The organism is Pseudonocardia alni (assembly GCF_002813375.1).
Lineage (GTDB): Bacteria > Actinomycetota > Actinomycetes > Mycobacteriales > Pseudonocardiaceae > Pseudonocardia > Pseudonocardia alni.
In genome coordinates this window covers 2,234,522-2,292,192 of record NZ_PHUJ01000003.1, presented here as the reverse complement: position 1 = coordinate 2,292,192, position 57,671 = coordinate 2,234,522, and the positions used below count along the sequence as shown (strand labels likewise).

Below are 57,671 nucleotides of genomic sequence, written 5' to 3'. Positions count from 1 at the left end.
GTCGGCGGCGCCTTCGGGACGCTGCTGGGCACCGGCGACTTCCGGCACCGCACCGTCACGCTGGCCTACCTGACCGGGTCCCGCGGCCAGGTGCTGGCGGCCAAGGCGCTGATCGCCGCCGTCGTCGCCGGGCTGTACGCGCTGTTCCTCGTCGTGGTCGGTCCGCTGCTCGGCGGTGCGGCGCTCGGCGGCCAGCAGCTGCCCGACCTCGGGCAGCTCGCCGGGCTGGGCGCGATCGGCATCCTGGTGTGCGCGCTGTGGGGGGTGCTCGGCGTCGCCGTCGGGACCCTGGTGACCAACCAGGCCGGGGCGATCGCCCTCACCGTCGGCTACCTGCTCATCGGGGAGAACCTGATCGCCGGGGCGCTGCGCGCGGGCGACGGGTCCTCGCTCGGCGACCCGTCGGTGTTCGCCCGGCTGACGCCGTTCCTGCCCGGCAACGCCGGTGACCTCGCGATCTGGGAGCCGGTCGTGAGCTCGGCCGGGCTGGGGGCGCAGTCGCAGTTCGTCCTGGAGTTCCTGGCCGGGGTCAGTGCCCCGCCGCCCGGCTGGGTCGGGCTGCTGGTCCTGGCCGTGTGGACGGCCGCGGGGATCGCACTGGCCGCCGTCGTCGGGGCGCGGCGGGACATCACCTGAGACGAGCAGCGCCGGACCCCGGGTCCGGCGCTGCTCGGTCCGACGTCGCCCGCTCCGGTGCCGCCGCGCGTACGGGACGCCGGTCCTGCGCCCGCCTCCCGCGGGGAGCGCCGCTGCGGGCATCGTCGATCAGTACCTGAGCGTCGTCCACCCACATCCTGGCAGCGCTCATGTACTGATCGACGGGCGGTGCGGCGGTGCCGAGGCGGTGGCCGGCAGCCCGGCCCACCTCGCACGGGTTCGCTCCACGTCGCAGCCTCTGCACGGTCTGCGACGTCGCCGGAACCCGTGCGAGGTGGGCGGTGCGGGGGGCGGCCGCCGTCGACGGCGGGTGCCCGCCGGCTCCGTGCCGGGCGGCGTCGCCGGGCCGGTTGTCGGGGGGCGGGCATAGCCTGGCGACGTGCCCTCTCCCCACCCCTCCGCACGCCCCGGCTGGATCCGCAGACTGGCCACGGCCTGCATGCGGCACCGCCGCGTCACCGTCGGTGCGCTCGTCGCGTCGATGCTCGGCGTCGGGCTGGAGGCGATCGGTCCGCTGCTGATCCGCGAGGGCGTGAACGGCGCGATCGGCGGGGACACCGGCGTGCTCGCGCCGGTCGTCGGCGGGCTCCTGGTGCTGGGCGTGCTGAAGTTCGTCGGTGCGTTCGTGCGCCGCTACCTCGGCGGCAAGATGGCGCTGAACGTGCAGCACGACCTGCGGCGCGCGGTGTTCGGCGCGGTACAGCGTATGGACGGCGTCCGCCAGGACCGGCTGCGCACCGGCCAGGTCGCCTCGCGGGCCATCTCCGACCTGCAGCTGGTGCAGGGCTTCCTGTCGATGGTGCCGCTGTCGGCGGGCACCGTCGTGCTGGTGGTCGTCGCGATCATCGCGATGCTGTACCTGTCGCCGCTGCTCACCGTGGTCGCGCTGGTCATGCTGCCGCTGGCGTTCCTGGCCACCAACAGCATCCGGCGCAGGCTGTTCCCGGCCACCTGGTCCGCGCAGCAACGGGCCGCCGAGATCGCCCAGCAGGTCGAGGAGACCGTCACCGGCGTGCGCGTGGTGAAGGGATTCGGGCAGGAGGCCCGCGAGACCGCCACGCTGGAGGGACGGGCCCGCCGGCTCTACGGCGAGCGGCTGCGGGCCGCCGGGCTGACCGCGCGGCTCAACCCGATGCTGCTCGCGCTGCCCGGGCTGGGACAGGTCGCGGTGATCGGCGTCGGTGGCTGGATGGCCGCCCGCGGCACGATCGACCTCGGCACGTTCCTGGCGTTCACCACCTACGTCGGGATGCTCGTCGGGCCCGCCCGGCTGATCGGCGCGCTCGTGGTCACCGCGCAGCTGACCCGGGCCGGGGCGGAGCGTGTCTTCGAGATCGTCGACGCCGCACCGGGGATCGTCGACCCGGAGCGTCCGGCCGCGCTGCCCGAGGGCCCGCTGACCGTCGAGCTGGACGACGTCCGGTTCGGCTACGAGCCCGCGGGCTCCGGTCCGGACGGCGACGCCGCCCCCGACCCGGTCCTGGACGGGCTCTCCCTGCGCGTCGAACCCGGCGAGACCCTCGCCCTGGTCGGTCCGCCCGGCTCGGGCAAGTCGACGGTGGCGCTGCTGCTGCCCCGCTTCTACGACCCGCAGGCCGGGCGTCTCGCGATCGGCGGGGTGGACCTGCGCGACCTGCGGCTGCACGACCTGCGCGCCGAGCTGGGGGTGGTGTTCGAGGAGGCGTTCCTGTTCTCCGACAGCATCCGCAACAACATCGCCTACGGCCGGCCCGACGCCGGCGAGGACGAGATCCGCGCCGCCGCCGAGGCCGCACAGGTGGCGTCGTTCGTCGAGGACCTGCCGGACGGCTACGACACCGAGGTCGGCGAGCGCGGCCTGACCCTGTCCGGCGGTCAGCGGCAGCGGATCGCGCTGGCCCGGGCGATGCTGACCCGGCCGCGGGTGCTCGTGCTCGACGACGCGACCTCCGCGGTCGACACCGCGACCGAGGCCGCGATCCACGAGACCCTGCACGAGCTGACCGCCGAGCGGACCACGCTGCTGGTCGCGCACCGGCGGTCCACCCTGGCGCTGGCCGACCGGATCGCGGTGCTGGACAAGGGCCGGGTCGTCGACACCGGTACCGAGGACGAGCTGCGCGGCCGGTGCGCGCTGTTCCGGGAGCTGCTCGCCACCGGCCCCGCCGACGAGCTCGGCGGCGGTACCCGGGAGCCCACCGCCCACGAGGCGGCAGCCGGCACCGGCACCGGCAACGGCACCGGCAACGGCAACGGCACCGGCACCGGCACCGGCACCGGCAACGGCAACGGCACCCGCGTCCTCGACGATGTACCGGCGGGCCCGGCCGTCACCCCGGAGCTGTGGCCGCGGGTCAGCATCGAGGAGGACCCGGACCGGGCCCTGACCCGCGACGGCGGCGGCGGCGCGGCCGGCTGGGCCGGGGGGATCAGTGCGACCCCCGAGCTGCTCGAGTCCGTCGCGAAGCTGCCCCCGGCGGACGAGTCCCCCCGGCTGCGCGGCGACGAGGACCCGACCGCCCCCGATCCCGCGTTCCGGCTGTCCTCGCTGCTGCGCCCCGTGCGCTGGCTGCTGGTGCTCGGCGTCGCGCTGATGACCGCGGATGCGCTGGCGACCCTGGCCCTGCCGAGCATCGCCCGGATCGCCGTCGACGACGGCATCGCCGACGGCGCCACCCGGGTCCTGCTGCTGGCGGCGCTGGCCGGGCTGCTGATCGTCGTGCTGGACGCGGTGGTCGTCGGGTTCCAGACGCTGGTCACCGCCCGGGCCGGGGAGAGCCTGCTCTACCTGCTGCGGCTGCGCAGCTACGCGCACCTGCAGCGGCTCGGCCTGGACTTCTACGAGCGCGAGCTGTCCGGCCGGATCATGACCCGGATGACCACCGACGTGGACGCACTGTCCACGTTCCTGCAGACCGGGCTGGCGCAGGCCGTCGTCAGCCTCCTGACGATCGGCGGGGTCGCGACCGCGCTGGTGCTCACCGACCCGCAGCTCGCGCTGTACGCGCTGGGCTGGTTGCTGCCGCTGCTCGCGGTCGGCACCGTGGTGTTCCGCCGGTTCTCCTCCCGCGCCTACGCCGAGGCCCGCGAGCGGGTCAGCGTGGTCAACGCCGACCTGCAGGAGAACGTGTCCGGGGTGCGCATCGCGCAGGCCTACGTCCGCGAGGAGCTGAGCTACGACCGCTTCGGCGAGCGCTCGGACGCCTACCGCCGGTCGCGGCTGCGCGCGCAGCGCTACATCGCCACCTACTTCCCGTTCGTGGCGTTCCTGTCCGACATCGCCACGGCGGTCGTGCTGTTCGTCGGCGGGACCCGCATCGTCGGCGGGGACATCACCCCGGGGGTGCTCACCGCGTTCCTGCTGTACCTGACCCTGTTCTTCGGCCCGGTGCAGCAGCTGTCGCAGGTGTTCGACGGCTACCAGCAGGCCCGGGTCGGCCTGAACCGGATCTCGGAGCTGCTGCGGACGCCCACCTCCGTCCCGGACGAGCCCGAGCGGCCGGCGCCCGTGCCGTCGCGGCTGCGCGGCGAGGTCGTGCTGGACCACGTGACGTTCCGCTACCCGGGGGTGGACGCCCCCGCCCTCGACGACGTGTCGCTGCGCGTCGGGGCGGGCGAGACCGTCGCGCTGGTGGGCGCCACCGGTGCCGGCAAGTCGACGCTGATCAAGCTGATCGCCCGGTTCTACGACACCGGCGACGGCCAGGTCCGCGTCGACGGCGTCGACGTGCGCCGCTTCCCGCTGGCCGGGTACCGCGCGCGGCTCGGGGTGGTCCCGCAGGAGGCGCACCTGTTCACCGGTGACGTCGCCTCGAACATCGCCTACGGCCGCCCGGACGCCCCGCCGGAGCGGATCGAGACCGCCGCCCGCGCGGTCGGGGCGCTGGGCCTGGTGCGGTCGCTGCCACAGGGGTTCCGCACCCCGGTAGGTGAGCGGGGACAGGGCCTGTCCGCGGGGCAGCGGCAGCTCGTCGCGCTGGCGCGGGCCGAGCTGGTCGACCCGGACGTACTGATCTTCGACGAGGCGACCGCGGCACTGGACCCGGCCACCGAGGCCACCGTGCTGGCGGCGGGGGAACGGGTGGCGTCGCGGCGGACCGCGTTCGTCGTCGCCCACCGGCTGCAGACCGCGCGGCGGGCGGACCGGATCGTGGTGCTGTCCGGCGGTCGGATCGCCGAGGAGGGCACGCACGACGAGCTGGTCCGCGCGGGCGGTCGCTACGCGGCACTCTGGCGCGCGGGAGAGCTGGAGCCCGAGCCGGACAGCCCGCTGGCCGCACAGACCTGAGCCCCGCCCGGCGGGGCGGGTCAGTCCCGCAGGTGCTCGGCCCGTGCGGCGACGGCGGCGCGGCGCGGGTCGTCCCGGTCCAGCAGGTCCAGCAGCAGCTCGTGCGCCTCCAGGTCGTCGGTCCCCAGCGGGTGCACGACGAAGCGGTGCAGGAGCGCGACGTCGTCCGAGGCGAGCACGGCGTGCCGCAGCCCGACCACGAGCTCGTCGCGCAGCTCGCGCACGGCGGGCGCGTCGGAGCGGGGCAGCAGCTCGCCGTGGCAGGAGTCGAGCGCGTCGGACACCCGGCCGTCGCGCAGCGCCGCGCGGACCCGCAGGAAGTCGGCCTGGGGCCCGGCCGCCAGCCGGTAGGGGCGGGTGAGCAGCAGCTCCGCGCCCAGCGACGACCGCAGCCGGTGGATCTCGCCGCGGACGGTGGTCGGGTTGCCGTCCTCGCCGTAGAGCATCAGGGTCAGCTGCTCGCCGGAGAGCCCGTCGGGGTGCAGCGCCAGCGCGGTGAGGATCTCCGCCGGGCGCAGGGTGGCGGCGAACTCCTCGCCGTCGAGGGTGACGCGCGGACCGCCCCCGCCGGTGAAGCGCAGCTCCAGCGGGCGGGGCGCACCGGTCGGCGCCGCCGGGACGACGCGCCCGCGCCGCCGCGACGGCGGCACCAGCAGGTAGCCCTCGGCCAGCCTCTCGACGGCCATCTCCCGGCCGTCGCCGAGCTGCACCCGGTCGACGCCGTCGTCGAGCCGGATCCGCTCGGGGAACAGACCGTAGGGCTCGCTGGCGATGACCCGGCCGCTCGCGGACAGCAGGGCGCCCTCGGAGCCGCGCAACGCCGCGAGGTGCGGCATGTTCTTGACCCGCAGCCGCTCGTCGGCGATCGCCAGCCGCACCCGCAGCTGGTTCTCCGCGAGGTGCGCGGTCGCCGTCACCAGCTGCACCAGCGCGGGGTGCACGGTGTGCAGCGGCCCGGAGATGTCGATCGCGCCGATGGTGTCGCCGGTGTCGGGGTCGTGCACGGGGGCCGCGACGCAGGTCCAGTCGTGGTAGGTGCGGACGAGATGCTCGGCGGAGTGGATCCGGACCGGCTCGTCGACGGCCAGCGCCGTCCCCATCGCGTTGGTGCCGATCGTCTCCTCGGCCCAGCGGGTGCCCTCGACGAGCCCGACGTCGTCGGCGGAGTGCAGCAGGCCGTGTGCGCCGTCGCGCCACAGGACGGTGCCGTCGGCGTCGGTCACGAGCATCACGTGCATCGCCTCGTCGGCGATGCTCACGAGGGTGGAACGGAGCAGCGGCATCACCGCGTGCAGCGGGTGGCCGGTCCGGACCTCCTTCAGCTCGTCGGCGAGATAGATGAGCGGGGGGAGTCGGCCCTCCGGGTCGACGTGCGCGGCCAGGCTGCGCTGCCACGAGTCCGAGACGACCGGGCGGGGGATGCCCGCCGAACCGCCGGCGCCGAGCCCGTCGTCGTAGATGCGCCGCAGGCGATGTGCGTCGGCGACCATCTCCTCGGCGGACGTCCCGCCCTCGGCTCCGCTCACGTCGCCTCCCGTCACGGCTGGGGGCACGTCGTGCCCTGCTCCCACGTGATGTCCCGCGCCGGCGCGGGTCCGTCCCGGAATCGGTGGTCGGTCCGGGGTCGTGAGCATACCCGCTGCTCGGGGGGCTCGACCCCTCGTGACCGGGCCGGGATGCGACGTCGCTCGATCGCGCGCAACGTGGGGGCAACGTGGCGCTCCTTACGGTTTGCCGCATCGGGACGCCGGGTGGCGTTCCTGCGATGACGCAACAGATCCACCGGAGGACAGCGATGACGCTCGAAGCCGTTCGTGAGGCCACCGATCTGCGTGCCGGCCGCGGGGCCGACGGCGCGGATGTGATCCGCCGCGCGGCCCGGGTACTCGTCGTCGACTCCGAGCCGGTCGTCCGGCACGGGCTGCGCGCCCTGCTGACCGCCGAGCCCGACCTGGCCCCGGCCGGTGAGGCCGCCTCCCCCCGCGACGCCCTGATGGCCGCCGAGCGCGCCCGCCCCGACGCGATCGTCGTCGACATCGAGTTCGCCCGTGACGAGCGGCCCGGCCTCGACCTGGTGCGCGCGCTGCTGGAGCGCTGCCGCGGGGTGAAGATCCTCGTGCTGACCGGCTGCCGTGACCGCGACTCGATGATGCGCACCGTCCGCCTGGGTGTCCACGGCTACCTGCGCAAGGGTGCCGACACCGCCGAGATCGTGCGGGCGCTGCGCACGGTCCTGCGCGGCGAGGGCGTCTTCGACCCGGGCACCGCGAGCGCCGGCCCGCTGCAGGTGCTGCGCGACACCGACCCGGCGCCGTCGCCCACGCCGGACCTCTGCAAGACCTCGCTGCTGACCGACCGCGAGAACCAGGTCCTGCGGCTGCTCGCCGTCGGCCTGTCCAACCGCGAGATCGGGACCCGGCTGCGGATCTCCGAGGCCACCGTGAAGTTCCACGTGCGGAACCTGCGCGACAAGCTCGAGGTCCGTCGTCGCACCGAGATCGTCTACACCGCCGCCCGCCAGGGCATCGTCTGATCCCGCCGGGCCGGGGCGAGGCAACCGCCCGCCCCGGTCCGTGCCCTCGTCCAGCACACGCGCGACCGGCGCGGTCACCCGTGGGGTGGCCGCGCCGGTCGCGTTGCGTGGTCGACACCACCCCTTCCGGGGACGCGTTCACCCGGCGGCCATTTTCTCCTCACCCCACGGGAGAACGGGGGTGTTGGGATGCGGAGGAAACGGACGGTTCCGAACGGACCGGACCGGACCGCGTCATCCCACCACGACCCCAGGAGGACGACCGTGGCCCACAGCTGCCCCGGCGACGCCCCCCAGGCCGGCCCCCGCCGTGCCCTCCCGCTCCTCGACCGCGTTCGGCACGGACGTCAGGGCCTCACCTGCCGCTACCGGTGCGGCGACGCCTGCTCCCGGCCCGAGCCCAACCCGTCGTCGAACGCCTACTTCGGTGACGTCATGCAGGCCGTGCTCGACCGGCGCGGGATGCTCCGCGCCGGTGCGGTGATCGGCCTGGGCGCCGGGGCCGGTGTGGCCCTGGCCGGCACCGCCTCGGCGGCCGAACCCACCCCGGCCGCGCCGGCCCACCCACTCGGTGCCGACGTGGCCGCGCCGGCGCAGGCCGGGCCCCCGCGCGGGCTGCAGTACGAGACGGTCGCACCGAACCTCGACGACGCGATCCGCGTGCCGGTCGACTACGCGAGCAACGTCGTGATCCGTTGGGGCGACCCGATGTTCCCGGACGCGCCGGAGTTCGACTTCGAGAACCAGACCGCCGCCGCGCAGGCCCGCCAGTTCGGCTACAACAACGACTTCTGCGGGATCCTGCCGATCGACGGCCCCGGCCGCCGCTACGTCATGTTCTCCAATCACGAGTACACGCTCGAGCCGCTGATGTTCCGCGGGTACGACGAGGACGCCCCCACCCCCGAGCAGATCCGGATCGGCATGGCGGCGCACGGCGGCGGCGTCGTCGAGGTGACCCGCGACCTGCGCTCCGGCGAGCTGCGCTACGACCGCGACGGGAAGCTCAACCGGCGCATCACCGCCGACACCGAGATGGTGCTCGACGGCCCGGCCGCCGGAGCCGAGGTGCTGCGCACGAAGGCCGACCCGACCGGGCGCAGCGTGAAGGGCATGATCGGCAACTGCGCCGGTGGCACCACCCCGTGGGGCACCTTCCTGTCCGGCGAGGAGAACTTCGACGGCTACTTCGCCTCCGGTCCGGTCACCGACGAGCGCGCGAAGCGCTACGGCTTCTCCGAGGGCGCCTCGGAGCGCCGGTGGGAGCGCGTCGACCCGCGCTGGGACCTCGCGCAGGAGCCGAACGAGGCCAACCGGTTCGGCTACATCGTCGAGATCGACCCGCACGACCCGCGCTCGAAGCCGGTCAAGCACACCGCGCTCGGCCGCTTCAAGCACGAGGGCGCCACCGTCGCGCTCACCCGTGACGGGCGCCCCGTCGTCTACATGGGCGACGACGAGCGCTTCGACTACGTCTACAAGTTCGTGTCGGACAAGCGGATGCGCCGTGGTCACAGCCGGGCCGCCCGCGAGCACAACGCCACCCTGCTGTCGTCGGGCACGCTCTACGTCGCGACGTTCACCGGGGACAGCCCGGCCGCGGAGATCACCGGCACCGGGGCGCTGCCGCGCGACGGCCGCTTCGACGGCTCCGGGCAGTGGAAGCCGCTGGCGTCGACCACGAAGTCCTACGTGGACGGCATGAGCGTCGCCGACGTCTTCGTGTTCACCCGGCTCGCCGCGGACAAGGTCGGCGCGACGAAGATGGACCGCCCGGAGGACGTGGAGCCCAACCCGCGCACCGGGAAGGTCTACATCGCCTGCACCAACAACTCCGACCGCGGCAAGGCGGGCGCCAAGGCCGGTCCGGACGAGGCGAACCCGCGCAACGCCAACCAGCACGGCCACGTCATCGAGCTCACCGAGACGCGCGACGACCCGGCGGCGACGACGTTCGCCTGGAACATCCTGCTGGTCTGCGGGAACCCCGACGACCCGTCGACCTACTTCGGCGGGTTCGACAAGTCCCAGGTCAGCCCGATCACCTCGCCGGACAACGTGGCGTTCGACCCCTACGGCAACCTGTGGGTCTCGACCGACTCCAGCCAGGCGCTGGAGATCAACGACGGCCTCTACGGCGTCGTGCTGGAGGGGCCGCAGCGCGGCTCGACCCGGCTGTTCGCCAGCGTCCCGGTCGGCTCGGAGTGCTGCGGGCCGGTCGTCACCGAGAACTTCGTGCTGGTCTCGGTGCAGCACCCGGGCGACGTCGACGACGCGTCACCGGAGCAGCCCGCGTCGCACTGGCCCGACGGCGGCGCCGCGCAGCCGCGTCCGGCCGTCGCCGCGATCCGGCACCTGAAGGACGGACGCCCGGCGAAGATCGGCGTCTGAGGCCACCGCCGCCCGGTCCGTGCTCCGCCGCGGACCGGGCGGCGGGTCAGGCGCAGCGGCCGAGGTCCGGCTCGCCGGACCCGGCGCGCTTGTCGAACGAGATGTGCACGTGGTCGTAGTGGTTCGCGGTGTCGCCGCCGCGGTCCTCCATCGTCGACCACCCGGAGCCGTCGTTCATCCGCTGCTCCCAGATCACGTACTTCACGCCCAGCTCGTCGGCGTTGGCCAGGGCGCAGTCGGCGATCCGGTCGCCCTTCTGCCCGCGCACCATGATGTCCAGTGCGTGCCCGGTGGGGTGGTCGGAGGCGTTCTCGCGCTGCGCGACGCCGATCAGGTCGGTCTCGCCGTAGGCGCAGCCGAGGAACTCCGCGGCGTCGGACACCCAGGTCTTGACCCGGCCCAGGTCGTCGAGGTCGAGCCCGCACGACGGATCGCCCAGCCCGCGGGCGGCGAGCTCGGCGGCGGCCCTGGCCTGCTCGGCGGCCTCCTGCGCCAGGTCCTGGGCCTTGCGGGCCGCGGCGAGGCTCGCGTCCGCGGCCGGGTCGAGCAGGCCCGCGTCGCGGACGATCTCGGCGCCGAGGACGGGTGTGTCCCGCAGTCCCTCGGCGGCGGCCGCGGCCTCGGCGAACGGCGCGCCGGGGGTGTCACCGTCCCGGCCGTCGGACACGTCCTGTGCGGCCAGGCGCAGGTCGGCCTCGGCCGGTCCGACGCCGAGCCCGGTCACGGGCGTGACGACGGCGAGCGTGCCGCTCGCGACGGCGGCCGCGGTGGCGACGTGACGCAGCCCGGGCCGCAGCCCGGCCTGCGCCCGATGTCGGTGTCGGGGCACGACGGTCTCTCCTCCGGCACGCGGACCGGCCGGGCTGCGGGGGAGCGTCGGGATCGGGGGATCCCGGCCCGTCGGGGGGTACCGGACCGCGTGTTCAGTGATCGGACGGTAGCGAATGTCCCGTGATGTCCGATCTTCGCGGGCCGTTCGTGGCGGCGACCGCACCCGGCCGTGCGACGAGTGGCACGGATCGGGCACCCCGCACGTCTTTACCCGACCGGACGTTCGGTGCAAAAGTGGCGCGGTCCGGGACACCGCCGCCCCGGGTCAGGGGAGGACGCATGACCGAGCAGCAGGCCGGGCCCGGCGCGGGCCCGACGAGCGCCGCCGACACGACCGGCTCCGCGCCCGCGCAGGTGCGCCGGGTCGCCGCGACGAGCGCGATCGGCACGACGATCGAGTGGTACGACTTCTTCATCTACGCCACGGCCGCGGCCCTGGTGTTCAATAGCCAGTTCTTCACCACGATGTCCGCGGCCTCGGGCACCCTGGCCGCGTTCGCGACCCTCGGGGTCGGGCTGGTGGCGCGTCCGCTCGGCGGCATTGTGTGGGGGCACTTCGGCGACCGCCTCGGCCGCAAGAAGATGCTGGTCCTCTCGCTGCTGCTGATGGGCGTGGCCACCGTCGGCGTCGGCCTGCTGCCCACCTACGGCCAGATCGGCGTCGCGGCCCCGGTGCTGCTCGTCGTGCTGCGCCTGCTGCAGGGTCTCTCGGCCGGCGGTGAGTGGGGCGGCGCAGCGCTGATGGCGGTCGAGCACGCCCCGCCCGGCAGGCGCGGACGCTACGGCTCGTTCCCGCAGATCGGGGTGCCCGCCGGGCTGATCCTGGCCCAGCTGGTGTTCCTCGTCGTGTCCAACCTGACCACCCCCGAGCAGTTCGCCGCGTGGGGCTGGCGGATCCCGTTCCTGCTGTCGATCCTGCTCGTCGTCGTCGGGCTCGTGATCCGGCTGCGGGTCGAGGAGAGCCCGGTGTTCGCGATGCTGCGGCAGAACCGCGGCCGCAGCCGCGCCCCGATCCTGGAGGTGTTCCGGCACCGTCCGCGCGAGCTGGTGCTGGCCTCGGTCAGCTTCGTCGCGAACAACGCGATCGGCTACATCTTCCTGGCCTACCTGCTCTCCTACGGCACCCAGGTGCTCGAGGTCCCGCGGAACACCATGATCGTCGTCGTGATCATCGGCTCGCTGAGCTGGCTGGTCAGCATCGTCGGCGGCGCGGTCTGGTCCGACCGGGTGGGCCGCAAGCGCGCCTATCTGGTGGGCTCGGTACTGCTCGTGGTGTGGCCGGTGCCGTTCTTCCTGCTGCTCGACACCACCGGGTTCGCCGCGATGGTCGTCGCGGTCGTCGTGCTCACGGTGGGGCTGGGCCTGTCCTACGGCCCGCAGTCCGCGTTGTTCGCGGAGATGTTCGAGGCCCGCTTCCGCTACAGCGGCGCCTCGTTCTCCTACGCCGTCGGCGCCGTGCTGGGCGGTGGGTTCGCACCGCTGATCGCTGCCGCCCTGCAGCAGGGCTACGGCACGTCGATGGCGGTCGCGGCCTACATGGTCGTCGTCGCCGTGATCTCGCTGGTCGCGGTGCTGCTCATCCGGGAGACGCACCGCCCGGCCGCGCCCGCCCGGCTCTCCTGACGACGGCGGTGCCCCGGACGTGGTGTCCGGGGCACCGGAGCGGCCTAGATCGAGCGGTGCCGGCCGTTGCCGAGCGGGGCCGAGAGGTCCCGGGCCCGGCGACGCCCGGCCACGGCGCCCTCGGCGGGCCGCTCGTCGACGGTGCCGGGGCCGTCGGAGGACATCGAGCGGGCCTGCTCGGCCAGCTCGCGGGTCACGCAGGGCCAGGTGGCGCTGACTCCCGTCGCGTCCCGGCACTCACGGCAGAAGCCCTGCGCGTCGGGGGTGTGTTCCGCCAGGGTCCGCTCCAGCAGATCCGGCATCTCGGACAGGATGTTCGCGAGCGCCACGACTCACCTCCAGGTCGAATGCAGGCGACAGTAGTGGTCGGGTTCACCCGCCCCCGGCGGGGCGGGGGGCCCGTCGGCCGGTGTCCGCCGGTCCACTCAGGACCCGGCGTTCCCGCTGCTGGCGAGGGGTGTGCGGGATCGAGCCGAGGAACTCCGGCGGTCCAGTCGCCCGGTGTGACGCCGCCCCGTCGGCACAGGGCTGCCCCGTCCGCTCGGTGAACCGTGTCACCGATCGGCGACCGGTTCCGGCGACACGACGACACGCACCACCGCTGCGCCGGACGTGCGATCGGGTCACTCCTCGGCACCGCCGGAGGGCTCAGTGGGTCACCCCCGTCCGGACCCGAGGCGCTGCGGCGTCCGCGTCGCGCCCCGCGGCCGGCCCGCCCTCAGCCTGCCGGGACCTCCCGTTCGATCTCGTCGAGCCAGATCGTCGCCGACAGGTCCGAGGGGGCCCGCCAGTCCCCGCGGGGTGACAGCGCGCCGCCCGCGGACACCTTCGGGCCGTTCGGCAGCGCGGAGCGCTTGAACTGCGCGAACTGGAAGAACCGCCGCGCGAAGACCTGCAGCCAGTGCCGGATCTCGGCGGGGGAGTAGGCGGGCCGCTCGTCGTCGGGGAACCCGGGCGGCCACTGGCCCGCGGCGGCGTCGGACCAGGCGTGCCCGGCCAGGAACGCGATCTTCGACGGCCGGAAGCCGTGCCGCAGCGTGTACCAGAGCGTGAAGTCCTGCAGCGCGTACGGACCGACGGTGGCCTGGCTGGACTGCACCTCGGTCGTCCCGTCCGAGGGCACCAGCTCCGGGGTGATCTCGGTGTCGAGCACCGAGCGCAGCACCGCCGACACCCCGGGCGGGAACTGCTCGGAGGAGACCACCCAGCGGATGAGGTGCTGCATCAGCGTCTTCGGGACGCCGCCGTTGACGTTGTAGTGCGACATCTGGTCGCCGACGCCGTAGGTGGACCAGCCGAGCGCGATCTCCGACAGGTCCCCGGTGCCGAGCACGATCCCGCCGCGCTGGTTCGCCAGCCGGAACAGGTAGTCGGTGCGCAGCCCGGCCTGGACGTTCTCGAAGGTGACGTCGTAGACGGGCTCGCCCCGGCCGAAGGGGTGGTCGATCTCCGACAGCATCGTCCGCGCGGTGCCGGTGATGTCGATCGTGGCGAAGGTGACGCCGAGGGCCTCGGACAGCGCGACGGCGTTGTTGCGGGTGTGGTCGGAGGTGGCGAAGCCGGGCATGGTGAAGGCGAGGATGTCGGTACGCGGGCGGCCGAGACGGTCCATCGCCCGCGCCGCGACGATCAGGGCGTGGGTGGAGTCGAGCCCGCCGGACACGCCGATCACGACCTTCGGCTGGCCGATCGCCCGCAGCCGCTGCTCCAGCCCGGCGACCTGGATCGAGTAGGCCTCGAAGCAGTCCTGCTCCAGGCGCGCCGGGTCGGCGGGCACGAACGGGAAACGCTCCACGGTGCGGCGCAGGCCGATGTCGTGGCCGGGCGGGTCGAGCCGGAACGCCACCGTGCGGAAGGCGTCGGTGCGGGCGGCGTGGGTGCGACGGTTGTCGTCGAAGGTGCCCTGGCGGCGGCGCTCGCCGGCGATCAGGTCCAGGTCGACGTCGGCGACCGCGTGCCGCGCGCCCTGCGGGAAGCGCCCGGACTCCGCGAGCAGCACACCGTTCTCGTAGATCATGGTCTGGCCGTCCCACGAGACGTCCGTGGTCGACTCGCCCTCACCCGCGGCGGCGTAGACGTAGGCGGCCAGGCAGCGCGCCGACGCCGAGCGCGACAGCAGGTGCCGGGTGTCGGCCCGGCCGACCGTGATCGGTGAGCCGGACAGGTTCGCCAGCACCGTCGCCCCGGCCAGCGCCGCCTCCGCCGACGGCGGGATCGGCACCCAGTAGTCCTCGCAGACCTCGGCGTGGAGCACGAAGCCGGGCAGGTCCTCGGCGGCGAAGAGCAGGTCCGTACCGAAGGGGACGTCGGTGGCGCCGAGCCGGATCGAGGCGCCGCGGACGTCGTCCCCGGGGGCGGTCTGGCGACGCTCGTAGAACTCGCGGTAGGTCGGCAGGTAGGACTTCGGGGCGACGCCCAGGATCCGGCCCCGGTGGATCACGATCGCGCAGTTGTAGAGGCGGTGGCGGTACCGCAGCGGTGCCCCGACCACGAGGACCGGCAGCAGGTCCGCGGTCGCCTCGACGAGGGAGAGCAGTCCGGTCTCGACGGTCTCCAGCAGCGTGTCCTGCATCAGGACGTCCTCGATGGAGTAGCCCGAGAGCGTCAGCTCGGGGAACACCACCAGCCCGACGCCGTCGTCGGCGCAGGTCCGGGCGGTCTCCAGCACGGCGGCGACGTTCGCGGCCGGGTCGGCCATCGTGGTGTGCAGGGTCGCCGCGGCGGTGCGCAGGAAGTGGTGGCGGTAGACGGAGCGGAAGTCCACGCCGTCATTCTGACCGGTGGGTGCTCAGCTCCGCCGACCCGCCAGCATCCGCGCCGCCGCGCAGGCGACCCCGGTGGCGACGAGCAGCCCGAGCAGCACCGCCCAGCCCGCCCCGACCGACCCGCCGGCCAGCACTACCCCGAGCGAGCCCAGCCACGCCAGCGGCACCAGCAGCCACAGCGCCAGGCCGTGCAGCACCTTCGGGATCTCCCCGACGCCGGCCGCGATCACGATCCACACCACCCCGGCGAGCAGCCCGCCGACGAGCAGCAGGGTGCCGACTCCCTCCCAGACCACGTGTGTCTCCTTCCTAGGGGTCGGGCACCGGCAGCACACGCTGCGGCACACCGGGCCCGTCGTCGATCGTGACACCCGCCGGCGTCGCGGGCGGGACCAGCGGCCCCAGCAGGTGCGCACCCAGCCAGTCCACCAGGTCCGGCAGCTGCGCGCGGACGGCGTTCTGGTTGTGTCCGCCACCCGGGTAGAGCCGGGTGTCGACGGTCACCGGTGGCGCGGCGGCCGCGCGGATCCGGTCCGCGGCGGCCCGCTCCTCGGGCTCGTCGGTGCCCGCGGTGACCAGCATCGCCAGGGGCGCGGGCCGCTCGCCCAGCAGCGCGACGACGTCGTTGGCCGCGGCCAGGTCGGGCCGCCCGGCGAACAGATCCCCGGTGACGACGTCGTCGGGGGTGCGGTCGTAGCCGCTCTGGCTGACCGCGAGCGCGTAGGTGCGCGGGTGGCGCAGCGCCAGGTTCATCGCGCAGTAGCCGCCCGAGGACCAGCCGGCCAGCGCCCAGGCGCCGCGGTCGGGCCGCACCCGCAGGTGCCGGGTCGTCCAGTCGACGAGGTCGGTGGTCAGGTAGGTGTCGTCGGCCGCGCCGTGCTGGGCGTCGACGCACTCCTGGTCGTGGCCGAACCGGGGTTCGCCGTTGATGTCGGGGACCACCAGCACGACCGGCGGGATGCGGTGCGCGGCGATCGCGGCGTCGAGCACGTCGGGCACCGTGAACAGCGCGGCCACCTCGCGGGGCTCACCGGGGAACCCGGGCAGCCACTCGACGACCGGGAAGCGGGCCCGCGGGTGCTCGGTGTAGCCGGGCGGGAGGTAGACGTCGGCGTCGCGGTCGATGCCGGACACGGCCCCGTGCAGGGTCATGTGCAGCGTGGAGCCCAGCCCCTGCGCCGAGCGGGCGGCGACCAGCGGCATCGCCGCGTCGAGGCCCGCACCGTCCGGGCCGATGTCGGCGACCGAGCCCTCGCCGGGGTCGGGGGAGGACCCGATCAGCGAGCCGACGGTGGGGAAGAAGCCGCCGAGCAGGTTCGCCCCGGCCGCGGCGGCCGCGAGCACGGCCACGGCCGAGACGACCACGAGCAGCGTCCGGGCCACCCGGCGCAGCCGGTGCCACACCCCACCGGTGAGGGCGAGCAGCAGCACCGCCGCCACCGTCGGCACGACCACCGCGGCGACGACGTCGAGGCGCAGCTCGGAGGCGTGGATCACGGCGCCGCCCCCGCGCGGACCCGGCTCACCGGCGCAGCAGCCGCAGCAGCGCCGGCGGGCGGCCGCCGAAGCCCTCGGCCTCGAGTACGACGAACAGCACCCGCGGCAGGTCGCGGACGGCGGGGAACAGCACGTAGCGCGGGTACCAGCTCGGGCGGAACTTCGCGTTGAACCGGTAGAGCGAGTCGATCTGCCACCAACGCGACGCGATCCGCAGTACCCGGGCCCAGCCGCGGGCGACCGGTCCGGCGCCGATCCGCTCGCCGCGCTCCAGGGCGGAGCGGAACATCGCGAAGTTCAGCGACACCCGCTTCACACCATGGTCCTTCGCGGCCGCCATCAGCTCGGCGATCATCAGCTCGTTGACGCCGTTGTCGGCGTCGGCGTCGCGGACCATGAGGTCCAGCGAGAGCCCGTCGCGGCCCCAGGGGACCAGCTGCAGCATCCCGGACGGCTCGCCGTCCCGGAGCGCGGTGACGATCACCGCGTCCGGGTCGGAGGGGTCCGCGACCCGCGAGGACGCCATCGAGAATCCGCGCTCGTCCTCGGCGCCGCGCCAGCGGTGCGCGCGCTCGGCGACCCGCATCCGTGCGGTCTCGTCGAGGTCCCGCAGCCGCGTCACCTCGACGGTGTGCCCGCTGCGCTGCATCCGGTTGACGGTCTGGCGGACCCCGCGCATGGGGCGTCCGTCCAGGCTGAACGACGCCGTCTCCAGTACCGCCTCGTCGCCGAGCTCGAGGGCGTCGAGACCGGCCTTGGACCAGGCGGTCGCGCCGCGCTCGGAACAGCCCAGCACCGCGGGCGACCAGCCGTAGCGGGTGCAGATGCCGAGGAAGGCCTCGATCGCGCCGGGCCAGGCGCCGACGTCGCCGACGGGGTCGCCCGAGGCCAGCGCGACCCCGGCGAGGACCCGGTAGGACACCGCGGACTTGCCGCCGTGGGCGAACACCGCGGCCTTGTCACGGCGCAGGGCGAAGTACCCCAGCGAGTCGCCGTCGCGCTGGTCGAGCAGGGCGCGCAGGCGCTGCTCGTCGTCGGGGTCGAGCGACGGGCGCGGCTCCGGCGAGCGCAGCAGGTGGTACCCGGCGACGACGAGCGCGACCACCCCGAAGGTCAGCCCGATCGCCGAGGTCAGGTCGTCGAGCCACACGGCGCGCTGCTCGAACTCGACCGGTCCGGTCACCCCGATCAGCGACAGCGCCGCGTGCGCGGCCTGCGCGGCGATCGACGGGTCGCCGACGAGCCGGCGCGGGTTGAGCGCGAGCAGCACCCAGACGATGAGGAAGCCGGACAGCCCGAACTGCAGCAGCGACCGGACCGACCGGCCGAGCCCTCCCGGGTCCTGCCGGGCGACGAAGTAGCGGCGCGTCGCGATCAGCGCCGCCAGCAGCGCGACGACCAGCACCGCGGGCCCGATGCCGCGCCGCTGGTCCAGCACGTGCAGCAGGTTGACCACGACGAGGAACGTCGTCGTCGCGGTCGCCACCCACCAGGCGCGCTTCTTGCGCCGGCGCAGCCCGGTGGCCAGCAGCAGCAGGCCGACCCCGGCGAGCGCGGTCACGACCAGCGACGCCAGGCCCAGACCCGCGGGCAGGCCCAGGGTGCTGCGCAGCTCGCTCCCGATGACCCGGCGGGGCGCGGGCAGCACCGCCGCGACGACGGTCAGCGCACCGACGATCCGGGCCGCCCAGACCACGGCGCGGACGACGGCGGCCTCGGACAACCGTCGTCTGCGGGCCTCCGGGTCCGGCGCCGGGGCCGCTCCGCGCGTGCGGACGTCCCCGTGCTCGTCCCGGTGCTCGTCCCCGGTGGTCCCGGGCGGGCCGGAGCCCTCAGAGCCCGTCACGCGTTCCTCCTGTCGATCCCGTCGCCGGTGGCGGACCACCGGCGACGCCCGAGCGGGCCACCGGACCCGGCAGCCGGGTGCCGAGCGCGTCCAGCTCCGCGGCGACGACGTCGGCCGCCGGTGTCCCGGGCGCCGCGGTCACCGACCCCGACGCTAGCGCCGGGCCCGGCGGTGGCGCGCCCGGCACCGGGTCATCCTGCGTCGCCGCGGTGCGCACGACGACCAGGTCCAACGGATCGGGCGAACCGGACGCGGGGGCGGGGCAGCCGTCGCCGCCGGGCGGCCCGGCCGCCGTCGCGACGTCGGCGCGCTCGGCGAGCGCCCGGCCCAGCGGGCACCCGGGGCCCTCGGGCGGACCGGCGAGGGCCCACGCGGCCCGGTCGGTCCGCAGCACCGGCGAGCCGGCCGCGACGGCGGCGACGCGCAGCCGGGACACCGGCACCCGGTCGGTCCACAGCACCACCACGGCCGGCATCCGGCCCGCGGTGACCGCGGCGTCGACGGCGGCGTCGACCGCGGCCGATCCGTCCCCGGACCCGGTCCACACCAGGACGGGGTGGGCGAGGTGCTCGTCGTAGCCGGGCGGCAGGTGCGCGGGCACGTCGACGCCGTCGACGGTCAGCACGGTGTCCCTGCCGGGGCCGGTGACCGGCGGGGCGGGTGGCGCGGGCAGCCCGCCGCGGTCCGGTCCGGCGGCCAGCGAGGCGGGCGTCGGGTAGAAGCCGAACCAGGCGTTCGTCCCCACCGCGAGGGCGAGCACGACGAGCGCGACCACGGCCGGCAGCGCGGCCGCCCGCACCGCGGGCCGCCGGCGGGCCCAGTGGCGCACGAGCAGTACGAGGGTGAGCGCGGCCGTGCCCGCGACGGCGGTGACGGTGACGGCCGACCCGAGCGGGAGCAGTGCGGTCCCGGCGAGCACGTCACCACGATTCCACGCCGGTCCCGGGGACCCGGTGGCGGGATGATCCGTCCCCGTCGTCGGGAACGTCCTAGATCAAGTCCAGAACAGACTGTCCCAAACATGCCGTCCGGGGTCGCCCGCGACGGGAACGCGCTACACCCAGCGTTGTCGCACAAGCGATCCCGTGGGGCCGGGTGGATGACGGCGGTCACACGGACGACGGGGAACGCGGCGTCCGCCGCATGCCGGGGCGGTTCCGGGTCGACCCCACCGGTGTTCGACAGCATTCGCACCGAGCCACGGAGGACAGCAGCATGATCACGAAGGACATGACCCGGGAGCTCATCGGTCGTCAGGTCGTCGACAACCACGGCGAGAAGGTCGGCAAGATCGGCCAGATCTATCTGGACGAGCGCAGCGGTGACCCGACCTGGGCCACGGTCAACACCGGGCTGTTCGGTACCAAGGAGAGCTTCGTGCCGCTGCAGAACGCCGACGTGCACGACCGCGACGTCGCGCTGGGCGTGGAGAAGAAGGCGGTCAAGGACTGCCCGCACGTGGGCCGCTCCGACGAGCGCCTGACCGGGTCGGAGGAGGACGAGCTCTACCGCCACTACGGCATCGGGCACGGTAACGGCAACGGCCGCACCGACGCCCGCCACGCCACCGGCGAGCGCACCGATCGCGACCGCACCGACACCGACCGCACCGACCGCACCGCCCGTACCGGCGACGACGCGATGGTCCGCCACGAGGAGAACCTGCGCGTCGGCACCGAGACCGAGGAGACCGGGCGCGTCGCGCTGCGCAAGTACGTCGTGACCGAGGACCAGACCGTCACCGTCCCGGTGTCGCACGAGGAGGTCCGCCTCGAGCGGGAGCCGGTCGACGGCACCGAGGCCGAGGCCCGCCCGGGCGCCATGGGCGAGGCCGAGCACGAGGTGACCCTGCACCGCGAGCGCCCGGTCGTCGACAAGACCACCGAGGCCGTGGAGAAGGTGCGCCTCGGCACCCGCACCGTCACCGAGGACGAGAAGGTCTCCGACACCGTGCGCAAGGAGCGCGTCGAGGTCGACGACCCGCAGCACGCCCTGCCCCGCGACGAGCGCCGCAGCTGAGCGACGCACCGCGCCACCGGCGCGTCACCGGAGCCCGCACCTCGGGCCCGGTGACGCGCCGGGCCCATGTCGGGGGCCGGTCAGGTCGCGCCGAGCAGCGCGAACGCCGTCCGTAGCGCGCCGGCGGCCTCGGCGACGGCCTGCCTCGGGCGCACCCCGATCCCGAGCGAGGTCGCGAAGCCGTGCACGAGGTCGGGGTGACGGCGCAGCGTCGCCGGGACGCCCGCCTCCCGCATGCGGGTGACCAGGTGCTCGCCCTCGTCGCGCAGCGGGTCGAACCCGGCGGTCGCGACGTAGGCGGGCGGCATCCCGGACAGGTCGCCCTCGGCGATCCGCAGCCGCGGGTCGTCGCGCATCGTCTCGGGCACGTACCAGCCGGCCATCGCCTCGATCGCCTCGCCGGTGAGCAGGAAGCCGTCGCCGAACAGCTTGCGTGAGCGGGTGTGCCCGTCGAGCTCGGTGACCGGGAAGAACGCCAGGCAGAACACCGGACGCCCGGCCGGGGCGGCGCCGTCGCGGCTGGTCTCGCGGGCCACCGTCAGCGCCAGGCTCGCCCCGGCGGAGTCCCCGCCGACCGCGATCCGGCCCGGGGCCGCCCCGAACTCCTCCGGGTGCGTCGCGACGTGCGCGAACGCGGCCAGACAGTCGTCGACGGCGGCCGGGAACGGGTGCTCGGGCGCCAGCCGGTAGTCGACCGACAGCACCCGGGCGCCGGACTCGGCGGCCAGCGTCGCGCACAGTTCGTCGTGGGTGTCCAGGTCACCGGCGACGAAACCGCCGCCGTGCACGTAGACGAGCAGTGCGCCGTCGACGACGTCGGGTCCCGGCGGCGGCACGTACAGCCGCGCCCGCAGGTCGGCGACCGCACCGGGGACCGTGCGGTCCTCGCGGCGCACCCCCGGCTCCTCGGGCCCGGCGACGACGCGGTCGACGAACGACTGGCCCGCCCGCATCTGCTCCGGCGGCGGGACGGGCTGAGGCCGGCGCGGGGTGAGCAGCCGCAGCAGGAGCTGGATGTCGAGGTCGAGCTGCTGGCCGTCGCGACGGACGGGCGGACCGGCGATCGCCCGCTTCACCGGCGCCGGCAGGGCGAGCACACCGCGCAGGGCTCCTCGTGCGACACGTACCCGATGATCCACGGTGACCTCCCGCGTGTACCCGATCTCCTGTGTCGATAGTGGCACCGGGTGCCGTTCGCTGCCGCTGTACGCGGCACGGATCACCGGTCCGCGCGCCGTCGCGGCCGTTTCGCAACCTCGGTCCCCGTTCCCGGCGGGGTGGCCGCTCGTTCAGCTCGGTGGAGATCATCTGCGGAGGGGGACGGGCATGAGGACGAGGCTGCGTGCGACGGTCGTGGCGGGGGTGGTGGCGGTCGTCGCGGCGGTGGTCGCGGTGCCGCAGGCACTGGCCTCGCCGGACGGACCGGAGCCCGACGGGGCGCCGGGCGACGTCGTGTCCGCGGAGCGGGTCCTCACGCCGACGGTGCCCGCCGCGACCGCGACCCGGATCCGCTACCGCAGCCTCGACACCGACGACCGGCCGGTCACGGTGAGCGGGATCGTCCTCACCCCGCTCGTCCCGGCGCCGGGGCCCACCCGGGTCGTCGGCTTCGCCGCGGGGACCCAGGGCCTCGCCGACCGGTGCGCGCCGTCGCGCCAGCTGCAGGCGGGCACCGAGTACGAGGCACCGGCCCTCACCGCGCTGCTGGCCGCGGGCAACACCGTGGCCGTCACCGACTACGAGGGTCTGGGCACCCCCGGCGAGCACACCTACGTCAACCGGGCCGCGCAGGCGCACGCCCTGCTGGACGTCGTGCGCGCGGCCCAGCGGGCCGGCGTCGGCGTGCCGGAGGACGCCCCGACCGCGCTCTACGGCTACTCCCAGGGCGGCGGTGCCTCGGCCGCCGCGGTCGAGCTGGCCCCCGACTACGCCCCCGAGCTGGACATCGTCGGCGCCTACGCGGGCGCGCCGCCCGCGGACCTGGCCGCGACCGGCCGAGCCCTGGAGGGCGGCGCCGCCGTCGCGCTGCTCGGCTACGCCGTCTCCGGGTTCGACGCCGCCTACCCGGATCTCGGGGTGCCGGATCTGCTCAACGACCGCGGCCGTCAGGTGATCGCCGAGCTGCGCGAGCAGTGCACCCAGGACTCCGTGCTGCGCTACCCCGGCCTGCGCTCCGAGCAGCTGTCCGCCGACGGGCGGCCGCTCTCCGCCTTCCTCGACGAGGAGCCCTTCGCGAGCAGGGTCGACGAGCAGCTGATCGGACGCCGCACCCCCGAGGCGCCGGTGCTGATCGTGCACAGCGTCGCCGACGACATCGTGCCGTTCGACCAGGGCAGGGAGCTCGCCGAGCGCTGGTGCGCCCGCGGTGCCGACGTCGAGTTCCGGCCGTCGCCCGTCCCCGGGCACGTCGGCGGGTACCCCGACGGTCAGGCCCGCGCGCTGGCGTTCCTGCAGGCCCGCTTCGCCGACCTGCCGGTCACGTCGACCTGCGACTGACGGGTCCGCACGGGACGGTGTGACCGTCCACCACGGACCGGACCCGGGCGCCCACCCGCCGAGATGTGAGGCGGGCGCGTCGCCCTCCCGCCATGGTCAACGTATAACGCACCGGGGGACTTGCGGCAAGACCCCGGGACCGCGTCAGACTCTGCGCCCGGCGCCGTGACCTGCGGCGTCGTGGTGACACAGGGGCGGGAGTGCACGACGTGCTGCTGCAGTTGGGCGAGGTCGGCCGGGACCGGCTCGCCGTCGTCGGGGGGAAGGCCGCGCACCTGGGGGAGCTGACCCGGACGGCGGGGGTCGCCGTCCCGGGCGGCTGGTGCGTGACGACGGAGGTCTACCGGGCCGCCGTCACCGGTGCGCCCGGGTTCGACGCGTTGCTGGACCGCCTGGCCGGTCTGCCCGCCGATGACGCCGACGGGCTCGCCGCGCTCGCCGCCGAGGTCCGCGGGCTGGTGGCGTCCCGGCCGGTCCCCGACGACGTCGCGGCGGCGGTCACCGCGGCGCTCGGCCGGGCCCCGGCCGGGACGGCGTGGGCGGTGCGCTCCAGCGCGACCGCCGAGGACCTGCCGACGGCATCGTTCGCCGGGCAGCAGGACTCGTATCTGAACGTGGTGGGCGCCGACGCCGTGCTCGACCGGGTGCGGGACTGCTGGGCGTCGCTGTTCACCGACCGCGCCGTGGCCTACCGCCGGCGGCGCGGCCTCGACCACCGCGCCGTCGCGATGGCGGTGGTGATCCAGGAGATGGTCGTCCCGGATGTGTCCGGGGTGCTGTTCACCGCCGACCCGGTGACCTCCGACCGGACCGTGACCGTCGTCGAGGCGGTGCCCGGGCTGGGCGAGGCGCTGGTGTCCGGCCTGGTCGCGGCGGACGCGTGGACGGTCCGCGACACCGGCGCGACCGCCGCCGTCGTGGACGCACGGACGGCGCCGCGCACGGTCGCGGTGCGGCCCGCGCCGGGTGGCGGCACCCGCACCGAGCAACTCGGCCCGGACAACCCGCCGCTGCTCACCGAGGATCGGGTACTGGAGCTGGTCCGGCTCGGCCGGACGATCGAGGCGGGTCTGGGCAGCCCGCAGGACATCGAGTGGTGCCTGTCCGGCGGCCGGTTCCAGGTCGTCCAGAGCCGCCCGATCACCACGCTGTTCCCGGTCCCCGACACCGGCGACGACCGCCTCCACGTCTACCTGTCGGTCGGCTACCAGCAGATGATGACCGACGCGATGCGCCCGCTCGGGCTGTCGCTCTGGCAGATGACGACGCCGCGCCCGATGGCCGAGGCCGGCGGGCGGCTGTTCGTCGACGTCACCGCCGCGCTGGGCACCCCCTCCGGTCGCGACGGCCTGCTCGCGGTGATGGGCCGGTCGGACCCGCTGATGACCGACGCGTTGCACACCGTGCTCGACCGCGGCGCGGTCCCGCTCGGCGAGGATCCGGCGACGCCCGCCCCGGTGCACGGCGCGCCGACCACCGAGCCGCTGGACCCGGACCCCGCGCTGGTCGCCGAGCTGGTCGCCGAGGGACGGGCGTCGGTGGCCGACGCGGCGCGCAGGATCCACGGCCGCGTCGGACCGGAGCTGTTCGTCGCGATCCGCGAGGACATCCCCGAGCTGCGGGCGCGGCTGAGCGACCCGCGCAGCACCCGGGTGTTCATGACGGCGATGGACGCGGCGTACTGGATCGACGAGCACGTCGGCGAGTGGCTGGGGGAGCGGCCGTCGGACGTGCTGACCCGGTCGGTGCCCGACAACGTGACCTCGCAGATGGGGCTCGCGCTGCTCGACGTCGCCGACGCTGTCCGCCCGTACCCGGCGGCGGTGGCGCTGCTGCGCGGGGCCGGGGACGACGTGCTCGACGCGCTGGGGTCGGTCGAGGGCGGCACGGTGGCCCGCGACGCGATCGTCGGCTGGCTCGACGCCTACGGGGCCCGCTGCGTCGGTGAGATCGACATCAGCAGGCCGCGGTGGCACGAGCGCCCGGCCGCGCTCGTGCCGCTGATCCTCGGCCACGTCGACGGTGAGGAGCCCGGCGCCGGGCGCCGCCGGTTCGCCCACGGCCGCCGGGAGGCCGAGGCGACCCGCGACGACCTGCTGGCCCGGCTGCGCGCCGGGGTCGACGGGGAGGCCCGCGCCGCGGAGACGGCGCTGATGATCGAGCGGTTGCGGACCTTCATCGGCTACCGCGAGTTCCCCAAGTTCGGCATGGTCTCGCGCTACGCGGTCTACCGGGCCGCGCTGCTCGCCGAGGCCGACCGGCTCGTCGCCGCACGCGTGCTCGACGACCGCACCGACGCCTACTACCTGCGGTTCGACGAGCTGGAGCAGGTCTCGCGCACCGGGCACGCCGACCTCGCGCTGGTGTGTGCCCGGCGGGCGGAGTTCGCCGCGTACGAGGCGCTGACCCCGCCGCGGGTGCTGACCTCGGACGGTGAGTGCCTGCAGGGCTCCTACCACCGCGACGACGTGCCGCCCGGAGCCCTCGCCGGGCTCGCGGTGTCGGCCGGGACGGTCGAGGGCCGCGCCCGCGTCGTCGCCGACCTGTCCGGCGCCGCACTCGAACCCGGGGACGTGCTGGTCACCGCCTACACCGACCCCAGCTGGACGCCGGCGTTCGTCACGATCGCGGGGCTGGTCACCGAGGTCGGCGGGCGGATGACCCACGGCGCCGTCGTCGCCCGCGAGTACGGCTTGCCCGCCGTGGTCGGGGTGGAGGGCGCGACCCGGCTGATCCGGGACGGTCAGCGGGTCCGGGTGGACGGCGGGAGCGGGCTGGTCGAGATCCTCGACCGGGACGTGTCGAGAACCGGGGACCGGCTCCGTCCCCGGGACACGCACACCACGAACGGGAGGACACCATGACGGTCCTGCGGATGGACAACCTCGGCGTCGTCGTCGACGACCTCGATGCGGCGGTCGCGTTCTTCGCGGCCCTCGGGCTGGAGGTGGAGGGCCGGGCGACGGTGTCCGGCCCGGACGTCGACCGGCTCGTCGGCCTCGACGGCGTGCGGTGCGACATGGCCGTCGTGCGGACGCCCGACGGCCACGGCCGGCTGGAGCTGATGCGGTTCGGGTCGCCGTCGTCGCCGGTGGGTGATCCGGGCGCCGCGGTGAACGTGCTCGGCATCCGGCGGGTCATGTTCGCCGTCACCGACCTGGCGGAGACCGTGGAGCGGCTGCGCGGCCACGGTGCCGAGCCGGTCGGCGACGTCGTGACGTTCGGCGCGCACACCCTGGCCTACCTGCGCGGGCCGGGCGGGATCCTCGTCGCGCTGGCCCAGGAGGGCGGCTGACCGAGGGCGGGCCTCAGCCCTGCGGGGGCGCCTCGTACGGGAGCCCCCGGGTCAGGCTGTGCACCCCACCCGCGGTGAGCAGGCCGCCGAGCGCGATCGCGAAGAGCTCGTCGGCGAGGCGCGCGTCGGCCTCACCGCTCTGCGGGGTGAACCAGTGCTGCATCCAGTCGAGCATGCCGACGACGGCGCGGGCGGCCACGGCGGGCGAGCCCGCCAGCGAGAACTCACCCTTGTCCACCCCCTCGGCCAGCAGCGACTCGACCGCGGCGATGTAGCGGCGGTCCATGTCGTCGAACCGGGCGAAGACCGGCGACCGGAACCGGCCGACGTGCTGCAGGTACACGAACGCGGCCGGGTAGTAGTCGGAGAAGATCCGGATCTGGGTCCGGATCAGCTCGCGCAGCCGCATCGCCACGCTGCTGCCGGTGTCGGCCCGCAGCCGGTCGAGCTCGGCGAGCAGCGCCTGCGCAGGCTGGTCGACGACGGCGAGCAGCAGCTCCTCCTTACTGCCGACGTAGTTGTAGACACTGCCCTTCAGGATCCCGACCCGGGCCCCGATGCTCTCCAGCGTCGCGTTGTCGTAGCCGTGCTCCCGGAACTCCTCCCCAGCCGCACGCACGAGGTCCGGCCAGCGACTCGGTCGCGGCATCAGCTCACCCCTTCCCGCTCAGTGCATCGTCCAGCCGCCGTCGACGCACAGCGTCGTGCCCGTCAGGTACGAGCCGGCCGGCGACGCGAGCAGCAGCAGCGGCCCGGCCAGCTCGTCGTGCTCGCCGAGGCGGCCCAGCGGGATCCGGTCGACGACGGCGTCGCGCCCGCGCGGGTGCTCCAGCAGCGGGCCGGTCATCTCCGAGGCGAACCAGCCGGGGGCCAGCGTGTTGACCCGGACGCCGTGCCGGGCCCACTGTGCCGCCAGGTCCCGGGTGAGTCCGGTCAGCCCCGCCTTCGACGCCGAGTAGGCCGCCTGCGGCACGGTCCCGGCGGTCAGCCCGAGCACCGAGGAGACGTTGACGATCGCGCCGCCGCGGCCCGCGTCGATCATCCGCCGGCCCGCGGCCGCGGCCATCGCGTAGGCCCCCAGCAGGTTGACCTCCAGCAGCGCGGCCGCCCGCCCGTGGTCGTCGGTCTCCGCGCGGGCGGCGTAGCCGGTGCCGGCGTTGTTGACCAGGACGTCGACCCGGCCCAGTCCGGTGACCGCGGCGTCGACCAGCGCCTCGCAGTGGTCCGGGTTGGCCACGTCGGTGACGACGGCGACGGCGCGACGCCCGGTGGCGGCGACCGAGCGCCGCACCTGTTCCAGGCGGTCGGCCCGGCGCGCGCCGAGCACGACGTCGGCGCCCGCACCGGCCAGTACGTGCGCGAAGCAGGCACCCAGCCCGGACGACGCCCCGGTCACGACCGCGACCCGGCCGTCCAGCCGGAACGCACCGGGCAGCTGTGCCGGTGCCGGTGCCGGCATGTCGTCCATCCGCTCATCCTTCCCGGTCACCGGGCTCCCGGCGGATCCGGGTGCAGCCGCACCGGCAGGCGTTCCATCCCGCGCGACAGCAGCACCGGCGCCCACCGCAACCGGTCCTCGTCGACGGTCTGCGCGGGCACCCGCGCCAGCACCCGGGGGACGGCGACGGCCGCTTCCATCCGTGCCAGCGGTGCGCCCAGGCAGTAGTGCAGCCCGACCCCGAACCCGAGCTGGCGGCCCGCGCGGCGGCCGATGTCGAAGCTGTCCGCGTCCTCGAACACCGCCGGGTCGCGGTTCGCGGCCGACGGGCTGAGGAACACGCGGTCCCCGCGGCGCAGGGTCCGTCCGCGCAGCTCCACGTCCGCTGCCATCACCCGCGCGACGGTCTTGGCGGGGCCGTCGTACCGGAGCACCTCCTCGACCGCGGCGGTCCATAGCTGCGGCTCGGCGTCGAGCAGGGCGCGCTGCCCAGGATGGCGCAGCAGCGCGAGCACCGCGCTGCCGATCAGGTTGGTGGTCGTCTCGTGCCCGGCAAACAGCAGCAGCACTCCGGTGGCGACGACCTCGTCGTGGCTCAGCGAGTCGTGCTCGTCGCGCGCGCTGATCAGCGCCGAGAGCAGGTCGTCGGCGGGCTCGCGCTCGTGCGCCGCGACCAGGTCGGCCAGGTAGCCGGTCAGCTCGGCCATCCCGCTTGCGCCGTCGGCGTGCCGCCCGTCGTCGCCCAGCCCGCCGAACACCAGACCGGTGATGCGGTCCGACCAGACCTTGAAGTCGTCCTGGTCGCGCCGGGGGACCCCGAGCATCTCGGCGATGACCGAGGCGGTCAGCGGGTAGGCGACGTCCCGGACGACGTCGAGGGTGCCCGCCCCCGACGAGATCGCCGCGTCGAGGAGCTCGTCGGCGAGCTTCTCGACCCGCGGCCGGATCCGGGCCACCGCGCGCGGGGTGAACCCGCGGCTGAGCAGCTTGCGGAGCCGGGTGTGGTCCGGCGGGTCCTTGAAGACCATCCACTCCTCGAGGACCCCGAAGGCGTACCGGAGCCCGGCGTCGGCACCGGGCCGGTCGAGCTTGGCTCGCCGGTACGGCGCGATCCGGTCGGAGGAGAAGCGCACGTCGCGCAGTGCGGCGTCGACGTCGTCGTACCGGGTGAGGAACCAGGAGCGGTACCGCGGGCTCCAGTGCACCGGGTCGTGCTCGCGCAGCGCGGCGAGCAACGGGTACGGGTCGGCCACGGCCTCCGAGGAGAGCAGGTCGGCGCTGTCGGCGTCGAACGGGGCGGCGTCGGACGGGGTGGTGGTCACGGTGCCTCCAGGACGGCGACGACGCAGGCGTTGCCGTCGAGGACCGAGACGCCGCCGCCCATCGTCTCGACCAGACCGATCCGGGCCCCGTCGACCTGCCGGTCCGCCGCCTCGCCGCGTAGCTGCCACACGATCTCCGCGACCTGGGCGAGCCCGGTCGCGCCGAGCGGGTGGCCGCGGGAGAGCAGCCCGCCGGACGGGTTCACCGGGTGCCGGCCGCCGAGTGCGGTCAGGCCGGTCTCGGCGGCCCGTCCGCCCGCACCGGGAGGCACCAGCCCGAGCGCTTCGACGGTGACGATCTCGCCGATCGTGAAGGCGTCGTGCACCTCCACGACGTCGACGTCGGACACCGAGTCCAGGCCGGCGGCGGCGAGCGCGTCGGCGGCCGTGTCGCGGGTCAGGTCGTACCCCCACACGTGGGGCGACCGCTCGTTCCACGGCGCGCCGCTGCGCAGCGCCACTCCGCGCACGGTCACCTCGCGGCCCGTTCCGCGGGCCGGTCCGAGCACCGCCGCGGCGGCGCCGTCGGAGGTCGGGCAGCACTGCAGCAGGGTCAGGGGGTCGCTGATCATGCGGGACCCGAGCACCTGCTCGACGGTGTAGGACCCCGCGTACTGGGCGCGGGGGTTGTGCAGGGCGTGCGCGTGGTTCTTCACCGACACCGCCGCCAGCTGCGCGTGCGTGACGGCGCCGAGCGCCAGGTAGCGGGCGGCGCTCATGGCGTAGAGAGCGGGCAGGGCGAGGCCCGATGCCTGCTCCGGGTCGGACGGCTCGGGGGTGATCGCGCCGTCGAACGCCGCGCTCATCCGCTCGACGCCGAGCGCGAGCACCCGCCCGTAGCGGCCGGAACGGACGGCTTCGCAGGCCTCGGCGAAGGCCGTCGTCCCGCTCGCACAGGCGTTCTCGACCGTCACCACCGGGATCCCGGTGACCCCGAGCGCGCGCAGCGACCGCTGGGCCACCCCGGGCGCGCCGAACACCGTGCCGACCCAGACCGCGTCGAGTGCCGGGTTCCCGGCGTCGGAGAGCGCCTCGGACACCGCGTCGTGCACGAGCGCGACGGCGTCCCGGTCGGGCCTGCGCCCGAAATGGGAGGTGCCGACGCCGTGCACCGCGACCCCGGTCACGGCGCGACCCCCGCGCCGGTGCCGGGCGCCGTACCGACCGCCGGGTCGCCCGCCGCGGTCGGCGCGACGAGCACGACCCGGGAGCCGACCGGCGGCGCGTCCGGTCCGAGCGGAGCGTGGGCGAGGACGCGTGGCCCGTCGTCGAGGTCGACGTAGGCCAGCGCGACGGGTGGCTCCCGGCCGGCGACCGGGATCCGGACGACGGTGCTGCTCCAGACGGTGCCGCCCGGACCGAACGACGTCCGCTCCACCGGTCCGCCGCACGCCGGGCACCGCGGCCACACGTGCGCGGAGACGGCCGCGCACCCCGGACAGCGCAGCCCGGCGAGCCGCCACGTCCCGTCGGCGTCGAGCTCGGAACGGGGGCGTGGGTCGACGGCGTCGGCGTGCGGCACGGGTGGCTCTCCTGGGTCGGGTGTCCCGCCATGAAAACAAACCAAGGGTCAGTTATCAACGACGCACAGAGGCGGTCTTTCCTGCTTCGAGCGGAGTTCTTGACAGCTCGGGTGAACCAGGTCACTGTTTGTCGGACTGAAAACAACCCGGCGTTTGGCAACGAGGTCACGCCGGCCGAGTGCGGCCAGGAGGTCCGACCGATGCGGTTCGGCTTGTTCACGATGCCCGAGCACCCCCCGCACGAGAACTGGACGCTGTCCTACGACCGGGACATCGACGACATCGTGCTGGCGGAGAAGCTGGGCTTCCACGAGTACTGGATCGGCGAGCACCACACCGGCGGCTTCGAGAACGTCCCGGTGCCCGAGTACATGATCGCCAAGGCGTCCGCGGTCACCAGCCGCATCCGGCTCGGCACCGGCGTGGTCAACCTGCCCTACCAGGACCCGTTCCAGGTGGCGGAGCGCCTCGCGTTCCTCGACCACCTCACCCACGGCCGTCTCGAGTACGGCTTCGGCGGCGGCGGGCTGCCGACCGACCAGGCCCTGTTCGGGCTGGAGCGCTCCGAGGCCAAGCCCCGCACGAACGAGGCGCTGGAGATCATCTGGCAGCTGCTGACCTCCGAGGAGCCGGTCAGCTACGAGGGCCTCTACTGGAAGTACGAGAACCGCCAGCTGCAGGTCGGGCCCTACCAGGAGGTCCCGCCGTTCGCGATCGCCGGGCTCACCGGCACCCACAACTACGCGCGGTGCGGCGAGAAGGGCTGGAAGGCCCTCTCGGTCTACTTCGCGCCCACCGACAACCGCGGCTACCCCGACGCGCCCGACCTCGCGGCCCACGCCGCCGCGCTCGTCGGCGCCGCCGAGCAGGCGGGACTCGACCCCGCGCAGGCGCGGCGGAACTGGCGGGTCAGCCGCGAGGTCTACGTCTCCGACTCCCGCAACCAGGCGATGAACGAGATCCGGGAGGGCGTACGACGCTCCTACGAGTACCTGCTCGGCCTCGGCCTCGGCGCCCTCATGAAGAAGGGCCACGGGATGGACGACGCCGACCTCACTTTCGAGTGGATGGTCGAGGAGATCCCCTGGATCGTCGGCAGCCCGGAGGACTGCATCCGGTCGATCAGGGAGCTGGAGGAGCAGACCGGCGGCTTCGGCACCTTCCTCATCAACACCCGGGACTGGGTGACGACCGACCGCTGGAACCGCTCCCTGGAGCTGTTCGCCCGCTACGTCACCCCGCAGTTCACCCCGCGGGAGAACATGGCCCGCCGCGAGCGGCTGGCGAACGTGGCCCTCGGCCGGGCCTGACCCCGATGCCCTTCGAGATCGGAGCGAGCATGAACAGGTTCGACGGGAAGGTCGCCGTCATCACCGGCGGAGCGCAGGGGATCGGCCGCGGCATTGCGCTGCGGCTGGCCGCGGAGGGCGCCGCGGTGGTGGTCGGCGACCTGCAGGACGACGACACGACCGCCCGCGAGATCGTCGACGCCGGCGGGCGGGCCGCGCACGTCGTGATGGACGTGCGCCGCCCGGGCGACTGGAAGCGCCTGGTCGACGAGGCCGTCGGCGGGTTCGGCGGGGTGCACGCCCTCGGCAACGTCGCGGGCGTCACCAACACCCTCGGGCCGGACAACGTCGTCGACCTCGACGAGGCCGGGTGGGACCACGTCGTCGACACCGACCTCAAGGGCGTCTGGCTGGGGATGCAGGCCGTCATCCCGCGGATGCTCGACGGCGGGGGCGGGTCGATCCTCAACATCGGGTCGATGGCGGCGCTCAAGGGCCTGGAGAACCTGGCCGCCTACAGCGCGGCCAAGGGCGGCGTCGTCAGCCTCACCCAGCAGGTCGCGATGGAGTACAGCCCGCGCGGGATCCGGGTGAACTGCATCTGCCCGGGCACGATCGACACCCCGATCCTCGCCGGGATCACCGAGGGCATGCGGGAGAACTTCGTCGCGGCCCACCTGATCCCGCGGCTCGGCACGCCCGCCGACATCGCCGCCGCGGCCGCGTTCCTGCTGTCGGAGGACGCGTCCTTCCTCACCGGGGAGGTCCTGCCCGTCGACGGCGGGTGGAACGCCAAGGGCAGCGCCGGCTGACCGCCGCCGAGACCACCCCGCCGCAGAGAGGACACGCATGAGCAGGGCCGCCGTGCCGCACACCGTCGTCGACGGCACCGACCGTGACGACCGGGGGTTCGCCCGCTACTGGGACGCCGGACGGGAGACCCGCGACCCCCGCGACCGCGACGCGGTGGTGCTGGACCGGATCCGTCACCAGCTGCACTACGCCTACGAGCGGCTGCCGTTCTACCGCAGGCACTACGACGCGCACGGCTTCCACCCCGACGACGTGCGCTCGCTCGCGGACTTCACCGCGAAGGTCCCGGTGGTCACCAAGCGGATGCTGGTGGCGGACCAGGCCGAGCACCCGCCGTTCGGCAGCTACACCCGGGACTTCTCCGGGCCCGACGGGTCGACCGGCATCGCCCGGATCCACGGCTCGTCGGGCACCTCGGGCACGCCGACGCTCTACGCGGTGTCCCAGGGGGACTGGGACCGGGCCGCCGACGTGCACGCGATGGCCCAGTGGTGCGCGGGTGTCCGGCCCGACGACATCGCCCAGGTCGGGTTCCCGTTCGGGCTGTTCTTCGGCGGCTGGGGTGTGCTGCAGGGGCTCGAACGGATCGGCGCGACCGTGTTCCCGCTCGGCGTCACCGACTCCGAACGGCACCTCGAGCTGATCGGACGGCTCGGGTCGACGGTGTTCACGGCGACCCCGTCGTACTGCGTGCACCTGCTGTCGGTGGCCGAGCGGATGGGCATCGACCTCGCGGCGGGGACGGTCCGCACCCTGCTGGTGGGCGGTGAGCCCGGGGGCTCCCTGCCCGGGACCCGCCACCTCATCGAGCAGGGCTGGGGCGCGACCGTCGTCGACGCGGGGTCGACGTCGGAGATGTACCCGTTCCAGACCAGCGTGGGCTGCACCGCGGGTACCGGCACCCACCTGATCACCGACGAGGTGCACGTGGAGGTCGTCGCCCCCGACGACCCGCACACCGCGGTGCCGGTCGGCGGGCGCGGCGCGGTCGTCTACACCCACCTCTGGCGCGAGTCCCAGCCGATGATCCGGTTCGCGCCCGGCGACGAGACCTACCTCGCCGACGACCCGTGCCCGTGCGGGCGGACCTACCCGCGGATGCCCGAGGGCGTGCTGGGCCGGCTCGACGACATGCTCGTCGTCCGCGGGGCGAACGTCTTCCCGTCTGCGGTCGAGACGGCCCTGCGCTCGGTGGACGGGCTGGGGCCGGAGTTCCGGATCCGGGTCGCCCGCCCGGCCGCACTGGACGAGATCACGGTGCAGGCCGAGGTCTCGGCGCCCACCGCGACGGCGCTCGACGGGCTGCCCGCCGCAGACGCCGCCACGGCCCGGCGGGAGCTCGCCGGGCGGGTCGAGCAGGCGCTGCGCCGGGCCGTCGCCATCACGGTGCCGGTGACGCTGCTCGATCCCGGGACGCTGCCGGAGACGACGTTCAAGGCCCGGCGGGTCGTCGACGAGCGTCCGCGGGCCTGACCGGACCGCCCACGCAGGTTCATGACAGCGCGCATGCCGGGGCCGAGCAGCGCACGTGGGACAGGACGAACACGCCCCGGGAACGCGAGCGCCGGAGGAGATGATCCGGAGTCGGTCCGCAGGTCAGGGCAGGAGGCCGTGCGCGAGGAGATCGTCCGTCAGCGGATGGTCCTCCAGCGCTGCCTCCGCGTCGCTGATGGCGGCGCGGAGCCACCGCACGGGGACGTCCTGCTGAACGAGATCGATCGTGCGCGCACCGAGATGCGCGAGGCCGAGGACCGGATGCGGATGCTCATCGCCTACGCCGCGAGTTCGTGACGCCGCAGCCCTACCCGTTCAAGGCGCTCGCGGCGGCGGCCGGGATGTCGATCTCGGGCACCCGCGGCGCGTACACCTCCGACGAGACCGTCGCCGTCGCGGAACGGATCGGGCATCGGCCGGCCCGGCGCCCGGCGACCGACGGGCCCGGAGACGAGTGACGGCCCGATTCCGCAGCGATCGGGTCAGCCCTGGTGTCCGGCGCGGGGCGCACCCCGGCCGAGGTGGGCGTGCTCGCCCTGGAGGCTGAACAGCGCGAGCGTCTCGGCGGGCCGGTCGTCGGCGCTGCCGATCCAGTGCGGTGTGCCGGTGTCGAACTCGACCACCTCGCCGGGGTCGAGGAGGTGCTCGGTGTCGTCGAGGACCAGCCGCACCCGGCCGTCGAGGACGTAGAACCACTCGTAGCCCTCGTGGGTCTGCAGGGCGGTCGTCGACGACGCGGCGGCCGGCGGGTAGACCACCTTGAAGGCCTGGACCCCGCCGCCGCGACGGGTCAGCGGGACGAACACCAGCCCGCGGTGGCGCACCGGGCGCAGGTGGATGCGGGGGTCACCGGTCGGTGGTGCCTGCACGAGGTCGTCGAGCGGGACCCCGTGCGCCCGGGCCAGCGGCAGCAGCTGCTCCAGTGTCGGCCGCAGTTTCCCGGTCTCCAGCCGGGACAGGGTGCTCGCGGTCAGGGCGGTCTCCGCCGCGAGCTGGTCGAGGGTGGCGCCACGGCGACGGCGCAGGTCCCGCAACCTCGGGCCCACTCCGGCGAGCACGTCGTGTCCGGTGTCGTCCACCCCGTCAGATTGCCGATCGGCAAGATTCCTTGCAACTCGGGACGGCGGGTGTCGATGCTGCAGAGGTCCCGACGTCGGCGACGCCGATGACGCCCGCAGACCGACACCTCCCGGAGGAACCACCGATGGATCCCATGCCGACCGCGTCCGACCCCGAGACCTTCTGGGACGAGCTGTACCGCCGCCGCGGTGGGGGAGAGGTCCGCGCCAACCCCCTGCTCGCCGAGGTCGCCGGCCCGCTGACACCGGGCACGGCCCTGGACCTCGGATGCGGTGCCGGGGGCGACACGATCTGGCTGGCCCGGCGCGGCTGGGACGTCACGGCGGTGGACATCTCCGCCGCCGCCGTGGACGGGCTCGCGCGTCGCGGCCGCGCCGACGGGCTCGCGCCGCGGATCCGCGCCGAGCGCCACGACCTCGCGACGACGTTCCCGGACGGGACGTTCGACCTGGTCTCCGCCCAGTACCTGCACACCCCGTTCACGCTGGACCGCGACGCGGTGCTGCGGACCGCCGCGCGCGCACTGCGACCGGGCGGGCTGCTGCTGGTCGTCGACCACGGGTCCGTCGCCCCGTGGTCGTGGAACCAGGACCCGGACGCCCGCCACCCCACCGCCGCCGAGATCGCCGCCGGGCTCGGCCTCGATCCCGACGGATGGGCCGTCGAGCGCGCCGACGAGCCCCGGCGCCTCGCGACCGGCCCCGACGGCCGCACCGCCACGGTCGTCGACACCGTCCTGGTCCTGCGCCGCGCCGGCGCCGTCGCCACCCACCGGAGCTGACCGTGCCCCGCCGCGACACCGCCCTCCCGCCCGACGCCGCGGACGAGAAGAGCGTCCTGACCGGGTTCCTGGGCCACCTCCGCGGCGCGGTCGCGGCCAAGGCCCTCGGCGTCCCGGACGCCGCCGCCCGTGAGCCCGGCGTCCCCTCGGGGACCGGCCTGCTCGGCCTGGTCGCGCACCTGACGCACGTCGAGCGTCACTACTTCCTCGGTGAGGCCGTCCGGGACTGGCCCTCGACCTTCCGGCCGCGGGCGGAGGACACCGCCGAGGACGTCGTGGCGGCCTACCGGGAGGTCACAGCCCGGGCCGACGCCGTCGTCGACACCTGGTCCGACCTGGACCGGGCGGCGCCGGTGCCCGCGGGACGGAGGTCGGCCCCGTCGCGGCGGTGGCTGCTGGTGCACATGATCGAGGAGACCGGGCGCCACGCCGGGCACGCCGACATCCTCCGCGAACGCATCGACGGGCGCACCGGGCGCTGAGGCCCCGGACCCGCTGAGCGGCCCCCGCACGGAGATCTCGATCGGCCCACTACTTGCCGCACTGGCAAGCGATCTCTAGACTTGCCATTATGGCAAGTGCTGCCGGCTCGGGTTCGCCCGTCGAACGGGGAGTGTTCGACGAGGTGGTCCACTCACCGATCCGGTTGCAGGTCTGCGCCATTCTCGCCGCCGCTGACACGCTGAAGTTCGCAGAGGTGCAGGCGGAGTTGGGCATCACCGACTCGCATCTGTCGAAGAACGTGCGCGTGCTGGCCGATGCTGGATACATCGATCAGGTGAAGCATGCCGAACGGGTGGGCCACCGTCAGCGTTCGGTGACAGTGCTGACCTTGACGCAGCAGGGCCGAACCGCCTATCGACAACACGCTGCATGGCTCGACCATCTCACTCGCGGTCGCACGCCCTCATAGGTCGTCACCCCGCCAGGACAAGGAGGCACGATGCCCACCCTCGACGACGCACTGGATGCGACCCTCTCCGCGGAAGCCGTGGAGGCTTCGTTCGTCCATGCCGTCGCGGGCATCCGGACGACCGACAACGCCTACGTCAGCCCACGTGACGGTGTGGCCCACTCGCGCACCCGTTTCGAGATGCCCGATCTCGACGGCGCCGACACCGGGAGCCGCGCGGAGACGATCGTCCGTCACGGTGCGCTTCACACCCGTGCCGCAGACAGCGACGAGTGGGTGACACTCGACATGCCTCGACCGGTCCTCGGGTCGTTGGCTTTCCTGACTCTCCTGTACGGGGCAGAGCCCGAACGGTTCACGTCCACCGAGAACGCGACGATCGAGGTGGAGATCTCCGCGTCCCGCGCAATCGAACGAGTACCGGATGAACTGCGTAGCACTCTCGGGGACATCCTTGCCGGTCCGATACGGGAAGAGTCCGGGCAGTTCCCCGAGGTGAGCACGGCCCGTCTGAGTATCTGCGACAACCCGCTCCATATCGCAGAGATGACGGTCACCACGCTCCGTGGCGGGATGACGGAGACGTTCGCGCTGGAGATCCACCCCGTTTCGAGGAGGGTCATCGACAGTGCCATCGCCGCTGACGACACGAGCCGGTGAGGGCTTGCGGCGTCGCCCGACGCTCTCGGCGCCCACGGACGTCGCGTGTGGTCGACCAGTGGGTGTCGTGCAAGGGGCGTGGTCCCGCCGAGCCGCTCACACACCGGGGACGGTTCGTCCGCCGGTCGTGTGCTTCGTTCGGCGAGCAGCCGGCGCAGTGGCGTCCGGGCTCGCCTGCGTGGTTCGACCCGGCGGGGACGGCTCTCTGCGGTAGCGTCGTCCGTGGGAACGAGGCCGAGCCCGGCGGCGGCTCCGGAACGTTCGCGAGGGCTGCTCTGCGCGACCCGGAACTCCGCACACGAACTCGGCTGGACCAGTCGCCGACGGCCACCCATGGCCGGTGACACCCGGAGAGAACGAGACAGGCCCCTCGCCCTGTGTCAGCAGGTGAGGGGCCGATCTTCGCTGTGGGTACTCGTGGTGCCCCCGGCAGGATTCGAACCTGCGCTCCCGCCTCCGGAGGGCGGTGCTCTATCCCCTGAGCTACGGGGGCCGTGCGATGGGAGAAAGATAGCGCATCGCACCCGGGCCACCCGCGCGGGGGTGCCGATCATGCCCGTCGCCGGGCCCCGTTCACGCCCACCGCGTCACGAAGGCCAGGGCCGCGGCGTCGACCTCCTCCGGGTTCGAGGCGCTCAGGAAGTGCTGCCCGCCCTGCACGATCTCGAGCTCGGCGTGCGGGGCACGGGTGAAGCGCCCGATGCCGTCCTCGGCGTTGGCGACGGAGTAGACCGTGTCGTCGGTCCCGTGCAGCCACAGCACCGGGCAGCGGACCTCGTCGAGCCTGCCGTGCAGGCCGTCGCGGTCCCGCAGGTTGACCGTGCAGACGCGCAGGCGGTGGCGACCGTCGTCGCCGGTGTAGGTCTCGCGGTAGGTCCGCCGCCAGAACGCGCGGAACTCGTCGTCGATCCCCTCGCCGAGCCCCGCACCCAGGACGGCGTCGACGAACTCCTCCGGCACCACCCAGTCGTCGTCGACCGGGGCGGCCAGCGCGTCGACCGACGGCGTGCAGAACTCGATGCCGTCCCAGCAGCCCCGCTCGCGACTGGCCGGGCTCTCGAAGTCCATCGAGGTGCCGAGCGGGAGGATGCCCTGGATCCGGTCCGGGGCGAGCAGCGCCATCCGGGTGGCGACCCAGCCGCCCTGCGAGGTGCCGAGCACGAAGGCCCGGTCGACGCCGAGCGCGTCCATGGCCTGCAGGTTCGCCAGGGCGCTGTCCCAATAGGTGAAGTGCGGGTAGGTCGACCTCGTCGCGCCGTGCCCGTAGGGCTCCAGGGCGAGCAGGTTCGCCGCGCCCGAGAGGGTCGTGTCCTCGAACTGGGGGCGGTAGAGGTCGACGGTCGTGGTGAAGGAGTTGACCATGACGACGGTCGGGAGCGACGGGTCGTGCGGCCTACCGGACCGGTACCCGATCCGGGATCCGCCCAGGTGGGGGACGTCGACGGTCGCGGTGCTGCTCACAGGGCCTCCTCGGCTGCGGATGGCCACGGGGTGGCGCCGGCGTCCGCGGCAGCCCTTATCAGAGCGCTCCGCGGTGCCGGTCGTCCAGCCCCGGCACCCGGGGCGGTCAGCCCAGGGGCAGCGGGGCCGCGCCCCGCTCGGCGAGCAGCCCGCGCATCAGGTCCGCCTCGGAGTTCTGCGAGAAGAGCATCTGCCCGGCGAGGTTGCGGACCTCGCCGGTGTCGGCGTGGTCGCGGGCGTACTCGAGCATCGACACGCCGCCCTGGTGGTGGCGCAGCATGAGCTGGAGGAACTCGACGTCCAGCGCTGTGCCGGGCGGGGTGGCCCGGAGCCGGGCGAGGTCGGCGGTGCTCGCCATGCCCGGCATCGTCGCGACGCCGCCGGAGGTCCCCGACATGCCGGACATGCCGGCGTGCGCGGAGTCGTCCATCCAGGCCATGTGGCCGCCGCCGGGCAGGCTCGGCGCGTCCCACAGGCCGAGCCAGCCCTGCATCCGGCCGACCTGCTGGTTCTGGGTGGTCTCGATGTCGAACGCCAGCTGCCGCACCCGCGGGTCGGTGGCGCGGTCGCGCTCCCAGGACGCCATCTCGACGGCCTGACGGTGGTGCACGGTCATGTCCTGGGCGAACCCGACGTCGACCGAGCCCGGCTCGGGCACGAACGGGCCGAACGCGCCGCGTACCGCGAACCCGGCGACGAGCACCGCGACCAGCGCGATCACGCCGAGCGTGATCGTGATCGGGTTCCGCCAGAGCGGGGTCTCCTCGGCCGGGGTCGTCATCGGGGCCTCACTGCCCGGGGGCCGGTGCGGGCGCCGGGGCCTGCCCGGGTGCGGGCTGCCCGGGGACGGCCGGGTCGGGCGCCGGGGCGCCGCCGGGGGTGGCGCCCTGGTTCTCGGGCAGGATCGTCTGCCCGTCGACGGCGGACTGCTCCGGGATCGGCTGGAAGGCCGGCGGGTTGTCCTGGTCGAAGCCCTGCGCGCCGAGGGCGTCGCAGGAGGCGCCGACCTCGGGGTGGGTGAAGCGGTTGAGCCGCAGCGCGCGGATGAACTGGTCGATCCGCTCGTCGTCGGCGGTCTGGACCCTCAGCTGGTTGCCCCAGGACTGCAGCGAGATCGGGGCGTCGAGTCCCGGGTAGGGCGACATCACCGTGTACGGCTGCCCCTCGACCCGCTGGGACAGTGCGGCCTTGCCCGCCTCGTCGAGGGTGTCGGGGTTGTAGGCGATCCACACGGCACCGTGCTCCAGGGAGTGCACGAGGTTCTCCGAGCGGACCGGGTTCGGGTAGACCACGCCGTTGCACGCGGCCCAGAAGCCGTCGTGCGCGCCGCCGAAGGGCGGGCTGTGGGTGTAGGCGACCCGCTGGAAGCCGAGCACGTGCTGCAGGCCCGGGTAGTCCTGGCTGACGATGCCGGGGATCGCGAGCGCCGGGTTGCGGTTGTCGTCGGTGGGCTCCCAGGCCCGGTTCTGGTTGCGCTGCACCAGCGGGTAGACGATGAACGCCCCCGCGAGCAGCACCAGCACGGTGATCGCGGCGACCATGCCCCAGGGGAACTGGCGCCGGCCGACCGAGCTCGGCATCGACGGTCGCTTCTTGCCGGACTTGCCGCTGGCCATGGGGGAGTCCTGTTCGTGGTCGGCGGGCGGGTTCGCCCGAGTCTAGGAAGACGCCGTCAGCGGCTCGCCCACCACCCGTAGGAGCGGTAGTCGGGGTAGGGCGCGAGCAGCGGTGCAACCGGACGGGTGGTCACCGTGACGCGGTCACCGGTCACGAGCTCCCCGGGCACCGTGAACGACGCCTGCGCCCACGGCTGGGCGTCCGGCAGTGTCCACTCCCCGGCGGGGCGGCCGTCGACGTCGACGGCGACCACCCGGGTCCGCTCGCCGGGCAGCGCGGGACCGGCGCCGATCCGCCCGGTCAGGGTGACCGGCCGGCCGGGGACGGTGCCGCCGAGGGTGAAGGTCTCGCCGCCGACGACGTGCCGGCCGCTGTCGGCGACGAGCCGCCCCGGCGCGACGACGGCCCGGTCCAGCACCGAGTCCGGCTGCACGCCGAGCACCGGCGGGTCGGTCGTCCAGCCGTGCGCGGCCTCGTCGGCGGTGTCCCCGACGTTCAGGTGGTCAACGATCCGGCCGGGCACGGGTGCGTCCGGTGCCTGCGCGGAGTCCGCGGCGGACCAGTCCGCCCGCCAGATGCTGACCCGGTCGCAGCTGCGGTCGATCTGGCAGGTCTGCGGTGCGGACGCCGAGATCGGCCGGGCCGGCCCGGCGAGCCCGAAGGTGATGACCGGCTCGGTGCCGAGCAGTCCGGCGCGGCCGAGATCGGCGACGGGGACCCCGCCCCACCGGTCGAACACCGCGAACCACTGCGGCCGCCCGTCCGGCGGCAGCGCGCGCAGCGCCTCGTAGAGCGTCCCGGGCCCGTTCAGTGACGGCGCGGCCATCCCGTTCGTGGTCAGGCCGACCAGGTCGACGGTGCGGTGACCGCCGAACCATGCCGCGGCGCCGACGTCGTTGACGGCGACGACGTCGCCCGGCGGCACGTTCCCGGCGATCCACTGCGCGACGCTCACCGGCCCCTCGCGCATCGCCGAGGCCTGCTGACCCAGCCGCAGCGCCCAGGCGGGCGTCGCGGCGACGGTGAACAGCAGCACCACCGCGAGCAGCCCGCCGCGCGCCGCCCGGTGCGGCACGAGACCGGCGCCCAGCACCACGAGCAGGAGCAGCAGCGGCAGGAACGGCTGCAGGTAGCGCAGGTCCTGCCACATCGCCGTCGTCAGGGTGGCGACGGCCGCCACCACCAGAACCAGCCCGCCGCCGAGCGCGACCGCGAGGGTCCGCTCCCGGCGCGCGGCGAGCGCGGCGACCCCCAGCACCGCGACGACGAGCGCGAGCGGCGCCAGCACGTCCTGCCCGGACAGCCCGGCCAGCGAGGCGAGCAGCGCCGCGACGTTGCGCTGCACGTGGTCGGCGATCTCCAGCGGCTGGTGCAGGAACCCGGTGTGCAGCCACGACTTCGCGAGCACCCCGTTGGCCTGGGAGGTTCCGGTGAGCACCCGGAACAGCAGCAGCTGCGCCGCGAACACCACCACCGGCGCCGCGACGAGCAGCCCCCGCGCCGCCGCGCGCCCCGAGGGGAACCCTCGTTGCCACCTAAGCCACGAGAGTTCCCCTGGGGGCGTCCCGGGGCAGGACCGCAGCAGCGTCCACGCCATCGCGGCGGTGAACGCGACGGCGACCAGGAAGCCCTCGGGACGAGTGAGGGCCAGCAGCGCCGCGACCACCGGCGTCCACCGGACACGGGGACGTTCGCGCAGGTAGGACAGCAGGGTGCCGGTGACCAGGGCCGCGAGCAGGCCGACCTCCATGCCGCTGGCCCCGCCCCACAGCAGCGGCCCGCACAGCGCGGTGAGCAGTCCCGCCCACCATCCCGCGGCACGCCCGCCCAGTCGGGTCGCGGCGGCCGAGGTGAACGCCGCGGCGAGGGCGACGCCGACGACCCCGCCCGCGACGGCGACGGCGAGCAGCCACCGGCCGTCGAACCCGACCGCGTGCGCGGCGCCGAGCAGGACCATCCAGAGCAGGCTCGACGCGCCCGTCGTGATCTCCGCACCCGGCTGGTAGCGCAGCGGCTCGCCGTCGCCGAACTGCCGCGCGTACTGCAGGTGGATGTAGACGTCGTCGAGCGGCGGGACCAGGCTCCCGCGGTTGTAGGCCAGCGACACCGCGACGAACCCCGCCCCGAGCAGCAGCGCCACCGCCCCGGAGACGACGGGTGCGCGGGTACTCCGGTCGGTGGAGGGGGGCGTCACGCCCCGCATCGTCGCCGGTCGGGGTGCGGATACCTGCATGAGGGTGCCGGGGGTCCCTCCGTAGAATCCGGGTGGTGAATCCCGACGTGCTCGCCGACCTGGTCCGTGATGTCGCGCGGGACGTGCTGATCCGACGCGACCTGGACGTCTCCGCCCTGCCGGCCGATGCGGGTGTCGAGCGTCCCCGCAACCCCGACCACGGCGACTACGCGACCAACGTCGCGCTGCGGACCGCCAAGAAGGCTGGCGTGAACCCGCGCGAGCTCGCGACCTGGCTGGCCGAGGAGCTGGCGACCCGCGACGGCGTCGCCAGCGCCGAGGTCGCCGGGCCCGGGTTCATCAACCTGCGCCTGGCCGCCGACGCCCAGGGCGCGATCGTCGGGGAGGTCCTCGCCGCGGGCGCGGGCTACGGCACCGGCGACGAGCTGGCCGGGCGCAACGTGAACCTCGAGTTCGTCTCCGCCAACCCGACCGGCCCGCTGCACCTGGGCGGCACCCGGTGGGCCGCGGTCGGTGACGCGCTGGGCCGGGTGCTGTCCGCGCGCGGCGCGAAGGTCACCCGCGAGTACTATTTCAACGACGCCGGCGCCCAGATCGACCGGTTCGTCGCCTCCCTGGTCGCAGCCGCCAAGGGCCAGCCCGCCCCGGAGAACGGCTACGGCGGCGACTACATCGCCGAGATCGCCCAGCGTGTCGTCGCGGCCGAGCCCGGCATCCTCGACCTGCCCGACCAGCAGCGGGACGAGGCGTTCCGCCGGATCGGCGTCGGCTACATGTTCGCCGAGATCAAGCAGAAGCTGGGGGAGTTCCGCGTCGAGTTCGACGTGTGGTTCCACGAGCAGTCGCTGCACGACTCGGGTGCGGTGGAGACCGCCGTCGCGGCGCTGAAGGAGAAGGGCTCGCTCTACGAGGCCGACGGCGCCTGGTGGCTGCGCTCGACCGACCACGGCGACGACAAGGACCGCGTCGTCATCAAGTCCGACGGTCGCCCCGCCTACATCGCCGGCGACATCGCCTACCTGCGCGACAAGCGGGCCCGCGGCTTCGACCTGTGCATCTACATGCTCGGCGCCGACCACCACGGCTACGTCGCCCGGCTCAAGGCCGCCGCGGCCGCGTTCGGCGACGACCCAGCCGTGGTCGAGGTGCTGATCGGCCAGCTGGTCAACCTGGTCAAGGACGGCACCCCGGTCCGGATGAGCAAGCGCGCCGGCACCGTCGTCACGATGGACGACCTGGTCGGGGCCGTCGGCGTCGACGCCGCCCGGTACTCGCTCGTGCGGTCCTCGGTGGACTCGGGCCTGGACATCGACCTGGACCTGCTGGCCAGCCGGACCAGCGAGAACCCGGTGTTCTACGTCCAGTACGCGCACGCCCGGCTGTCCTCGCTGGCCCGCAACGCCGCCGACCTCGGCATCACCCCCGGCGAGGACTACGGCCTGCTGTCCCACCCCCGCGAGGGCGACCTGATCCGCACCCTCGGCGAGTTCGGCGACGTCGTGCGCACCGCCGCCGAGCTGCGCGAGCCGCACCGGGTCGCCCGCTACCTGGAGTCGCTCGCCGGCGCCTACCACAAGTTCTACGACTCCTGCCGCGTCCTGCCCCAGGGCGACGAGGAGGTCTCCGACCTGCACCGCGCGCGCCTCGCGCTCTGCGTCGCCGCCCGCACGGTGCTCGCCAACGGCCTGGCGCTGCTCGGCGTCGACGCCCCGGAACGGATGTGACATGAGGGCACACCCCGCAGGCCCGATGCACGCGGGCCTCACCCCCGCGCCCGAGTCGGCCGGGCCCCGCCCGGAGAGCGCCGCGGCGCTCGACGAGCTGGCGCCCGCGGTCTGGCCTCGGCACGCCGCCCGCGGCGCCGACGGCGCGCTGCGCCTGGCCGGGGCCGACGTCCGCGACCTCGCCGCGGCCCACGGCACCCCGCTGTTCGTGCTCGACGAGGACGACTTCCGCGGCCGCTGCAGCGAGTTCGCCGCCGCGTTCGGGGCCGAGGCCGTGCACTACGCGGCGAAGGCGTTCCTGTGTACCGAGATCGCCCGCTGGGTCGCGCAGGAGGGCCTGTCGCTGGACGTGTGCTCCGGCGGCGAGCTGGCCGTGGCGCTGCGCGCGGAGTTCCCGCCCGAGCGGATCGCGCTGCACGGCAACAACAAGTCCCTCGCCGAGCTGGAGGCCGCGGTCGAGGCGGGGATCGGCGGGATCGTCGTCGACTCCTTCGACGAGATCGCCCGGCTCGCCGACGTCGCCGCCGCACGGGACACCGTCGCGCCGGTGCTGATCCGGCTCACCGTCGGTGTCGAGGCCCACACCCACGAGTACATCGCCACCGCACACGAGGACCAGAAGTTCGGGTTCTCCATCGCCGGGGCCGACACGAAGGACTCGGCGGCGCTGGAGGCCGCCCGCCGTGTGCTCGCCGCGAGCCACCTGAGCCTGGTCGGGCTGCACAGCCACATCGGCTCGCAGATCTTCGAGACCGAGGGCTTCGAGGCGGCCGCCCGGCGCGTGGTGAAGGTTCTCGCCGACCTGCACGCCGAGCACGGCGGCGAGAACCTGACCGCGCTGCGCACCCTGGACCTCGGCGGCGGCATCGGCATCGCCTACCGGCCGGGGGACACCCCGCTGTCGATGCCGGCGCTGGCCGAGGAGCTGCGCGCGATCGTCACGCGCGAGTGCGCCGCCTCCGGGCTGGACGTGCCGGCGATCGCCGTCGAGCCGGGCCGGGCCATCGCCGGGCCGGGCACCGTCACCGTCTACGAGGTCGGCACCGTCAAGGACGTCCCGCTCGGCGGGTACTCCCGGCGCTACGTCAGCGTCGACGGCGGGATGAGCGACAACATCCGCACGTCCCTCTACGACGCCGAGTACGACGTACGGCTGGTGTCCCGCGCCAGCGGGCACGACTCGGTCCCCGGCGGGGACGTCCCCGTGCTGTCCCGGGTGGTCGGCAAGCACTGCGAGTCGGGTGACATCGTGGTGCGCGACTGCTGGCTGCCGGCCGATCTCGCGCCGGGCGACCTGCTGGCCGTCGCGGCGACGGGGGCCTACTGCTACGCCATGGCGTCGGGGTACAACCGGCTGCCGCGACCTGCTGTCGTCGCGGTCCGTGACGGGGTCGACCGGACCCTGTTGCGTCGCGAGACACTGGAGGACCAGTTCCGTTTCGAGGTGTGAGCGCACCCGGGTGAGAACCGCCACCCGGACCTGTCCGCACCCGTCCGACCAGGAATGATCGGCGCGCGCCCGAGGGGTGCGCGCACGCGAGGAGGACACGTGGCGAGCGAGACCGGCGCCGTCCGGGTGGCACTGCTGGGCTGCGGCACCGTCGGCACCGAGGTGGTCCGGCTCATCACCGAGCAGGCCGACGAGCTGGCCGCGCGGGTGGGAGCCCGCATCGAGCTGGCCGGGGTCGCCGTGCGGCGACCGCACCGGCACCCCTGGCTGACCGAGAACTTCCCGGACCTGGTGACCACCGATGCCGGCGAGCTCGTGACCCGCGACGACGTCGACGTCGTCGTCGAGGTCATCGGCGGGATCGAGCCGGTCCGCGGCTGGCTGCTGGAGGCGCTCAAGTCCGGCCGCTCGGTCGTGACGGCGAACAAGGCGCTGCTCGCCGAGGACGGCCCGACGCTGGCCGAGGCCGCCGACGCCTCCGGCGCCGACCTCTACTACGAGGCCGCCGTCGCCGGAGCGATCCCGCTGCTGCGCCCGCTGCGCGAGTCCCTGGCCGGGGACCGCATCACCCGGGTCGCCGGCATCGTCAACGGCACCTCGAACTTCATCCTCTCGGCCATGTCCTCGGGCGGGACGTCCTACGCCGACGCGCTGGAGGAGGCGACCCGGCTGGGCTACGCCGAGGCCGACCCGAGCGCCGACGTCGACGGCTACGACGCCGCCTCGAAGGCCGCGATCCTGGCCTCGCTGGCGTTCCACACCCGCTTCACCGCCTCCGACGTGCACCGCGAGGGCATGCGCGGGGTCAGCTCGGCCGACGTCGCCGCCGCCCGCAGGCTCGGCTGCACGATCAAGCTGCTCGCCATCTGCGAGCGCGTGGTGGCCACGGACGGGACCGAGTCGGTCTCGGCGCGCGTCTACCCGGCGATGGTCCCCGACTCGCACCCGCTGGCGGGCGTCGACGGCGCGTACAACGCGGTGTTCGTCGAGGCCGAGGCCGCCGGCCAGCTGATGTTCTACGGCCAGGGCGCAGGCGGCGCGCCGACCGCCTCCGCGGTGCTCGGCGACCTCGTCGCGGTGGCCCGCAACCGGGTCGGCGGCGGCCGCGGGCCGCGCGAGTCGGCCTACGCCAGCCTGCCGGTGCGCCCGATCGGCGAGGTGCCCACCCGGTACCACGTCGACCTCGAGGTGGCCGACCGCGAGGGCGTGCTCGCCACGATCGCGAGCGAGTTCGCGCGGAACGGCGTCTCCATCGCCGCGGTCCGCCAGACCGGCGGGGTGAACGGCTCGGTGGACCGGGCCGACGGCTCGGACCGCAGCCAGGCCCGGCTGACGGTCGTCACGCACTCGGCGCCGGAGGCCGCGCTGTCGGCCACGGTGTCGGCGCTGCTGGACCTCGACCACGTGCTCGGCGTCGCCGGGGTGCTGCGGGTCGAGGGGCTGGGCCGCGCGGTGAGCGCACTGGGTATGGGCGAATGACCACAGGTGGGGGATCAGGGAGTGGACCGGTTGTGACGGGCAGCGTGCGAGGAGTCCGGGGGCCGGCGTCCGGTCCCTTCGGTCCGGTGACCCAGGTCGCCGGTGCGGTCGCGCCGCCGCCACCCGGCCAGTGGCCGGGTGTCATCGAGGCCTACCGCGACCGGATGCCGGTGCAGCCGGACTGGACCGTTGTGACGCTGGGGGAGGGCGGCACGCCGCTGCTGCCGGCCCCCCGGCTGTCGGAGCTGACCGGCTGCCAGGTCTACCTGAAGGTCGACGGCGCCAACCCGACCGGCTCGTTCAAGGACCGCGGCATGACGATGGCGGTCACCGCCGCGCTCGCCGACGGCAAGTCCAGCGTGCTGTGCGCCTCCACCGGCAACACCTCGGCGTCGGCGGCCGCCTACGCCACCCGTGCCGGGATGACCTGTGCGGTGCTCGTGCCGACCGGGAAGATCGCGCTGGGCAAGCTCGCCCAGGCCGTCGCGCACGGCGCCCGGATCCTGCAGATCGACGGCAACTTCGACGACTGCCTGGAGCTGGCCCGCAAGACGACCGCCGACTACCCGGCGATCGCGCTGGTCAACTCGGTGAACCCGACCCGGATCGCCGGCCAGGCCTCGGCCGCCTACGAGATCTGCGACCAGCTGGGCCGCGCCCCGGACGTGCACTGCCTGCCGGTCGGCAACGCCGGCAACATCACCGCGTACTGGCACGGCTACCGGGGCTACCACGCCGACGGCGTCATCCCCGCGCTGCCGCGGATGTTCGGGTTCCAGGCCGCCGGCGCCGCACCGCTGGTGCACGGCGCCCCGGTGAGCGACCCCGAGACGATCGCGACCGCCATCCGGATCGGTGCCCCCGCCTCGTGGAAGGGCGCGACCACCGCGCGCGACGAGTCGAACGGGAAGTTCGCCGCCGTCACCGACGACGAGATCCTCGCCGCCTACCGGATGCTGTCCGCGCAGGAGGGCGTGTTCGTCGAGCCCGCATCGGCGTCCAGCGTCGCCGGGCTGCTGCAGAGCCACGCCGACGGGTCGCTGCCCCCCGGCTCCCTCGTGGTGTGCACGGTGACCGGGCACGGCCTGAAGGACCCCGACACCGCTCTGCTCACCGCGCCGGACCCGGAGATCGTCCCGATCGACCCCGGGGCGGTCGCGGCGGCGCTCGAGCTGGCCTGATGGGTCGCCCGACGCGCGTACTGGTGCGGGTCCCGGGGTCGACGGCCAACCTCGGCCCCGGCTTCGACTCCCTCGGCATGGCCCTGGCGTTGTACGACGAGATCGAGGTCGAGACCTTCGAGACGCCGGGGGTGTTCGTCGACGTCGCGGGGCAGGGCTGCCGGCACGTCCCGCGCGACGAGCGGCACCTGGTCCTGCGGGCGATGCGTCTGGCCTTCGAGACGTTCGGCGGGGCGCCCGCGGGGCTGCGGCTGCGCTGCCTCAACGCGGTGCCGCACTCACGCGGCCTCGGCAGCTCCGCGGCGGCCGCCGTCGCCGGGGTGACGGCCGCCGCCGTGCTGGCCGGGCGGGACCCGGAGCTGGAGCGCGACGCGCTGCTGCAGCTCTCCGCCGGCATGGAGGGCCACGCCGACAACGCCGCGGCCAGTCTGCTCGGCGGATTCGTGGTGGCCTGGGAGGCGGCGGGGTCGGCCCGGCGCTTCCACGCCGAGAGGTTGGAGGTGCACCCCGACGTGCACCCGGTCGCCTGTGTGCCCGACGTCGAGTCCTCGACCAAGACCACCCGGGGGCTGCTGCCCGAGCAGGTCCCGCTGGCCGACGCCGCGTTCACCGGCAGCCGCTGCGCGCTGGCGGTGCTGGCGATGACTCGGCGGCCGGACCTGCTCATGGCAGCCACCGAGGACCGGCTGCACCAGCCCTACCGGCGGCCGGCGTACCCGTCGTCGCTGCGGCTGGTCGAGGCGCTGCGCGAGCACGGCGTACCCGCCGCGATCTCCGGCGCCGGGCCGACGGTGCTGGCGCTGACCCGCGACGGCGTGCTGCCCGACGGCGTCGACACCGACGGTTTCGCGGTGCAGCGGCTGCCGGTCGACGCCACCGGTGTGCAGGTCGAGGTCCGCTGAGCACCGGTGCCCGCCGGGAACGTGAGGTACGCGACCCCGTGTGTCGGCGCGTCGCCCGAGGGGGGTTGTTGCCGCCCCGGGGTGTACGGACTAGTGTCGCCCGTGCATGGCGATCCACGCGACATCGGCGTAGTCTTGCGGCCGGGCCCGCTCGCCCGATCTCCTTTCTGAACTGGACTCGGAATCCCGAACGGGCGGCCTGACTCCCGCGACGTCGTCGTGGGACTCCATCTGTGAATGCTGCCGATACGGGGTCTCCGTATCGGCCGAGCGTGTGACATCCCCTGACCTGGACAGGTAACCGGGTCGGTCAGGAAGGAACTCTGTGAGCGAGACCGATCTCGCCGGTACCGGGACCGCGTCGGCCGAGGCGGCGCCCCGCCGACGCGGCGGCCTGTCCGGCATGGTGCTGGCCGAGCTGCGCCAGCTGGCCACCGAGCTGAACGTCCCGGACATCTCCGGCATGCGGAAGGGCGACCTGATCGCGGCCATCAAGGAGCGTCAGGGCGGAGCGGCGGCGGCCCCCGCGAAGAAGCCGAAGGCGAAGGCGGACCCCGCCGCCACCACCGGCTCCGACGGTGCGGGCGCGCCGCAGCTCGCCCTCGGCGACACCGCCGCGGCCCCCGCCGGCAACGGCTCCGCCGCGCCGGCCGCCCCCCAGGCACCCGCCGAGCAGGCCGGTGACCAGGGCGGACAGGCCGCCGAGCAGGCCGAGGCCCCCGCGCCGCGCACCCGTCGTCGCCGTGCTGCGACCCGTCCGGCCGGCGCCCCCGACGCCACCGTGACCGACGCCGCCACCGGCGACCCCGGCACCTCCACCGGCAACGGTGCCGCCCCGGCCGCCGCCGAGAGCGCCCCGGCCGCCGCGCCCGAGCAGGCCGCCCCCGCCGCGAGCGCGCCGGAGAAGGCCGACAGCACCTCGGCCCCGGCCGAGGAGCGCCGTGAGGACGCCGACGGCGCCGGTCGTCGTGGCCGGACCCGCCGCCGCGGGCAGGGCGACGACAACGGCCAGAAGGACAACGGCCAGAAGGACAACGGCCCCCAGGGCGCCCCGAAGGACCCCGCCACGGACGCGGGCCAGAAGGACGCGGGCCAGCGGGACGCGGGCCAGAAGGACGCCCGTCGCGACGCCGACGGCGACGACCCCGGCACCGACGGCGACCGCCGTCGTGGCCGTGGCGCCGACCGCAACGCCGAGCGCGGTGCCGACCGCAACGGTGGCGACCGCACCGGTGAGGGCCGCGACGACAACGGCCGCGGCAACGGCGACAACGGCCGTGGCGGGCGCAACCGCGACGGTGACGACTCCGGCCGCGGCAACCGCGGGAACCGCAACAACGACCGGACCGGCGACCGCGGTGACAACCGTGGTGAGCGGAACGGCGACCGGAACAACGACCGCAACGGCGACCGGAACAACGACCGGAACAACGACCGCGGTACCGACCGGAACGACTTCCGCGACGACGACGGTGACGACGGTGACGGCCGCGGCCGCCGCGGCCGCCGCTTCCGCGACCGCCGTCGCGGCCGGGACCGCGAGCGCACCGGTGGCGGCGCCACCGGCGGTGGCGTGGACACCGAGATCCGCGACGACGACGTCCTGCTGCCGGTCGCCGGCATCGTGGACATCCTCGACAACTACGCGTTCGTCCGGACCACCGGCTACCTCTCCGGCCCCACCGACGTCTACGTGTCGATGTCGATGGTCCGCAAGAACGGCCTGCGCCGCGGCGACGCCATCACCGGCGCCGTCCGCCAGCCCCGCGAGGGCGAGCAGCAGCGGCAGAAGTTCAACCCGCTGGTGCGCGTCGACTCGATCAACGGGCGGGACCCGGAGGCCGCACGCAACCGGCCCGAGTTCACCAAGCTGACCCCGCTCTACCCCAACGAGCGGCTCCGCCTGGAGACCGACCCGACGCAGCTGACCACCCGCGTGATCGACCTGATCATGCCGGTCGGCAAGGGGCAGCGTGCGCTGATCGTCTCCCCGCCCAAGGCGGGCAAGACGACGATCATGCAGAACATCGCGAACGCGATCACCACGAACAACCCCGAGTGCCACCTCATGGTCGTCCTCGTCGACGAGCGGCCCGAGGAGGTCACCGACATGCAGCGGTCGGTGAAGGGCGAGGTCATCGCCTCGACCTTCGACCGCCCGCCGGCAGACCACACCGCCGTCGCCGAGCTGTCCATCGAGCGGGCCAAGCGCCTGGTCGAGATGGGGCACGACGTCGTCGTCCTGCTGGACAACATCACCCGCCTCGGCCGCGCCTACAACCTGGCGGCGCCCGCGTCGGGCCGGATCCTGTCCGGTGGTGTCGACTCCACGGCGCTGTACCCGCCGAAGCGCTTCCTCGGCGCCGCGCGCAACATCGAGGACGGTGGCTCGCTCACCATCTTCGCGACCGCGCTGGTCGAGACCGGGTCCACGATGGACACGGTGATCTTCGAGGAGTTCAAGGGCACCGGCAACGCCGAGCTCAAGCTGGACCGGAAGATCGCCGACAAGCGGATCTTCCCGGCCATCGACGTCGGCGACTCGAGCACTCGCAAGGAGGAGCTCCTGATGTCGCCCGACGAGCACGCGGTGATGGTGAAGCTCCGCCGCGTCCTCGCCGCGCTCGACGACCAGCAGGCGCTCGACCTGGTGCTCGGCCGGCTCAAGAAGACCAAGACCAACATCGAGTTCCTGATGCAGGTCGCCAAGAACGCCCCCGGCAACGACGAGGACTAGTCGTCGCCGTGCCGTCCGGGCCCCGGTGGGAATTCCGCCGGGGCCCGGATGGTTGAATGGACCGTCAGCTTCCCGGCACCGGTTCACCCTGGTCGTACCAGGGACCCGGCGGCCAACGATGAGGAGAGAGCCATGCGCGAGGGAATCCACCCTCAGTACGTCGACACCCAGGTCACCTGTGGTTGCGGCAACCAGTTCACGACCCGCAGCACCAAGAACAGCGGCGCCATCAGCGTCGAGGTCTGCTCCGCCTGCCACCCGTTCTACACCGGCAAGCAGAAGATCCTGGACTCCGGTGGCCGCGTGGCCCGCTTCGAGGCCCGCTACGGGAAGCGCGAGCGCGCCGCCAAGTAGCTCCCGACACGGCGCCCGTCGCCTCGCCGTACGCGAGGAGGCGGGCGCCGTTTCGCGTTCCCTCCCCAGCGCCTCGAAGGAATCTCCGATGAGCACGCAGTCGGTCGACGCCCTGCTCGAAGAGCACGCCGAGCTGGAGCAGCGCCTCGCCGACCCGGACGTCCTCTCCGACCAGGCGCAGGCCCGCAAGCTGGGCCGTCGCTACGCCGAGCTCGGCCCGGTCGTGCGCTGCGCCCGCGAGCTCGCCCAGGTCCGCGACGACCGCGACGCCGCCCGTGAGCTCGCCGCCGAGGACCGCGCCTTCGCCGCCGAGGCCGACGCCCTGGACACCCGCATCGTCGAGCTCGAGACCGAGCTGACCGAGCTGCTGCGCCCGCGTGACCCGCACGACGGCGACGACGTCCTGATGGAGGTCAAGTCCGGCGAGGGCGGCGAGGAGTCCGCGCTGTTCGCCGGCGACCTCGTGCGCATGTACAGCCGCTACGCCGAGAGCCGCGGCTGGAAGGTCGAGGTCCTCGGCGCCACCCCGTCCGATCTGGGCGGGTACAAGGACATCACGCTGTCCCTGCGCAGCAAGGACCCGGTCGACGGGGTGTGGGCCGCCCTGAAGTTCGAGGGCGGCGTGCACCGCGTCCAGCGCGTCCCGGTCACCGAGTCGCAGGGCCGCATCCACACCTCCGCGGCCGGCGTCCTGGTCTTCCCCGACGCCGACGACACACCCGACGTCGAGATCCACGACGCCGACATCCGGGTCGACGTCTACCGGGCCTCGGGCCACGGCGGGCAGAGCGTCAACACCACCGACTCCGCCGTGCGGATCACGCACCTGCCGACCGGCATCGTCGTGACCTGCCAGAACGAGCGCTCCCAGCTGCAGAACAAGGCCCGCGCGATGGACGTGCTGCGGGTCCGGCTGCAGGCGAAGGCCGAGGCCGAGGCGGCCGAGGCGGCGTCGGAACAGCGTCGCTCGCAGGTCCGCACGGTGGACCGCTCGGAGCGGATCCGTACCTACAACTACCCGGAGAACCGCATCTCCGACCACCGTGTCGGGTTCAAGGCCTACAACCTGTCCGCGGTGCTCGACGGCCACCTCGTCGACGTCCTCGCCGCTCTGACCGCGGCCGAGCGCGCCGAGGCCATGGCGGGGGAGCAGGAGCCGGAATGATCCCCCGCTCAGGTGATGCTCCGGTCACCTGCGGTGTCCCCGCGCCCCGCAGCCGGGACACTGGAGCCGTGACCGAGACGACGGCGAGCCCCACGACCGGCAGCCGGCTGCCGCTCCGGGTGGCGATCGCGGAGGCCGAGCGCACCCTGGCGGCCGCCGGTGTCGCGTCCCCGCGCGTCGACGCCGAGCTGCTCGCCGCGCACGTGCTCGGCTCGTCGCGGTCCACACTGCTGATGACCCCGCTGGTGGACCCACCGGTCGTCGAACGGCTGCAGGCCCTCGTGGCCCGCCGCGCCACCCGCGAACCGTTGCAGCACATCCTCGGCACCGCGGTACTCGGCCCGGTCGAGGTCGCCGTCGGACCGGGGGTGTTCACCCCGCGCCCGGAGACCGAGCTGCTGCTGGAGTGGGGCCTCGCCTCGATCCGCGACGTGAGCCGCCCCCGGGTGCTCGACCTCTGCACCGGCTCCGGCGCGCTCGCGCTGGCCTTCGCGGTGTCCCGGCCCGACGCCGAGGTGCACGCTCTCGAGGCCGACCCGTCGGCACTGTCCTGGACCCGGCGCAACCTCGACGCGCACGTCGCCGCGGGCGGGCGCCCGGTGACCCTGCACGTCGCCGACGTCCGGTGGACCGACCTGCTCATCGAGCTGGAGGGTGCGGTCGACCTGGTCGTCTGCAACCCGCCCTACGTCCCGGACGGGACGCCGGTGCCGCCCGAGGTGGAGCGGTGGGACCCACCCGGCGCCGTGTTCGGCGGGCCCGACGGCACCCAGATCATCCAGGCCGTCGTACGCGGGGCCAGCGGATGGCTGCGGCACGGCGGGCACCTCGCGATCGAGCACGACGACACCCACGGCGAGACGGTCCCGGCACTGCTGCGCCGCCGGCGCACGCTGGGCGAGGTCACCGAGCACGACGACCTCACCGGCCGCCCGCGCTTCGTCACCGCCCGCCGCGTCCCCTGCTCCTGACGCCCGTCCCACCCAGCGGGGAGCGGTCGTCCGGACGTCCCGCCGGCGCCGCGGATGTGAGCCGCCCCGCACCCCCGCGCGGCACGGTCGTATCCTCGCGGATCGTGAGTGCACCGCAGACCCAGCCGCTGTTCGACTGCAGCGTCCCCGCCGAGCGCGCACGCGGTCTGACCGCCGCCGCGCGCGCCGTCCGGGCGGGTGAGCTGGTCGTCCTGCCCACCGACACCGTCTACGGCATCGGCTGCGACGCGTTCAACGGCACCGCCGTGCGCGCGCTGCTCGCCGCCAAGCGGCGCGGCCCGGACATGCCGGTCGGCGTGCTCGTCGGTTCCTGGACCACCATCGACGGCCTCGTCTCAGGAGTCCCGCAGTCCGCCCGGGCGCTGATCGAGGCGTTCTGGCCGGGCGAGGTGTCGCTGGTGCTGGAGCACGCGCCCTCGTTGGCCTGGGACCTGGGCAGCACCCGCGGGACGGTGATGCTGCGCATGCCGCTGCACCCGGTCGCGCTGGAGCTGCTGCGCGAGGTCGGGCCGATGGCGGTGTCGAGCGCCAACACCTCGGGCAACCCGCCGGCGTCGAACGTGACCGAGGCGATCACCCAGCTGGCCTCGAGCGTGCAGGTCTACCTCGACGGCGGCCCGTCCGGTGACCCGGTCGCCTCCACGATCGTCGACCTCACCGGCGCCCGGCCGCGCATGCTGCGCGAGGGCGGGGTGACCGCCGAACAGGTCGAGGAGGTCGTCGGTCAGGAGATCGACCGGGTCTGAGGCGGCCACCCGCGGGTGTGATCACGCCTGCACGGCCGCGGCCTGCGGGGATGGCAGCGGGTAGCGTGTCCCGGCGTGAGCGAGCAGACCTTCTGGGGACCGGACTTCCACGCACTGCAGCAGCAGGACCCCGAGATCGCGGGCGTCGTGCTGGACGAGCTCGAGCGCCTGCGCGGCGGACTGCAGCTCATCGCGAGTGAGAACCTGACCAGCCCCGCGGTGCTGGCGGCGCTCGGGTCGACGCTGTCGAACAAGTACGCCGAGGGCTACCCCGGCCGCCGCTACTACGGGGGCTGCGGCGTCGTCGACGTCGCGGAGAACATCGGCAACGCGCGTACGAAGGAGCTCTTCGGCGCCGAGCACGCCAACCTCCAGCCGCACTCGGGCGCGAGCGCGAACCTCGCCGCCTACGCCGCGTTCGCCAAGCCCGGCGACACCGTGCTGGCCATGGACCTCAAGCAGGGCGGCCACCTCACGCACGGCAGCAAGGTCAACTTCTCCGGCCTGTGGTTCAACGCGGTGTCCTACACGGTCCGCGAGGACACCGAGGTCATCGACTACGACCAGGTCCGCGACCTGGCCAAGCAGCACCAGCCGAAGATCATCATCGCCGGTGCGACCGCGTACCCGCGCCTGATCGACTTCGCGGTGTTCCGCGAGATCGCCGACGAGGTCGGCGCCAAGCTCATGGTCGACGCCGCGCACTTCATCGGTCTGGTCGCCGGCAAGGCGATCCCGTCGCCGGTGCCCTACGCCGACGTCGTCACCGCCACCACGCACAAGGTCCTGCGCGGCCCGCGCGGCGGCATGGTGCTGTGCCGCGAGGAGCACGCGAAGGCCATCGACAAGGCCGTCTTCCCGTTCTCCCAGGGTGGCCCCCTGATGCACGCGGTCGCCGCGAAGGCCGTCGCGATGAAGGAGGCGGCGCAGCCGGAGTACCAGGCCTACACCCGCCAGGTCGTCGCGAACGCCCGGGCGCTGACGACGAGCCTGGAGTCCGAGGGCATGCGCGCCGTCTCCGGCGGCACCGACAACCACCTCGCGCTGCTGGACCTGCGTCCGATCGGCGTCACCGGGTCGGAGGCGGAGACCCGCTGCGACCGCGCCGGCATCACGCTGAACAAGAACGCGATCCCCTACGACCCGGCGCCGCCGATGAAGCCGTCCGGCATCCGGGTCGGCTCGCCCAGCGTCACCACGCAGGGGATGACCGAGGCCGACATGGCCGAGGTCGGCGCGCTGCTGGCCCGCGCGGTCAAGGCCGAGCACGACACCGCGGCCGGCGACGCCGAACTCGCCGACGTCGCGAAGGCGGTCACCGCGCTCGTCTCGAAGGCACCGGCCTACCCTCGGGGATGACCTGAGACCCACGGCGGAGGCGGAGAGGCGCTCGCGACGTGCCCACTGACCAGTTCACGTACGGACTCCCCATCCGGGAGCTCCTGCTCGTCGGGCTGGTCGCCGCCGTCGTCACGCTGCTGCTGACCGGGCCGGTCCGGATGCTGGCGCTGAAGGTCGGCGCGGTGGCCTGGCCGCGGGGACGGGACGTGCACGTCACCCCGACCCCGCGGTGGGGCGGCCTCGCGATGTTCGGCGGGGTGCTGGCCGGGCTGCTGCTGTCGCTGCAGCTCCCGGCCCTGCGGCTGGCCTACTTCGAGCAGAGCACCGAGGTCGTCGGGGTCGTCGTCGCGACCGGGTTGCTGGTCGGCGTCGGGATGCTCGACGACCGCTACGACCTCGACGCCCTCACCAAGTTCGCCGCGCAGGTCACCGCGGCCGGGCTGTTGGTCCTGTACGGGGTCCAGTGGCTCCAGATCTGGATCCCGATCGGCGGCGACTCGTTCCTCAGCGGGTCGGTGCTGGCGCTGGGGCAGAGTCAGTCGGTGCTGCTGACGGTGCTGGTCACCGTCGTCCTGGTGAACGCGATGAACTTCGTCGACGGGCTCGACGGGCTCGCCGCGGGGATCGGGCTGATCACGACGCTCGCGACCGCGGTGTTCTGCATCGGGCTGATCAGCGAGAACGGCAACGATCCGGCCACGTTCGTCCCCGCGCTGCTCGCGGTGGTGCTCGCCGGGTCCTGCCTGGGGTTCCTGCCGCACAACTTCCACCCCGCGCGGATCTTCATGGGGGACA

49 protein-coding genes and 1 tRNA gene (2 of these 50 running past the window's edge) are annotated in these 57,671 nt (G+C 74.2%); 30 read left to right on the top strand and 20 right to left on the bottom strand.

Features of this window, described 5'->3' with window-relative positions:
* On the top strand, positions 1-636 hold the 3' portion of the coding sequence (locus ATL51_RS11545) for a hypothetical protein (RefSeq protein ID WP_073578543.1). It extends 225 nt beyond the left edge of the window; the window shows 636 of its 861 coding nt (coding positions 226-861); its start codon lies beyond the left edge, outside the window; its stop codon occupies positions 634-636.
* 460 nt (positions 637-1,096) lie between these two features.
* Complete coding sequence (locus tag ATL51_RS11540) at positions 1,097-4,924, top strand: ABC transporter ATP-binding protein (RefSeq protein WP_100878626.1); 3,828 nt, start codon at positions 1,097-1,099, stop codon at positions 4,922-4,924.
* A 20-nt stretch (positions 4,925-4,944) separates the two neighbouring features.
* Here ATL51_RS11540 and ATL51_RS11535 read toward each other — a convergent pair whose 3' ends face one another.
* A complete protein-coding gene (locus ATL51_RS11535; RefSeq protein WP_073578603.1) occupies positions 4,945-6,414 on the bottom strand; it encodes a GAF domain-containing protein in 1,470 nt (489 codons plus the stop codon).
* Between the two features lie 305 nt (positions 6,415-6,719).
* Here ATL51_RS11535 and ATL51_RS11530 point away from each other — a divergent pair, with 305 nt between their 5' ends.
* Together ATL51_RS11530 and ATL51_RS11525 are read left to right on the top strand one after the other, a co-directional pair.
* Positions 6,720-7,457, top strand: coding sequence for a LuxR C-terminal-related transcriptional regulator (locus ATL51_RS11530; protein WP_083659175.1), 738 nt, complete (start codon positions 6,720-6,722; stop codon positions 7,455-7,457).
* Positions 7,458-7,721: 264 nt separating this feature from the next.
* Positions 7,722-9,848 (top strand): PhoX family protein, encoded by a 2,127-nt coding sequence (locus ATL51_RS11525; RefSeq protein ID WP_073578541.1) that lies wholly within the window; start codon positions 7,722-7,724, stop codon positions 9,846-9,848.
* Between the two features lie 46 nt (positions 9,849-9,894).
* Here ATL51_RS11525 and ATL51_RS28980 read toward each other — a convergent pair whose 3' ends face one another.
* Complete coding sequence (locus tag ATL51_RS28980) at positions 9,895-10,677, bottom strand: hypothetical protein (RefSeq protein ID WP_208622971.1); 783 nt, start codon at positions 10,675-10,677, stop codon at positions 9,895-9,897.
* A gap of 281 nt (positions 10,678-10,958) precedes the next feature.
* Between ATL51_RS28980 and ATL51_RS11515 the strand changes: the two genes are divergently transcribed.
* Positions 10,959-12,302 carry an MFS transporter gene (locus ATL51_RS11515; RefSeq protein ID WP_073578540.1) on the top strand — a complete coding sequence of 448 codons (1,344 nt, stop codon included), beginning with the start codon at positions 10,959-10,961 and terminating at the stop codon, positions 12,300-12,302.
* Between the two features lie 44 nt (positions 12,303-12,346).
* Here ATL51_RS11515 and ATL51_RS11510 read toward each other — a convergent pair whose 3' ends face one another.
* The 6 genes from ATL51_RS11510 to ATL51_RS11485 form a co-directional block, all read right to left on the bottom strand.
* Positions 12,347-12,631, bottom strand: coding sequence for a hypothetical protein (locus ATL51_RS11510; protein WP_073578539.1), 285 nt, complete (start codon positions 12,629-12,631; stop codon positions 12,347-12,349).
* Between the two features lie 389 nt (positions 12,632-13,020).
* Positions 13,021-15,066 (bottom strand): NAD(+) synthase, encoded by a 2,046-nt coding sequence (locus tag ATL51_RS11505; protein WP_073578538.1) that lies wholly within the window; start codon positions 15,064-15,066, stop codon positions 13,021-13,023.
* Positions 15,067-15,090: 24 nt separating this feature from the next.
* On the bottom strand, positions 15,091-15,363 hold the full coding sequence (locus ATL51_RS11500) for a hypothetical protein (protein WP_073578537.1): 273 nt from the start codon (positions 15,361-15,363) through the stop codon (positions 15,091-15,093).
* Positions 15,364-15,376: 13 nt separating this feature from the next.
* Positions 15,377-16,564, bottom strand: coding sequence for an alpha/beta hydrolase (locus tag ATL51_RS11495; RefSeq protein WP_083659173.1), 1,188 nt, complete (start codon positions 16,562-16,564; stop codon positions 15,377-15,379).
* 25 nt (positions 16,565-16,589) lie between these two features.
* A complete protein-coding gene (locus tag ATL51_RS11490; protein WP_073578599.1) occupies positions 16,590-18,287 on the bottom strand; it encodes a GNAT family N-acetyltransferase in 1,698 nt (565 codons plus the stop codon).
* Positions 18,288-18,396: 109 nt separating this feature from the next.
* On the bottom strand, positions 18,397-19,329 hold the full coding sequence (locus ATL51_RS11485) for a hypothetical protein (RefSeq protein WP_100878624.1): 933 nt from the start codon (positions 19,327-19,329) through the stop codon (positions 18,397-18,399).
* A gap of 296 nt (positions 19,330-19,625) precedes the next feature.
* On the opposite strand from ATL51_RS11485, the gene ATL51_RS11480 reads away from it, so the two are divergent.
* Positions 19,626-20,429: a PRC and DUF2382 domain-containing protein gene (locus ATL51_RS11480; protein ID WP_100878623.1), complete on the top strand. Its 804-nt coding sequence runs from the start codon at positions 19,626-19,628 to the stop codon at positions 20,427-20,429.
* Between the two features lie 80 nt (positions 20,430-20,509).
* On the opposite strand, the gene ATL51_RS11475 is transcribed toward ATL51_RS11480, so the two are convergent.
* Positions 20,510-21,526, bottom strand: coding sequence for an alpha/beta hydrolase (locus ATL51_RS11475; protein WP_301548996.1), 1,017 nt, complete (start codon positions 21,524-21,526; stop codon positions 20,510-20,512).
* 229 nt (positions 21,527-21,755) lie between these two features.
* Here ATL51_RS11475 and ATL51_RS11470 point away from each other — a divergent pair, with 229 nt between their 5' ends.
* The 3 genes from ATL51_RS11470 to ATL51_RS11460 all read left to right on the top strand — a co-directional run bounded on the left by ATL51_RS11470 (position 21,756) and on the right by ATL51_RS11460 (position 26,220).
* Positions 21,756-22,925 (top strand): lipase family protein, encoded by a 1,170-nt coding sequence (locus tag ATL51_RS11470; RefSeq protein WP_100878622.1) that lies wholly within the window; start codon positions 21,756-21,758, stop codon positions 22,923-22,925.
* Positions 22,926-23,134: 209 nt separating this feature from the next.
* Positions 23,135-25,789 carry a rifamycin-inactivating phosphotransferase gene (gene rph, locus ATL51_RS11465; RefSeq protein WP_301548995.1) on the top strand — a complete coding sequence of 885 codons (2,655 nt, stop codon included), beginning with the start codon at positions 23,135-23,137 and terminating at the stop codon, positions 25,787-25,789.
* Positions 25,786-26,220 carry a VOC family protein gene (locus tag ATL51_RS11460; protein ID WP_100878620.1) on the top strand — a complete coding sequence of 145 codons (435 nt, stop codon included), beginning with the start codon at positions 25,786-25,788 and terminating at the stop codon, positions 26,218-26,220. Before rph ends, ATL51_RS11460 begins: the two co-directional genes overlap by 4 nt.
* Positions 26,221-26,233: 13 nt before the next feature.
* Here ATL51_RS11460 and ATL51_RS11455 read toward each other — a convergent pair whose 3' ends face one another.
* Genes ATL51_RS11455 through ATL51_RS11435 form a run of 5 tightly spaced genes read right to left on the bottom strand, consistent with a single transcriptional unit; the run spans position 26,234 to position 30,502 of the window.
* Positions 26,234-26,869, bottom strand: coding sequence for a TetR/AcrR family transcriptional regulator (locus ATL51_RS11455; RefSeq protein WP_100878619.1), 636 nt, complete (start codon positions 26,867-26,869; stop codon positions 26,234-26,236).
* Positions 26,870-26,887: 18 nt separating this feature from the next.
* Positions 26,888-27,688 (bottom strand): SDR family NAD(P)-dependent oxidoreductase, encoded by an 801-nt coding sequence (locus tag ATL51_RS11450; protein WP_301548994.1) that lies wholly within the window; start codon positions 27,686-27,688, stop codon positions 26,888-26,890.
* Between the two features lie 17 nt (positions 27,689-27,705).
* On the bottom strand, positions 27,706-28,980 hold the full coding sequence (locus ATL51_RS11445) for a cytochrome P450 (protein WP_100878618.1): 1,275 nt from the start codon (positions 28,978-28,980) through the stop codon (positions 27,706-27,708).
* Positions 28,977-30,107 carry a thiolase family protein gene (locus ATL51_RS11440; RefSeq protein ID WP_100878617.1) on the bottom strand — a complete coding sequence of 377 codons (1,131 nt, stop codon included), beginning with the start codon at positions 30,105-30,107 and terminating at the stop codon, positions 28,977-28,979. The genes ATL51_RS11445 and ATL51_RS11440 overlap by 4 nt, the downstream gene beginning before the upstream one ends.
* Positions 30,104-30,502: a Zn-ribbon domain-containing OB-fold protein gene (locus ATL51_RS11435; RefSeq protein ID WP_100878616.1), complete on the bottom strand. Its 399-nt coding sequence runs from the start codon at positions 30,500-30,502 to the stop codon at positions 30,104-30,106. Before ATL51_RS11435 ends, ATL51_RS11440 begins: the two co-directional genes overlap by 4 nt.
* 201 nt (positions 30,503-30,703) lie before the next feature.
* On the opposite strand from ATL51_RS11435, the gene ATL51_RS11430 reads away from it, so the two are divergent.
* The 5 genes from ATL51_RS11430 to ATL51_RS28165 all read left to right on the top strand — a co-directional run bounded on the left by ATL51_RS11430 (position 30,704) and on the right by ATL51_RS28165 (position 34,557).
* Positions 30,704-31,813 (top strand): LLM class flavin-dependent oxidoreductase, encoded by a 1,110-nt coding sequence (locus tag ATL51_RS11430; protein WP_100878615.1) that lies wholly within the window; start codon positions 30,704-30,706, stop codon positions 31,811-31,813.
* 29 nt (positions 31,814-31,842) lie between these two features.
* Complete coding sequence (locus ATL51_RS11425; protein ID WP_100880653.1) at positions 31,843-32,604, top strand: SDR family NAD(P)-dependent oxidoreductase; 762 nt, start codon at positions 31,843-31,845, stop codon at positions 32,602-32,604.
* 37 nt (positions 32,605-32,641) lie between these two features.
* Positions 32,642-34,078, top strand: coding sequence for a phenylacetate--CoA ligase family protein (locus tag ATL51_RS11420; RefSeq protein ID WP_100878614.1), 1,437 nt, complete (start codon positions 32,642-32,644; stop codon positions 34,076-34,078).
* Between the two features lie 138 nt (positions 34,079-34,216).
* Positions 34,217-34,396 carry a hypothetical protein gene (locus ATL51_RS11415; protein ID WP_100878613.1) on the top strand — a complete coding sequence of 60 codons (180 nt, stop codon included), beginning with the start codon at positions 34,217-34,219 and terminating at the stop codon, positions 34,394-34,396.
* Positions 34,393-34,557, top strand: coding sequence for a hypothetical protein (locus ATL51_RS28165; RefSeq protein WP_157818326.1), 165 nt, complete (start codon positions 34,393-34,395; stop codon positions 34,555-34,557). Before ATL51_RS11415 ends, ATL51_RS28165 begins: the two co-directional genes overlap by 4 nt.
* Positions 34,558-34,581: 24 nt before the next feature.
* On the opposite strand, the gene ATL51_RS11410 is transcribed toward ATL51_RS28165, so the two are convergent.
* Complete coding sequence (locus ATL51_RS11410) at positions 34,582-35,178, bottom strand: helix-turn-helix domain-containing protein (RefSeq protein ID WP_100878612.1); 597 nt, start codon at positions 35,176-35,178, stop codon at positions 34,582-34,584.
* 125 nt (positions 35,179-35,303) lie between these two features.
* Here ATL51_RS11410 and ATL51_RS11405 point away from each other — a divergent pair, with 125 nt between their 5' ends.
* The 4 genes from ATL51_RS11405 (at position 35,304) to ATL51_RS11390 (ending at position 37,533) form a co-directional block, all read left to right on the top strand.
* On the top strand, positions 35,304-35,960 hold the full coding sequence (locus tag ATL51_RS11405; protein WP_392567367.1) for a class I SAM-dependent methyltransferase: 657 nt from the start codon (positions 35,304-35,306) through the stop codon (positions 35,958-35,960).
* A gap of 2 nt (positions 35,961-35,962) precedes the next feature.
* Entirely contained in the window at positions 35,963-36,442 is a 480-nt protein-coding gene (locus tag ATL51_RS11400) for a DinB family protein (protein ID WP_167409937.1), read from the top strand.
* Positions 36,443-36,531: 89 nt separating this feature from the next.
* Positions 36,532-36,873, top strand: a complete 342-nt coding sequence (locus tag ATL51_RS11395) for a transcriptional regulator (RefSeq protein WP_073578529.1) — start codon at positions 36,532-36,534, stop codon at positions 36,871-36,873.
* Positions 36,874-36,903: 30 nt separating this feature from the next.
* A complete protein-coding gene (locus tag ATL51_RS11390; protein ID WP_100878610.1) occupies positions 36,904-37,533 on the top strand; it encodes a hypothetical protein in 630 nt (209 codons plus the stop codon).
* A gap of 418 nt (positions 37,534-37,951) precedes the next feature.
* Here ATL51_RS11390 and ATL51_RS11385 read toward each other — a convergent pair.
* From ATL51_RS11385 to ATL51_RS11365, 5 genes are all read right to left on the bottom strand, one after another.
* Positions 37,952-38,026: transfer RNA gene (locus ATL51_RS11385), tRNA-Arg, on the bottom strand.
* Positions 38,027-38,106: 80 nt separating this feature from the next.
* Complete coding sequence (locus ATL51_RS11380) at positions 38,107-38,994, bottom strand: alpha/beta fold hydrolase (RefSeq protein WP_100878609.1); 888 nt, start codon at positions 38,992-38,994, stop codon at positions 38,107-38,109.
* A 106-nt stretch (positions 38,995-39,100) separates the two neighbouring features.
* A complete protein-coding gene (locus ATL51_RS11375; RefSeq protein WP_100878608.1) occupies positions 39,101-39,775 on the bottom strand; it encodes a DUF305 domain-containing protein in 675 nt (224 codons plus the stop codon).
* Between the two features lie 7 nt (positions 39,776-39,782).
* The gene (locus ATL51_RS11370) at positions 39,783-40,610 is read right to left on the bottom strand and encodes a DUF3105 domain-containing protein (protein WP_100878607.1); all 828 of its coding nucleotides are present in this window, start codon (positions 40,608-40,610) and stop codon (positions 39,783-39,785) included.
* Between the two features lie 56 nt (positions 40,611-40,666).
* Positions 40,667-42,805 carry a hypothetical protein gene (locus ATL51_RS11365; protein ID WP_100878606.1) on the bottom strand — a complete coding sequence of 713 codons (2,139 nt, stop codon included), beginning with the start codon at positions 42,803-42,805 and terminating at the stop codon, positions 40,667-40,669.
* Between the two features lie 74 nt (positions 42,806-42,879).
* On the opposite strand from ATL51_RS11365, the gene argS reads away from it, so the two are divergent.
* The 12 genes from argS to ATL51_RS29690 form a co-directional block, all read left to right on the top strand.
* Entirely contained in the window at positions 42,880-44,529 is a 1,650-nt protein-coding gene (gene argS / locus ATL51_RS11360; RefSeq protein ID WP_100880651.1) for an arginine--tRNA ligase, read from the top strand.
* A gap of 1 nt (position 44,530) precedes the next feature.
* Complete coding sequence (gene lysA / locus ATL51_RS11355; RefSeq protein ID WP_100878605.1) at positions 44,531-45,979, top strand: diaminopimelate decarboxylase; 1,449 nt, start codon at positions 44,531-44,533, stop codon at positions 45,977-45,979.
* 99 nt (positions 45,980-46,078) lie between these two features.
* Entirely contained in the window at positions 46,079-47,458 is a 1,380-nt protein-coding gene (locus ATL51_RS11350; protein ID WP_073578522.1) for a homoserine dehydrogenase, read from the top strand.
* Between the two features lie 164 nt (positions 47,459-47,622).
* Positions 47,623-48,639 carry a threonine synthase gene (gene thrC / locus ATL51_RS11345; RefSeq protein ID WP_301549246.1) on the top strand — a complete coding sequence of 339 codons (1,017 nt, stop codon included), beginning with the start codon at positions 47,623-47,625 and terminating at the stop codon, positions 48,637-48,639.
* Complete coding sequence (thrB, locus tag ATL51_RS11340) at positions 48,639-49,541, top strand: homoserine kinase (protein WP_100878604.1); 903 nt, start codon at positions 48,639-48,641, stop codon at positions 49,539-49,541. The genes thrC and thrB overlap by 1 nt, the downstream gene beginning before the upstream one ends.
* Positions 49,542-49,866: 325 nt before the next feature.
* On the top strand, positions 49,867-52,278 hold the full coding sequence (gene rho, locus ATL51_RS11335) for a transcription termination factor Rho (RefSeq protein ID WP_392567366.1): 2,412 nt from the start codon (positions 49,867-49,869) through the stop codon (positions 52,276-52,278).
* Positions 52,279-52,410: 132 nt separating this feature from the next.
* Positions 52,411-52,632: a 50S ribosomal protein L31 gene (gene rpmE / locus ATL51_RS11330; protein WP_062397374.1), complete on the top strand. Its 222-nt coding sequence runs from the start codon at positions 52,411-52,413 to the stop codon at positions 52,630-52,632.
* An 88-nt stretch (positions 52,633-52,720) separates the two neighbouring features.
* Positions 52,721-53,797, top strand: coding sequence for a peptide chain release factor 1 (prfA, locus tag ATL51_RS11325; protein ID WP_100878603.1), 1,077 nt, complete (start codon positions 52,721-52,723; stop codon positions 53,795-53,797).
* Positions 53,798-53,865: 68 nt separating this feature from the next.
* On the top strand, positions 53,866-54,768 hold the full coding sequence (gene prmC, locus ATL51_RS11320) for a peptide chain release factor N(5)-glutamine methyltransferase (protein ID WP_301548993.1): 903 nt from the start codon (positions 53,866-53,868) through the stop codon (positions 54,766-54,768).
* A gap of 104 nt (positions 54,769-54,872) precedes the next feature.
* Positions 54,873-55,535 carry an L-threonylcarbamoyladenylate synthase gene (locus ATL51_RS11315; protein ID WP_208622969.1) on the top strand — a complete coding sequence of 221 codons (663 nt, stop codon included), beginning with the start codon at positions 54,873-54,875 and terminating at the stop codon, positions 55,533-55,535.
* A gap of 75 nt (positions 55,536-55,610) precedes the next feature.
* A complete protein-coding gene (locus ATL51_RS11310; protein WP_100878601.1) occupies positions 55,611-56,894 on the top strand; it encodes a serine hydroxymethyltransferase in 1,284 nt (427 codons plus the stop codon).
* Positions 56,895-56,932: 38 nt separating this feature from the next.
* Positions 56,933-57,671, top strand: partial view of an MraY family glycosyltransferase gene (locus tag ATL51_RS29690; RefSeq protein WP_322789676.1) — the 5' end (the start) only. 1,112 nt of this gene lie beyond the right edge of the window; the window shows 739 of its 1,851 coding nt (coding positions 1-739); its start codon is at positions 56,933-56,935; its stop codon lies beyond the right edge, outside the window.

Bases quoted from the DNA above. Each gene is read 5' to 3' on its own strand.
- ATL51_RS11455 (WP_100878619.1), bottom strand. From the start codon at position 26,869: ATGCCGCGACCGAGTCGCTGGCCGGACCTCGTGCGTGCGGCTGGGGAG.
- ATL51_RS11460 (WP_100878620.1), top strand. From the start codon at position 25,786: ATGACGGTCCTGCGGATGGACAACCTCGGCGTCGTCGTCGACGACCTC.
- prfA (WP_100878603.1), top strand. From the start codon at position 52,721: ATGAGCACGCAGTCGGTCGACGCCCTGCTCGAAGAGCACGCCGAGCTG.
- ATL51_RS11480 (WP_100878623.1), top strand. From the start codon at position 19,626: ATGATCACGAAGGACATGACCCGGGAGCTCATCGGTCGTCAGGTCGTC.
- thrC (WP_301549246.1), top strand. From the start codon at position 47,623: ATGCCGGTGCAGCCGGACTGGACCGTTGTGACGCTGGGGGAGGGCGGC.
- ATL51_RS11370 (WP_100878607.1), bottom strand. From the start codon at position 40,610: ATGGCCAGCGGCAAGTCCGGCAAGAAGCGACCGTCGATGCCGAGCTCG.
- ATL51_RS11425 (WP_100880653.1), top strand. From the start codon at position 31,843: ATGAACAGGTTCGACGGGAAGGTCGCCGTCATCACCGGCGGAGCGCAG.
- thrB (WP_100878604.1), top strand. From the start codon at position 48,639: ATGGGTCGCCCGACGCGCGTACTGGTGCGGGTCCCGGGGTCGACGGCC.
- rpmE (WP_062397374.1), top strand. From the start codon at position 52,411: ATGCGCGAGGGAATCCACCCTCAGTACGTCGACACCCAGGTCACCTGT.
- ATL51_RS11420 (WP_100878614.1), top strand. From the start codon at position 32,642: ATGAGCAGGGCCGCCGTGCCGCACACCGTCGTCGACGGCACCGACCGT.
- ATL51_RS11405 (WP_392567367.1), top strand. From the start codon at position 35,304: ATGGATCCCATGCCGACCGCGTCCGACCCCGAGACCTTCTGGGACGAG.
- ATL51_RS11470 (WP_100878622.1), top strand. From the start codon at position 21,756: ATGAGGACGAGGCTGCGTGCGACGGTCGTGGCGGGGGTGGTGGCGGTC.
- ATL51_RS11430 (WP_100878615.1), top strand. From the start codon at position 30,704: ATGCGGTTCGGCTTGTTCACGATGCCCGAGCACCCCCCGCACGAGAAC.
- ATL51_RS11395 (WP_073578529.1), top strand. From the start codon at position 36,532: ATGGCAAGTGCTGCCGGCTCGGGTTCGCCCGTCGAACGGGGAGTGTTC.
- ATL51_RS11375 (WP_100878608.1), bottom strand. From the start codon at position 39,775: ATGACGACCCCGGCCGAGGAGACCCCGCTCTGGCGGAACCCGATCACG.
- lysA (WP_100878605.1), top strand. From the start codon at position 44,531: ATGAGGGCACACCCCGCAGGCCCGATGCACGCGGGCCTCACCCCCGCG.
- ATL51_RS11450 (WP_301548994.1), bottom strand. From the start codon at position 27,688: ATGGACGACATGCCGGCACCGGCACCGGCACAGCTGCCCGGTGCGTTC.
- ATL51_RS11390 (WP_100878610.1), top strand. From the start codon at position 36,904: ATGCCCACCCTCGACGACGCACTGGATGCGACCCTCTCCGCGGAAGCC.
- ATL51_RS11535 (WP_073578603.1), bottom strand. From the start codon at position 6,414: ATGGTCGCCGACGCACATCGCCTGCGGCGCATCTACGACGACGGGCTC.
- ATL51_RS11515 (WP_073578540.1), top strand. From the start codon at position 10,959: ATGACCGAGCAGCAGGCCGGGCCCGGCGCGGGCCCGACGAGCGCCGCC.
- ATL51_RS11540 (WP_100878626.1), top strand. From the start codon at position 1,097: ATGCGGCACCGCCGCGTCACCGTCGGTGCGCTCGTCGCGTCGATGCTC.
- ATL51_RS11530 (WP_083659175.1), top strand. From the start codon at position 6,720: ATGACGCTCGAAGCCGTTCGTGAGGCCACCGATCTGCGTGCCGGCCGC.